The sequence below is a fragment of the Litoribrevibacter euphylliae genome, assembly GCF_042646085.1.
GTDB classification, from domain to species: Bacteria; Pseudomonadota; Gammaproteobacteria; order Pseudomonadales; family Litoribrevibacteraceae; genus Litoribrevibacter; species Litoribrevibacter euphylliae.
Genome location: NZ_JBHRSZ010000004.1, coordinates 1093509 through 1150416 on the forward strand (window position 1 = coordinate 1093509; position 56908 = coordinate 1150416).

Below are 56908 nucleotides of genomic sequence, written 5' to 3' on the forward strand. Positions count from 1 at the left end.
CCTGAAGCCGACACTAAGTTTTCAGGTCTAAATAAGTCATTACGAGGCGCCTCAGTTTCAGCTGGCACATCGTCTGAATCATCTTGTGGCGCAACAACCTGATCAATACGATCATAAATACGAGCTTCGGATGTATCTATATCTTCAGCCAATTCGTCCGTCATTATACCGGCATCAGAAATAATATCTCTTGCCTCACCAAAACCTTGCTCAACACCTTGGCGCGCGGCATTTGCAAGCTCTTGAATACGTTCTTCGGAAGCGCCTGCTGAGCGTTCACGCTCGATAAAGCCTTCGACAAAACCTGCAACCGTATCAACAACCTGATCGATATCGAAAAAACCGGTAGCAGATTCCGTTTCCTGTGGTTTTTCAAAACCAACATTTGCAAGCTTATTGCCTACAATACGGCTTAATAAGTCACCAGGTGAAGATAAAGATACTTTTTTGGGTTTATCTACTGCTTCCCCCGCCTGCTCAGATGCAGTTTGGGGAAGTTTATCTGATTTTGCTTGCCCACCGAATACTGACTGATAAGCATCTAACGCGCCTGTAAAATTAGTGCTGAAGCCAACCATGAGGATATCCACCTAAATTAAAATTAGACCAACCTTACTCTCTTATCGGTCGACGCTTTAGCAACTTTAACTATATTTTGTATTTTTTTTGTACAGCAGATGAATGGCAAATAAACCAGCATGAATGGATGTTTTTGCGTCGCTCGAAATCTTTTGGAATTGTCTTCAGAGTGACATCTCTAATCGCGACATCCTGAAGCTCGTCTTCATTCAACTTAAAGCTACGTAAGTTATTGGAAAAAACAAGAATTCCTTCCGGGCTCAATAACTTCATCGCGTCCTGAATCAATGAAACATGATCTCTCTGGATATCAAGCACGCCTTCCATTTTCTTGGAGTTAGAAAAGCTTGGCGGGTCCATGAAAATAATGTCGAACTCACCAGAAGTGTTCTTCAACCATTCAACACAGTTATCTCGAATAAACTGATAGTGATTACCGTTTAAGTCATTCAACTGGAAGTTATCAGACGCCCAATTAAGATAGGTTGATGACATATCAACACTGGTTACCGACTTAGCACCACCCAGCGCCGCCTGAACTGACGCAACGCCGGTATAGCAAAACAGGTTCAAGACTCGCTTGCCTTCCGACTGCTTAGCAATCCATTTTCGAATAGGTCTGTGATCTAAAAACAAACCGGTATCCAAATAATCCGTTAGATTAACTTTCAGTGTGGCCTGATCTTCTGTGACTTCAAAATAGCCATCTTTAGAATCCATACGTTCGTACTGATTCTTACCCGACTGTTTGGCACGTTGCTTTAACGCGATGCTGCTTCGCTCTACGTCAAAGACGTCTGAGACCGCATCCAGAATTTCAGCCAAACGTTGCTGTGACTTATGAATAGGCACGGTCTTTGGCGGCGCATACTCCTGAACATGAATCTGGCCTTCGTAATAATCAATTGCAGCAGAGTATTCAGGCAGATCCGCATCGTAGACTCGATAACAAGAGACATTAGCTTGTTTTAGCCACGGTTTTAGGCGCTTCAAGTTTTTGCGAATTCTGTTGGCAAGCATTTCAGCGCCTTCAGACAGCTCTCCGTTTTCTTTAATCAGACCTTTGATGGCCTTCTCTCGCTCTAGTTTAAATAACAGCAATCGAGTGTCGATCGTTCCATTCTGCAGCTTATATTGTTTGAACGGAACCCAAGGTAGGCCTTTGGCCAATTCCCAATTACCGGCATAAATAGCCGCCTGATAACCTTCAAAATGAGCCAGGAAAGCGTGTCCTAATTCTCTATATAAAATGGCAACGTCGTGCTTTTCTTCCAAACGCTCACCGTAAGGTGGATTGGTCACAACTAAACCATGTTCACAAGCCACGGGGTCAACGTCCTGGAACGATCTTTCCGCAAACTGAATGTATTCACCTACGCCCGCACGCTGTGCATTTTCTTTGGCCTTCTTAACTACGCGAGCGTCTTGATCCGATCCGAAATACATGCGTTCAAGTGTTTTAACACCGTCTGCACGTTGCTGGCGTGCTTCTTTAAGCATTGCTTGCCACAGCTTAGCATCGTGTTCCTTCCAGTATTCAAACGCAAAGCGTCTTCTGGTTAAGCCTGGAGCAACATTAGCTTTCATCATTGCGGCTTCAATCAGTAAAGTACCGCTACCGCACATAGGATCAACCAATTGATCAAACTCAGCGTCAGGCTTGTGCCACCCAGCTCGCATAAGCACCGCTGCAGCGAGATTCTCTTTCATAGGAGCCAAGCCAGCAGCCGGACGATAGCCTCTTAAATGTAAGCTCTCACCTGAGATATTCAGAAAGACCTGAACACGCCCTTTTTTAAAGAAGGCGTGAACACGAATATCCGGATCTTCTTTATCAACAGAAGGTCTCTGACCACCGATTTGAGTGAATGCATCAACAATCGCATCTTTGACTCTTAAAGCACCGAATTGAGTATTGGTGATCGAGCGATTGGTGCCCATAAAATCGATACGGAAGGTATTAGAAGCAGAAAAGTGATCCTGCCAACGAACACTCGTCGCCACTTTATATACATCATCACCGTTAACAGCATCCCCTTCGGCGATTTGCAACAAAACTCGGCTGGCCAATCGAGACCAAAGGCAAATAGTATATGCCTGCTCTAAACTCGCTTCGAGATGCACCGCTCGCGGAGACTCTTTGGCTGTAACACCAATGAGTGTCTGAAGCTCATCCAACAACAGACTTTCAACCCCAGGAGGGCAACTAACTACGAGCTTATACATGTGCATGCGGAGACCTTAAGATGAATCAGAATAGAAAGAATAGACGCCAGGGCCAGGAAAGCGCGAATGATACCTGAGCCGCTAAGAATTGAACAGTTGGTTCAGAAAGTCCTGAACCAACGTGAAATAGATCTAATGCAAGAAGTGAAAACCATTGAACTAGGAGGAACGCTAAAGAGGCGTTAAGTTAATCAGCAAAGCGGAATTGTCTTTGCTCTGAACTGCCCTTACTTGACGAGTCTCTATTTCGTCTTGGGTCTTTATTCGAAGGACGACCGCTTTTGTTTTCTTCCAATAATTGATCGTATTTTTCTAGCTGCTCTGCTGTAAGTACAGAAGACAACTTATCTCGTGATTCAGCTTGAGCTTTTTCAACAAAGGCGTGAATCTTTTCCATTTGGGCTCGCATCACCCGATGAAATTGATCTCGCTGATCATAAGTTAGGTTTAACTCGCTTTCCAGCTGATCAGGTCTCAGCGGGCCTTTTGGCCCTTCTTGATTTTGGCGACCCCCTTCTCTGCCATAGCCGGGCTGATTGGCTATGACCGACGTTGGTAAAATGAACCCGATTAAAACAAGTGGTAGAAGTTTTCGAAAGTTCATAAAAGAGACTCCATATCGTTAATGCTCAAGAAGTTAAAAAAACGCTTAATTTGCTGGCGGCTCATATTTATAGCCAGCCCCATACACCGACTGAATCAAGTGGTCGCCATCGTAAGCAGAAGACAGTTTCTTTCTTAATTTTTTGACATGACTATCAATAGTTCTATCACTTACTACACGATGGTCGTTATAAATGGTGTCCATCAATTGCTGACGACTGTAGATTCGACCAGGTTCCTGATACATCACATGAAACATTTGAAACTCAAGTGTGGTTAGATCTAGCGTTTGTCCGTCAATAGACACCAGCATCTTACTTTCGTCCACCATAATCATGTCCTTCGCTGTAGGTACTTGCGGAACATTGATCATATCAAGACGTCGGAACAAGGCTTTTGCACGAGCCACAATCTCTTTAGGGCTAAACGGCTTACACACATAATCATCCGCCCCAATTTCAAGCCCAAGTAAACGATCCACCTCTTCTACTTTTGCCGTGACCATAATAATGGGCACATCAGAGAAGGTTCGGGTTTGCCTAGCGATCTCAATGCCATCCATACCCGGCAACATCAAGTCTAATAAGATCAAATCAGGTGTACGCTGTTTAATTGCGTCGAAGGCCAGCGCTCCATCATAAAAGGACTGAGCCTGATAGCCTGCGGCCATTAAATAATCTTCTAAAAGGCGAGCCAACTTCACCTCGTCTTCAACAATGTAAATTAGTTTCTTTTGACCTGACATCTTCTTTCCACTGTTCATACTCAAATAGAGAATAAACTTAATTTTTGAAAGCTATGGAAACTTTCAATCCGCCTAAATTCGAATGACTACAACAAATAGTGGCATCATGAGCTTCTGCAATATTCTTGCAGATCGCCATGCCTAATCCAGACCCGCCAGTACTTCGGCTTCGACTTTTATCAACCCGGTAGAGTCGATCAAATAAAAGCGATAACGACTCAGTTGGTACGCCCGGAGCCCCGTCTTCAATCATAAATGTTTGAACATTACTTTGACTGTTCAACGAAACAACCACATCTGAAGGAGCATCAGTATACTTCAAACTGTTGGAGAGTAAGTTGTTAATTAACTGCTTTATGCGAGCTCGGTCACCATGTATAACTCTGGGCTTCCCTCGTAAATTGTATTTGAGGGATAAGCCTGCTTTCTTAAACAAAGGTTCCATGGCCACGACGGTTTGACGAATTACTGAGTTCAAATCAACCGATTCCATTTGATAATCCAGCGCACCGGCATCCGATAAAGTAAGTAGCCGCAAGTCAGAAATCATCTTCTCAAGCATTTCGACTTCTTCTTTGAGGCTGTCTACCGAGTTCATATTCAGAGGTCTTACACCATCGGTAATGGCTTCAATTTCACCTTTCAACACAGCCACCGGCGTTCTTAGCTCATGCGCGATATCCGAACTCCAGTTAAGACGAGATTCTTCATTTTTTTCAAGGACTTTTGATAGATAGTTAAAGTCCTTTACAAGCTGACCAATTTCATCCTTAAGCTTGGACTCAGACTCACTAAGCTCGACATTAATGCCGTATTTTCCAGCTGAGAGTTTTCGTGCGCCATTAGCAACTAACATGACCGGGTGAGATATTCGGTTGGCCAACCACCAAGCAATGAACAAACAGCTGACCAAGGCAATCGCAGAGATAACTAAATACCCAACCACTTGATGTTGAATAAACTCTTTTTCTTGTTTTGCGAACAAAGACTTTGAAGGTTTATAGGCTACATAGGCCGTGAGTTTATCCTCTTTGTAGATAGGAAAATATGAAACGCCCTCTCCAGACCATATATCACCAAACACCGGGCGTTTATCCAGATCTACCAACGCAATGAGTTTCGATAGACTTGCAGGCGGTGGAGGAACTCGGGAAGGGATATTCCTCCGAGAAGATTCGTAGGCACGCAACCTTTGTTCCTGACGGAGTATCTCATTCCTTTCTTCCTCATCACCAACGGATAACAATGAATCCTTAATGGCTTCGTTCCAATCGCGAGGAGTGATTCGCCGTAGAACAATTTCCTGACGGGAAACTCGGACTGTCATCAATTCGGCGACCTTCTCTACTGCGGTCACTTCTTTTTCTTTAACGTATTGAAGCAGGCCTTGATAAAAAGAGTACACATTGAACGCTAAAAACACGGTGATAAGAATCACTGAGAATCCAGTAAAGACGACTAACAAGCGCGTTCTTAGGGTTTTAAAGTGGTACATCGAATGAAGTCTAGCCATGAGATTTATTTAAAACTTATCACAAAAGCTCACGTTTCCTAGAAAACTAATATGAACTTCCTCAATCCTTTCACGCTGAGCGCACAATGTGTAAGAAATAAGGAAGCCCTGTTTGACGCATAGTTGGATCAGCAACGCTGATTATTTAGTCGCGTATTCCCGATTCAGATACGAAAGAATCTTTTTGGAATGAAACAACTCTGTCTGAGTATTGGGATCGATTAGGAAAGGCACCATCACTTCATTGTATTTACTCAAAAACGCTTCACGTTTTGAACCTTTTACTGGTTTATAGGGGCCAGTATGAAGTCGCATCCCAGCCGGGCCAATATCTGCGCGCTGCTGCTTACCTAAGTTGATCAATTTATAAGGTAATTCCAACTCACAAAGTTTTTCACGAACAGGCCTTGAAAACGGGCTGGATTCAAAACTGTATAAGGTCAAAGGCTGTTCCGGCTCTTTAGATGGCTTAGCTTTCTTGCCTTTATTTAAACGCAAGGTTTCAATTGAAACCTCAACCAAAGGCTCAAAAATACCATTAAACGTCTGAGACGTGTATTTAGCAGGTACGTCCTTTTGACCGTATTCAGAAAATAAATATTCCAGAATGGCTTCCTTACCAATTAACTTTTTGCCTGTGTTCTTATCAAAGATGAAGGGTAATTGGGTTGAACCAGAAAGCTCTTCCAACATGCCTTTAAATCGCGTGCCTTCTTCTGGGCACGGGTAAATCATCACATCAAGGTTTAACTCGGTGACTCCTTGACGAACCGTTCTGCACTCAGAACACAACTCACGGTCAAAAAGTAGTATCTCTTGTTCAGGTAATTCTGTTTTACGAGATCCAGACGTGCCTTTCCAACCTGTTAATGTGGAAACCAAAGTCGATGTATAAATATTCGCAATGTGTTCTAACATAAAGCCCTAAGCCCCTATCCTAAAGTTTAGCGCCACAATCATAACAGTATCGAGCGCCGACCCTATGGTCTCGCAAGCCACATCCTGCGCATTTGACCTCTAATGCCGTCTCACCTCTTAACGTATTGGCCAATTCCGCAGTAAAGATGCCGGTAGGCACGGCTATAATACTGTAACCCATAATCATCACTACCGATGCAATGGCCTGCCCAACCGCGGTATGAGGTGAAATATCGCCATACCCCACTGTGGTTAAGGTTACGATGGCCCAGTAAATGCTTTTAGGAATACTTGAGAAGCCATTTTCAGGCCCCTCGATAACATACATTACAGAGCCAAAAATAGTGGCCAAGGTCACCACAAAGAAGAGGAAAACAGTGATCTTTTGTCGACTGGCATTTAACGCGGATAGTAAAAAGTTGGCCTGATGAATATAGGTTGAAAGCCTAAGCACCCGGAAGATTCTAAGTACTCGAAGAATACGAATCACCAGGAATTCATTAGTGCCAGGAATCATAAGCGCTAAATAGGTCGGAACAATTGAAAGTAAATCAACAAGGCCATAAAAGCTGAAAATGTACTTAAATGGTCTAGGGTTTACCCAGATTCGGGTAACATATTCAACGGTGAATAGAACAGTAAAGAACCACTCTACTCCAGATAACCAATAGCCGTGTCTGAGATTGATGCGTTCTATACTGTCGAGCATCACTGCTCCGACACTGAGGAGAATTGATAAAATCAACAAGACATCAAAGGCTTTACCTGCCTTGCTATCCGTTTTATAAATAATATCAAAGACTTGATCTCGCCAATCATTGAATCGAGTCATTGAAATCAGAATCCTTTTTGTTAGCCTTAGTGGAAATTTTTAGAGGGACTATCATGTCGAAAGGTTTAGAGAAGCACAAGCACCGAAGTGAGAGTCTGTCCTATTTTGGGAAAGACTTGGTTCGCCGTTCAGGATCTCACTGTGAGCTATGTGACGCTAGCGGGACTAGACTGACTGTTTTTGAGGTGCCACCTGTACCCAAAGAAGCCGAACTTTTTCATTGCATATTTATTTGCGATACCTGCCGAGGGCAAATTGAGAAGCCTAAAACACTCAATGCGGATCACTGGCGATGTTTAAATACTTCTGCGTGGAGCCCTGAACCCGCCATTCAGGTCATGTCGGTGTTACTCATTGATCAACTGATTGCAAACGTCAAAGACAACGAATGGCTACAAGACCTGAAAGAGCAACTCTATTTGACTGAAGAAATTCAAGAATGGATCGATAGCGCTCAGTCGCAGAAATAGCAGCTCAAACGAATCATTCATTCGTTCACAAAGAGATCAATAAACGGGTAAAAGGTTAATCCCAAAACAAATACGACAGCAACAATTGCCAGAAGGAACTTAACGGGCTTCCTCCAGAAGTTAGCCCACAGCGAAGATGCAATACTCTGGTTCATCAATTGCTGATGATCCTGAGCAAAGCGCTCTTCACGTTTAGCCTGATAATTGTCGAGTAACTCAGCCGCTTCAGTATATTGACTATTATCAGGCAACCATATTCCCGGCATAGACACGCCCCATCTGCCCGCAGTTGTTTCATAGAAGTCAATATTATGCTGATCCAACAGTGATCTTACGTCATCGGCCTCTTCATCTGAGACACCGTTTAATTTAAAGAGCAGTACAGGCATGAATGTGATCCAACATGGTTTGAGCGTTTTTGTAATCGAGCGGAACGGCATAATACTTTGATTCTGTCTGAAAAACCAAAGATGGAAAGCCGCTACTCGTTAATGACCGTCCAAATTCAATTTCTTCAAGCAACACCCTATGCGTTGAGTGATCTCGAAGAATAGATAAATACTCAGAAATGCAATCAGACGGCAGACCCAATGAAAGAGCTAATTCATCAAAGATCAGCATCAGAACAGAATTATCAGACGGGTTCATTGCTCTTAAATAGTAAGCTTTTTGAATCGCTTCAATCATCAACTCTTCAAGTGATGCGTTATTCAGGAATGATTCAGATAAACCATGTTTTTGATCCAAGGTTCGTGCTGCTAAAACGGCTCGACAGGCGGGATATGTGGAGCGACGAGGTTCATTATTCAGCCAAAAATCAAAATTGAATTTTGTTCCTAGAAGTTCATTAATCCGATACCAATGCCTCTGAATTTGGTGTTGCATATCTATCGGCATAGGCTGATCAGAATCTGGCGCTAAACCACCTAATACATTCACGACTTTAATCCCTTGGTCTTTCACCTGCTCTTTCAAACGCGTCCAAGTAGGCATAAACCCCCAACACCAAGAGCACATTGGATCGTGTATATAAAATAAACGTTCTTTAGTTGGATGCATAAACTTCAATGATCTTCATTCAGTAGAGGCGTTCATTTAACCAAAAAAAGAGCGCCTAACCCAAGGGTTGGCGCTCTTTAGTGCTTACTGTGCTAAAAAGTACGAAAAAACAGGGAGAATGTCTTACCGTATAAAATTAAGCTTCGGCTTTTTTACGAGTACGACGAGCTGCTGGTTTCTTTGCTGCCGGCTTCTTAACTTCCGCTTCTTCTTTCTCTTCAGACGCTACTGCTTCTTTAACTTCGTCAGCAATTTCTTTAACGTCTTCTGCTGCTTCTTCAACCGCTTCTTTTACTTCTTCAACAACGTCATCAACGTCTTTCTGAAGTTTAGCAAGAAGCTTGTTAATGAATTCGCTCGCGCTTTTGTTTAGATCACGGACGTTCTCAAATGCAGTCGCTACTTTTTCGTTGTGCTTAACACGAACATCGTCAGTTGTAATCGATTTGGCTTTTTCTTCGATGCTGCCAACATAGTCGAATGTTTTACCAGAAATGCTTGAGTAATACTCTTCGATCTTGTTGATGCTTTGCTCGATTGAAGTTTCAACTTTAGTTTGGATGTCTTTTAGTTTAGTCATAGCAGTGTCCACCTTTTAACGTTACAGAGAAGAAAATGTTAAATCTCACTAAGGGGTTATGCGCGTTCCTACGCCCCCTGAATCTGATAACAACGTAACAAGTGAAATTAGACTGAACACACTAATTCATAATCATCAAAACAAAGAAATTACAAAAATCTGACAGAGATCAAAAAATAAACTACAGGCTCAGAAAAAAGGCTTAGAACCAGCATTCCGCAAGGGATGCACTGCTGGGAGGATGGAGATCAACAGGTGAAAAGAAGAGCTAAGTTTAAAGAATACTCGAGGGCAACCACAGTACCCCCGAATATTGATGAACGTTTGTTATGGACGTTCAAGAATTGCTGTTACACCTTGACCACCCGCAGCACAAATAGAGATCAAACCACGGCCAGAGCCTTTTTGCTCAAGCATTTTTGCAAGTGTTGCAATGATGCGTCCGCCAGTTGCAGCAAACGGATGCCCCACAGCGATCGAACTACCATTCACATTCAATTTCGACCGATCAATGGTGCCGTATTTCTTGTCACGGCCCATACGGGTTTTACAGAACTCCTCATCATCAAGCGCTGCTAATGTTGTTAAAACCACGCCTGCAAAGGCTTCGTGAATTTCATAGAAATCGAAGTCTTGAAGGGTTAATCCTGCGCGATCCAACATATTAGCAATAGCGTAGGTAGGCGCCATTAGTAGACCTTCTTTGTAGTCATGATCTTTACCAATGAAATCCACTGCCGCTGTTTCATAGAAAGTTAAGTATGCCTGAACAGGTAAATTACGCTCTTTGGCCCACTCTTCAGATGCCAGCAATACCGCAGAGGCACCGTCAGTCAGAGCAGAACTGTTCCCCGCTGTTAACGTACCTTTGCCACTTTTCTTATCGAACGCAGGCTTTAAGCTCGCCAACTTTTCCAAAGAAACCTCAGGGCGCATAATATTGTCTTTGTCCAAGCCTTTAAATGGAACGACTAGGTCATCAAAGAAACCTTGGTCATAGGCTTTGGCTAAATTTCTATGAGAGTTGAATGCAATTTCATCTTGAGCTTCGCGACTTGTGCCCCACTCTTTTACTGTGATCTCACAATGCTCCCCCATCGACATTTTTGTACGGGGCTCACCGTTTGATGGGATCAAAGGCATTAAATGCTTAGGACGAATACGAGAGGCAACCTTCAGTTTATCCATGTTGGTTTTCGCGCGATTCAAATCCAAAAGAATCTTACGTAGACCTTCAGACACTCCAATTGGCGCATCAGACGTGGTATCCGTACCGCCGGCAATGCCTGCTTCAATCTGACCAAGAGCAATCTTATTGGCAACCTGCATTGTTGCTTGAAGGCCAGTACCACAAGCCTGTTGAATGTCAGTACAAGGAGTATCTGCGTTTAACGCTGTGCTCAAAACAGACTCACGAGTTAGATTAAAATCACGGCTGTGTTTGATAACCGAACCAGCAACCACCTCTCCCAGACGCTCACCTTGAAGATTGAACTTGTTTACCACTCCATTAAGAGCCGCTGTCAACATTTCCTGATTGGACGAATGAGAATATGCCGTATTTGATCGAGCAAATGGAATTCGTGATCCACCAATAATGGCAACTTTTTTAACTTGCTGAGTCATAGACAGTACCTTGTAAATTAACGTGTAAAAACAACAATCGGGCTACCTTAAATCATATTACGAGCGAAACATTAACAAATGTTATGACAAGCCATAAGAACCAACGTATTAAGGTAAATTCATACCGAGAGTTAGCTTATCAGCGCTTTTCGCGCCACTCCATGGTCTATTCAGACATACATAGAGGCCATGTAGCCTAACGAAGAGTAGTTTAAGAATTTATGCCAATGACTCATTGGCTCAAACGACGTAATGAAAGGAAAGCTGGGTCAATTCATTTAATCAGAGCTTATGCTCCAATAGCGTCTATAACCTTGATTTAATCGTCTCTTCATACATCAAGGTCTTTCACCTTTACGTTACAGACTTATCAATTGTTAGGAAAACATCATGGGCGACTTCTACCAAAAAATGCTGCAAAACGATGCCGGAAGAAAAATTTTAAAGTCGGTCGGATTACCGACTCCTGTCGACCTTAACCGTCATCAGGGTCAAGCAGTCTTCTTTAAGGGTGATCTGTTGATCGGTAGTGTTGAAGGCAGTCAAATGTTAGAGCCATCGCTTCAGTCTCTCAGCCATGCGGAAGCGAAAGTCATGTTACCTGCCAACGGTAAAACGGCCTCTTCAATAATCAAGCATTGCGAAAACTTTGGAATCAACCCATTACAGATTCAATGTGAGAAAGGCGCTGTCAGTGAAACCTTTGATGCTTTGGTATTTGACGCAACGGGTCTCCAAAACACTAAAGAGTTAAAGCATCTTTATGCCTTCTTTAGCCCAGTGATGCGAAACATCAAGCACAATGGTCGAATCATTATTTTTGGTCGTCCACATATGGCATCCAGTTCAGGGGAACAAGCTGCCGCAATGAGAGCACTGGAAGGCTTCAGCCGCTCACTGTCGAAAGAGATTGGTAAGAAAGGGGCTACCTCGCAAGTGATTTACGTCGACAAAGGCGCTGAACACCTAGCTAAACCTGCCTTTGAATTCTTCCTCTCGGCAAAATCCGCCTATGTAAACGGCCAAGCAATAACGGTTGCCAAACCTGGCCCAGCCAAAAACAAAGTTGAACTGCCTGTTATCGACTGGCGCCTTCCTCTCGAGGGTAAAACCGCACTGGTTACTGGTGGCTCTCGAGGCATTGGTGAAGCCATTGCTGAAACCTTAGCGAGAGATGGTGCAAAAGTATTTGTACTTGATATTGCAGCGACTCAAGAAGATCTTGAACTGGTTGCGAACCAAATCGGCGGTGAGGCTATTGTTGCTGATATTACAGCCAAAGAAACGCCCCAGCTGATTGCAGATGCCGTGGCAGAAACAGGTTTAGACATTATTGTTCATAATGCTGGAGTCACCCGAGACAAAATGTTGGCGAACATGCCTGAACATTTTTGGGATATGACGCTAAGCATTAACCTAACAGCAGAGGAAGAAATCAACGATCACCTTCTGGAAAATAACGTGATCAATGAAGATGGTCGTATTATTTGTGTTTCCTCAATGAACGGTATCGCCGGGCAAGTAGGCCAATCAAATTATGCTGCCTCCAAAGCAGGAGTCATTGGCTATGTTGAATTCATGGCAAAACCATTAGCCAAGAAGAACATTACCATCAACGCGGTTGCCCCAGGTTTTATTGAAACGGCCATGACGGATGCGATTCCATTCATGACACGAGAAGTTGGCCGCCGCATGAATTCATTAAGCCAAGGCGGTAAGCCAGTGGACGTTGCTGAAACCATTGCCTTCTTTGCTTCGCCGGAATCGAAAGGTATTTCAGGAAATGTATTACGTGTCTGCGGTCAGTGTCTGATTGGTGCTTAACGATAAGACAAAAGCAGAACGAGTTTGAAAGCCGGAGTTATGCTCTAACTCCGGTTTTTTGTTTGCGGTACTCAACAGGCGTTAAGCCAGTCCAGCGTTTAAATGCTCGATAAAACGTACTGGGTTCAGAAAAGCCTGTCAGATACACAATCTCATCAATGGATTCGTCCGTACACACCAATAAGCGCTTGGCAAAGCGACAACGATAATCCGCTAATAATTGATTGAAACTGGTATCGGCATGAGACAATGCAGATCGCAACTGACGAGCACTCAACGACATGCGTTCAGCCACCGATTCTAAGGTTACTTGACTGGTTTCTAATGACTCACCAATGATCTTTCGAACTTCATGCACAACATCCTGTTGTTCAAGCTTAGCAACGTGCTGATCTGCTAACTGCTCGTGAAGTTGCAGCAGCTCGGATTCAGCATGAAAAGATGGAAGATCCAGTAATTCTTTTTTGAAATAGATTCGGTTACTCGGTTGCGAGAAGTCTACCGGGCATTCAAAGATCCGCTGGTATTCTGTTAAATCCTCCGGCGCTTCGAAGCTGAACGAAAGCTTCGATGGACGAAAGGCGTCTTCTGTCACATAGCGAAAGAACTTGATTAAACCAACCGCAGAACAATCGTTAAAATGTCGCAGTTGTCGTGTTTCGGCCAGCTGTGTATCGGTCACTAAACACGCCAAGTCGTCACTTAACTCTAAGGTAGCCTGAGCGGCATCGGTCAATAAACGCTGATAGCTCAATGAACGTTTAAGCCCTTCACCAAAGGTTGGGCTACTTAAGAAGAGATATTCCAACACCTGACCTCGGAACACTGGCATGTGTTCGCCAAAATGAAGCCCCACATTCGGATCTTGAGTGACAGACTCGGCCACATTCCAAAAGATCAGATTCGCTTGATGAGGCGTTCGTAAATCTTGTTCTTGAAGCAACTCGGGTTGAATACCGCAGCGTTGATAGATGGTTGCGACATCAACGCCCATATTGATCATGGCCTTATTCATGAGGCGCATCAAAATCCCTGCATCTCTCAATTCAGCCATAATAAAAACATCCTGTTCAGTTTTGCTTGTGTAGGTAATTGGTAACAGAGACAGAGTGAACCTTTCAATAGACCCGTAACTGGTGGTCTACAATGTAATGGTTCACAGAAAACTCTACAAGCCTGTATTGACTCAGATGACATCACTGCATGCTCGTATAGCCAATTTTTCCGTTTTGATCTCTTTATAAGATGGGCAGATCATTGAGCGAGAAAAGTACACGATATGTCACATATATTCACTGCCACAACATGCCAACCTCAGCAACTAAAGCAGATGCCGTCCATTCTTCAGTTGTATCGTAAAGCTATTCTTCCGAAGAAAACTAAAGCGACATCGGCTGACCAAATACCTCATCTTTCTGTTGAGCTTGGTAGCGTCAATTTAAATCGTAACAAGGTAAAAGAATATTCTGACGTTTGTGAGTTCTACTTTGACAATCAAACAGTCCCTGTCACTTACCCTCACGTTTTAGCGTTCAATCTACAACTAGAGCTAATGGCAAATGCCAACTTCCCTATTCCATTATTGGGCTTGGTTCATGTGAGGAATCAGATTCAAAGTTACCGCAGTATTTCGTTGACAGACACGCTCGACTTCCAGGTTTCCATTTCTGAAGCACGAGATACTGACAAAGGTATTGAGTTCGACCTAACAACTCGAATTACGTGCAAGGGAGAACGTGTTTGGGAGTCGGTCAGCACAAACCTTTATCGCTTTAAATCGACACCTAAGAAAGCCGGTTCGTATACACCTCAGCCACTTGAACCTTTCCGTTATTCTGAATTCTGGGACGTAAAAGAAAACACAGGCCGAAAGTACGCCAAAGCATCCGGGGATTCCAATCCGATTCATTTATATAGGTGGTCTGCAAAAGCGTTTGGCTTTAAACAAGCCATCATCCACGGCATGTGGACCAAAGCACGTACGTTAGCTGCGCTGGAACCCTTACTAAAAACGCATGCATTAAAGATCACCACTGAATTCAAACAACCTATCTTCCTCCCGTCTCGAGTGCTTCTTCATTACAACGAATATGACACAGGTATGCTGTTTGAAGTGCGTAATGAAGCTAACAACAAAGTTCATATGAAAGGCAATATCAGCACACTTTAGTTTTGTGTTTTAAGTGGTTAAGGCGGAGAGGTAAATCTGGTAGTCGTTTTCAGAAAAACAACAAAAGATGACTTCATCCATTTGATGCGGTTGATCGTTAAGAAAATCTTTAACGCTTCTGATGGCGACCTCAACGGCCTGATTGGCAGGGTAACCATAAATACCTGTGCTGATACACGGAAAAGCGATTGTCTTTACCTGATAACGAGCAGCTAGTTTTAGTGACTCTTGGTAGCATGAAGCTAGTAGTTCAGCCTCCCCGCAATTTCCACCATGCCATACTGGACCAACGGTATGAATCACATGATTGGCAGGTAATTTGTATCCCTGAGTGATTTTGGCTTGGCCAGTAGTACAACCATTTAAAGCCCGACATTCAGATAATAGACCGGGGCCTGCTGCTCGATGAATTGCCCCGTCTACTCCGCCACCGCCGAGCAAAGATTCATTTGCAGCATTCACAATGGCATTTACATTCAGTTCAGTAATATCACCTAATTGCGCTTTTAGAACTGTCATACAACGACCTGTTCGACTTTCACTGGCTAAAAACAATGGTTTTAGCCCTTATATTGAGAATAACTTAGACGTGTCCATTTGCCACTGATTGAACTGACATCATTTCCTTTTCTTTGGCTAGGTATCGCTTCCACACTTTGATACCAATGAGAATTAAGAAAACACAGACACCCCCCAGTAACAGACCCGCAACATTCGAGCTCAGCTCAACAAAAGGTGCCATCAATAAGAAAACTAACGTCACACAATAGAGCTGGAACAAACGACGTCCCGGCCACGACGCCAACATATCACTCATTGACGGCATCAAGCCCAATGTCTCCATGGATTTCATCGACATTTGTTGTAGATGTAAAAACGCCAAGAACGGGATTATTTTCAATAACATTCCCAGAATAATGCTCACCACAAACCCGAAAATAAGCACCAACATCGCTAACATTTGAATCTGAGCGGTTAAGGCATGATCTATTAAAAGTGAGACATCAAATATCACCACTGCGCAGATCAGCATACCCAGCCCTAATCGCCAGAAATTAACGGTATTATCGGAGACTTTTCGCCTGCGCTGATTCAACAACCACAGTCCCGCTAAGGCGTAGCCTATCAAACTGATATGTAACAAACCCAAGGCACTCCATGTCATAACCTGCCCGACAATAGAGCTTTGTTGAACCAGACCACTGGCCAACATTAATAGCGCTAAGAAATGGAAAACAGGCAATCCCTTTCGAATTAAACGAGGGTATTCGGGGGTCACATGAAACATGGGAATGACCTGAAAGCTAACACCGATAATCATCAATGTTACCCAACCGAGCAAACCAAATGATAAATGAATATTGGTGAGAAGCTTCCCAAGAACTGATGCCTCCAACCAGTGGTAACTACCAAGCTGCCATAGCCCTGACAACACCGTAAATATCAGGCAAGTCACCGCAAATTTTATGGATAGAATGGAATCGTTGGACTTAGACTTCAGCAATACAAAAATAATAGCGGATGCCATTGCGAAGAGAGGTATCGCTATTAAGCAGGTGGTGAGAAGCACAACAAATCTGGAAGGCGAAAGAAAGTTAAGAGGAAACAGCACTATGCCCAAGGTTAGAAGGACATGAAATCCGGTAGCCGATGTATCCACCATGGGAAACCCTTTCCCACTAAGAACAGGAAGTACCTGTGTTAGTGCACCACACATGATCATCAGGATGAAGCCCAATGCATATAAATGAGTTAATGCGATTAAGTCCGGTTGCCATCGACTTAACCAAAGATCAGGCAAAATAAAAGCGCATGCTCCCATAAGGCCAAAAATTGGCGCCGTCATAAAGAACCGCATGGGAGTCCTAAACTGCGGAATATTGTCAAGAAACAAACCTGAAAGATTCATTCGCCCTTCCCTGATTTTTTCGCCCCTAATCCTTGGGGATGAGAAGATTTATGCCAAATACAAATTTCAAAGAGCCCATCTTCTACTCGTTCGGTAGAAAACTGAAACCCCAGATCCGGCAATTGATGGTAAAGAGGAAATGGCTCTCGTCGATGGCTGACTTTCAACACTTCTCCTGCTTTGAGAACGGAAAGTGCAGCCAAAATCTTCTGCATTGGCTCAGGTGGTTCCAGTGTACGGACATCCAATGCGACCCAGTGCGTATTTTCAGAAAACCTTCTGATTTCTTTTAACACGTGAGATTTAAGCACACGCCGACGATTCCATATCTGCAATAACTTGATCCGCTGCTACCAAAGCGCGATCAGCCATTGGATAAAGCATTTGTTCCTCTTTCATGTTGTGCTGCTGAATAAAGATCATTAATGACTCAGACAACCCAAGAAACGACTCTTTGTCCTGACCTTTCAAAGCAACTTCCAATTTCGAGCAAATAGAGCGCATTTGTTGATGCTCCATTCTCATCACCATGGTTGGACCTTGCGTCATCCCCGTTGCTTCTTCGAACTGAGGGAACAAAACGTTTTCTTCCATGTTCAGGTGATCTTCTAAATCTGCTTTAAAAAGGTGCCATTTATGACCTGCATCTGACCAATTTCCGGAAACAACCGAGTTTTCTGCATCTGAAAATAGCTGATCACACTCTCGATGCTTATGGGTCATGAATTCACTGATAGACATTATTTACTCCTTTTTCGAGACTTAACTTACTTTATCAATTTAGTCGGATTTGAAATTTGAAACATTGACCGAGATTAATAAAAGCGCTGTTTAATTTTTCACCAATCAACATACATTACTTTTTAAATTGCTTGGATAAAGTCGCGTCTTCAGTAAGGAATCGTTACACTTCTGCCAGAAACATCAGAACCATAAACAAGAGTTTAAGCTGCGGTGCGTATGAAGATAGGGATAGATTTAGGCGGTACAAAAATTGAGTGCGTGGTGATTTCAGAAGACCACCAAATTGTGTTTAGGGAACGCTTACCGACACCCAAAGGTGACTATGCAGCCACGGTCAACACCATCGAACAGCTAGTAGCTCAAACCCTTCCCTACGCTCCGGCCAATACGCCTGTGGGCATCGGCATTCCTGGAACTCTGTCCTCAGACACTGGCACCATTAAAAATGCCAATTCCACATGTTTGATTGGCAAACCGTTAGATAAAGACTTGGCATTAAGGTTAAATCGCCCAATTAAACTCGCAAACGACGCAAACTGCTTTATATGGTCTGAATTTTGTGATGGTGCCGCTAAAGGAACGACCAACGCCTTTGGCGTCATTATTGGCACAGGGGTTGGCGGTGGTTTGGTGATGAACCATCAACTAGTGAATGGCCTCAATGGCATCGCGGGTGAATGGGGGCACAACCCACTTCCCCATTTCAAACTTGAGCAGCAACCATGTTACTGCTCCAAAGAAGACTGTATCGAAACCTACCTCTCCGGCCCGGCCTTTGAAAAACGCTTCTTAGAGCAGTCATCGACGAAAACGATCTCACCAGTCAATGCAGAAGAGATCGTAAACCTAGCTCGAACCGGGGATTCTCTAGCTCAAAAACATTTGGATACTTACGCAAAAATGCTAGCCGCCAGTCTGACAGGTGTGATCAATATCGTGGACCCGGACATCATCGTCCTCGGCGGCGGCATGTCGAACATTGATGAGCTATATGAGCTTGTTCCTAACTACCTTCAGGAATACGTCTTCTCAGACACCATCCATACACCCATCGTTAAAGCCAAGCACGGGGATTCCAGCGGTGTTCGAGGCGCAGCTTGGTTGTGGAATGACTAATTCGAAGACTTTTTGAATATCAGCAGCCGATTATTCGCAGGCATGGCGTGATCGGCTAAAAATTCAAACCCTTCTTCACGAAACCCTTTTTCTACTTCTTTAATATCTCTCACACCAGATTCAGGATTCCGTTCTTTTAACCAGGCACTAAAGTCGATGTTACTTTGAACCGGTTGATCGTCATACAGAAACGGCCCATAAATCGCACATACACCACCTTCAGGTAAAACCTGCGAGGCTAAAGACATAAATGCCAGACAACCGTCCCAACTCATAATATGAAGACTGTTCGATGTGTATAAGCAGTCGAACGAAGCCAATGCCTTTATCTCGGATACAAAATAGTCATTTAACACATCCAAGGTCTTTACTGGCGGAAACTTAGACACAGACAATTCATTGAGATTGATTTGAAGTGCATCCCGTGCGTCAGACAATTCGGTACACTGCCAACGTAATTGTGGGTTCTGCTGGGTAAAATACAACGCGTGTTGCCCCGAACCCGAGGCGACTTCAAGTACAGATTGATTAGACGGCAGGTACGCTTGCAATACCTGCCAAATGGGTTGCTTATTCCTATCTGCGGCGGGCGCGTAATTCAGATAGGTTGTTTGATCATTGATAACGATACGTTTCTCCTAACGGCTTTGACCGGAATGGCGAGAAAAATAAATGCACTTTCTCCAATGGACTGTATACATCCACGGATTGGGCATCCGAAACCTCAACCAGTTCCCTTTGTTTCTTGGCTTTTACGATCATGCTGTTTCGTTCGCGATTGGATTTTTCCTGAATCTGATCCAGTGAATCAAAGACCTTTGAATCAACTTTTTCTGACGAGATCACAAAGTCCAGTTCCAACGACTTGCCATTCTCAAACTTGGCAATGGCGATGACTTTTCGTTTCAACTGTTGCCCTACCCAATCACTGGTTGTTTGAGTATCTACCGCAACAGACGAGAGTTCGTTGTCTTTACCAACCAAACCAAATAACCAGTCAAAGTTCTGTTGAATGACCTGATCGAACGCTTTTTCAGTGTTCAACCGGTGCATATCGTCGTTGTAACGTCGCTCAGACGTTGGCGTCCAAACGGCCGGTTTTTCAACCACTGGGTAGGTTTTCGTCTTAAGAAAACCATCTTCCTGATGCGCGTATTGAATGGCTTGTTTTAATTTTTCTGGAATATCGTTCGCGATCCTTGCTGATTCGGAATCGAAGTGTACTTGCACTGCCTTTAAATAAGCCTGATTTGCATCATAAACTTGTTGGTCATGATTGAGATTTGTTGCGACAGCTCGTGGGTTTTCATATTGATTAGGAGCAAATGCTGGTCTACCAGTAACCATGGCGTATTGATCCATGGTTTTTGACCAGTTAGCGTCGTTCGCTTCCAGCTTTGTGGTATTGAGATTCTTACGTGTTTGCGCAGGTAACGACGGAACATCTTTGACAATACAAAGATCAATTTTCATCTTGGTCTTATCTGTCTCACCGTTCGTCAGTAGTCCTCGCTTCATTACGTAATCTGGTTGTCCTTCCATGGGGGCCATGGTGTACGAAAAATTTCCGTACTTACTACCAAAGTAGTAAGTCCCCATTTCGATGGATTGAGAGTTGGAATAGATACCGGAAGGTTTTAACGAACGCGGATTCTTAAAATCACCACAAATCACACCATGAATAAAGATGGTTTGTTCACGATCTAGAAAGTGATCGGGATACCCCTCTACCGCTTGGGCAGTGGACACAACACAGGAGGCCGCCACACTACAAAAGGCTAAAACAGAAAGAGAAAAGTGCTTGGGTAATACTGGTACAAAAGATGTTTTGCGGATGGTCACGGGAGCCTCCTTGATCCAACGGGTTTGCTTTTTATGATTATTCCTAAAAAGCTAATACAACACCGGAGAAATACAAGGAGGTTTGCAAGAAGGCAGCTTAGTTTTCCAGCTCAGGCACAATCAAATCTAACTTACCATTTTCGACTTCAGGCACGGATTCATTCGGTTCTGGTAATGACTTGGACACTTTGACGGAAAGATCCTTAAACTTAGCTACTTTCGGATACAAGCCTTGTTGTCCGGCCATTGCGGTTACCGCACCATTGTAGGCATTGGTCGCCGTCTTTAAGCCATTACCTACTTTATTTAAACGATCCGCCATCACACATAACTGGTTGTACACATCCGCCGCCTGATCAGCAATCTGACGCGCTTGTTCGTTGCTTCGCTCCATCACCCAAAGGTTGGCCACGGTACGAACAATCGGCAACAAGGTTGTTGGGGTCACTAATACCACATTTCGTTCGAAGCCATAATTAAACAAGGTTCTGTCATGCTCTACGGCAGCAAGAAACGCAGGTTCAATCGGCATAAACATCAACACAAAGTCCGGTGAGTTCATACCAATCAAGTTGGTGTAATCTTTGGAAGACAAGCTGTCAATGTGCGCTCTGATAGAGGCGACATGGGCGTCTAAATATTGCTTCTTGGTCGCTTCATCTTCGGCTTCTACAGAATTCACATACGCCACCAAGGAGACTTTACTATCGATGATTACGGACTTGCTACCAGGAAGTTTAACGATCAAGTCAGGGCGTTTGTTTTTGCCTTCTTCGTCTTTAAAGTTAGCTTCCCGCTCAAACTCCTGACCTTTACTTAAACCGGAGCTTTCCAGAATCATTTCTGCTTGCAGTTCGCCCCAAGAACCCTGTTGTTTATTATCGCCTTTAAGCGCTTTGGTTAGATTGCTGGCTTCGTCGGTAATTTGTTGATTTAGCTTACGCAGGTGCTCAAGCTCTTGGGATAAGCTGGCTTTTGCTTTCGTATCTTCGGTATGAATTGCTTCTACTCGCAACTTAAACTCGGACATTTGTTCTTTAAACGGTGTCAGCATGGCATCAATGGATTGCTTGCTGGTTTCCGTAAAGCTCTTACCTTTCTCTTCGAAGATCTTATTGGCAAGATTTTCAAAGTCTTTTGCCAATTGCGCACGATTGTCTTCAAGCAGCTGCAGTTGTTCTTTGTGCTTATTATCTCGTTCATCCAAGGATGTTTTTAATTCCGCGTAATCGGCTTTCAGTTGAGATTGAGCAAGATGCAACTGCTGGAGGTCACTCTCTCTGTCTGCCAGTTTGCCTTTGAGCTCATCCAATTGACTCATTAACTGATTAGCTTGTGTCAGATGCTTTGAAGCCTCTGCTTTTACGTTCGAGAGTTCATTGGTTAACTGATGGGATCTCTCTTGCTCTTTCTCAAACTGGGCTTGCTTGGCTTGTTCGCGTTCTTTCGATTGAGTCAATTGAAGCTGCTCGGACTCTAGCTGGGTCGAAAGACGCCCTACGACTTGCTCTATGGAATGTTTGGCTTCGTTAAGCTCTGAATAGGCTGATACGTGTTGTTCGAGCTTTTCCTGATAGTGGCGAGATTGAGACTCTACCTCTGATAGTCGTTGTTGAAAATTTGAAAGTTCAGACTGAAGCCGGGTCTTCTCAAGCAGCTCTAGCTCTAGCTGCTTCTTCATTTTTGAGGTAGCCACTAAATAACTCGTAACAGCAGCTAAAACAATTCCCACAACACCAAATACAGCAATCAACAAAGATTGATCCATAACAGACTGATCCATTCGAAAAAATACCTTTAAAAATCGGAGCAAATAAACGAAGCGCTAAAGTACCACGGCTGTAGGAGCTCATAAAGAGAGAGTTGTTTCACAAAATCAAAAACCTTCCCCCTGCTCTTTAGGCAGATTAAACCTCACCTACCCGTTTGGATAGTTTGAAGATACGCATGACTCAATAATGATTAGGGAACATAAACAATTCGCTGAATATAAAAATAAAATAAGGAAAAGCGATGAGTATCCTAAAAGCTATGGCACTTGGCGGCTGTGTGGTATTGACCACAGGCTGCGTTGATAAAACCTCAATTACTCACGTTGGAGACGCGGAAAACATCTTATTTACTACGGATGGCCGTTTAATCGTTTCTGGCGGTGACAATATCTATCAAATAACCAAGCCAAACGGCTCCTACGAAAAACGATCCCTGTATCTGGACGATAACGGCAATGAAATTGAATGTAATTTCACCGGCATTGCTCAAAAAGACAACTGGGTAATCAGTTCTTGCGTTGAAACCAAGTGGATTATTTTCACTAATAACCATTTAGTCGCAGCGAACCTGAATGACCATGACATTCAATTCCAGCGGATCAGCCCAAGTTCAAACGACCCATATGACTCATTGTTCCTTCCCAATGGACTTGCTTTCTCGCCAACCGGTGATTTATTGGTAGCGGATTACAATCCATTCTCTGCATCTGGTGTCGCGAAAATCGAGTTGGATTTCTCTGGTGATTTACCAAGTATAAGCACTGTCGAAAAAAACTTTGTCGGTGTGAACCATGGTCTCTCTACACCAAACGGTGTTCGTGTAGCAGACAATTACCTATTTGTTTCAGACGGCAATGCGGTTAAACGCTATCAGTTTGATGAAGCCGGTAATGTTCCTACTCACCTTGAAGTAAACGGCCTGGCTGAACCGAATGAAACCCTTGTGTGGCAAGGCGGCTTGGCAACCATCGTTGACGACATCATGCCTTACTGTGGCGGCGTGGCGTTAACGAGCTACCTAGGTGGAAAGATCATCTATGTTGAACGTGAGGTCGATGCTCAAGGCAACGAGTCTTTCCAAGAGCATTCAGACACTGGGGCTTTAGCATTTAACTCACCAAGCTCTCTAGCAATCGGACAAGCACCATTATTTAGTGGTTATCAAGTATTAGTAACTGAAAAAGGATTACTTCAAGAAACAGGTTCAAACTTCGGTAACCGTTTAAGCGCAATGGAAATGCCATTCGACTTAAACAGTACAAATGCCTGTAACATCGTCGATTCATTAAACGATTAATACTTTAAAAAATTCCTTCCTAATCGATCCATTTAGGCAGTTTGCCGCATTACAACCCCACGTAATGCGGCGTTTTTTGTCTTACATTGCTATTTCTTGTCCACTCTTCCTCTCTCCTGCTCCAAAAAATTAATTGACATCTCAAGTAATTCGCTTGAAAGTTTGTGGCCTATAACTCTAAAAAGCCATCAGAATAAGGGAAGCAATTCATGAGTGATCAAACCTATGACTTGATCGTCTTTGGCGCTACCAGTTTTGTGGGTGACATTCTCACGCACTATCTCAATGACACGTTTAACGGGCCTGACCAAGAACAACTGAAGTGGGCCATTGCTGGTCGTTCACAATCAAAATTAGACGCCCTTAAAAGCACACTGGGTGCTAAAGCTAAGGATCTTGATGTCCTAACGGCCGATGCCGCCGATGAAGACCAGCTCCATGCTCTGTGCAAACAGACCCGTACAATTGTTTCTACTGTTGGTCCGTACGCACTATACGGTGAGCCACTGGTTAAAGTGTGCTGCGAAACAGGCATCGACTATTGCGATTTAACAGGCGAAGTTCAGTGGATCAATCGCATGATTCGAAAATACGAAGCCAAAGCCAAAGAAACCGGCGCGCGTATCGTACATTGCTGCGGCTTTGACTCTATTCCATCTGACATGGGTGTGTATTTCCTTCAGCAGCAAGCAGAAGCGACACTGGGCTCACCATGTAATAACATCAAGATGCGCGTTAAAGCGGCCAAAGGTGGCGCATCTGGTGGCACAGTTGCAAGCATGGTGAACATCACCAAAGAAGCCACTGGCAACCCTCAGCTTCGTAAAGAATTGGCTAACCCCTACTCCATCTGCCCGGAAGGTCATCCATTCAAAACACGTCAGCACAATGTAAACTCCGCCGAGTTTGATAACGACTTTAACAAGTGGTCGGCGCCATTCGTGATGGCTGCGATTAATACCCGCGTGGTTCATAGATCAAATGGTTTACTGGACGCAAAATACGGCAATAACTTTAAATACGATGAAGCCATGTTGGTGGGCAATGGACTGAAAGGCCGTCTTATGGCCAATGCCATCGTAGCAGGTCTGGCTGGCTTCCTAGTTGGTGCAGCAATTCCTCCAACACGTTGGTTACTAGAGCGCTTCGTGCTACCAAAGCCAGGTGAAGGCCCAAGCCCGGAGGAACAAGTGAATGGCTATTTTGATCTTAGGTTTGTGGGTAAGAATGACAACGGACAAGAAATCAAAGTAAAAGTCACTGGCCAAGGCGATCCTGGTTATGGTTCTACGTCCAAGATGCTCGGCCAAGCGGCGGCCTGTTTATCTCTGGACATTAGCAAAGACGATGTTGCAGGTGGTTTCTGGACGCCATCAACCATTCTTGGCGATAAACTGCTTACTCGCCTGACTGAGAAATCTGATATGACGTTCGAAGTTGTTTAGTCATTCAAACAGTCTCAATATGCGGTGGCTCAGACCACCGCTTTTGTATTCCTTTCCGGTTTTTCTTTTCCTTCCCCCCTTCTTTACTTACGTCTTTCTATCCTTCTTAGCCGAATCAAAACTTTCTATAGCCTTTGATAATTGATATCTATCGCCATCCACAACCACCAATAGAAACAACCTATCACTCCCATAACAACTATCAATTTTTCATATACCTCTGTTTGGATAACAATAGATTTGTCGATTCAAGAGATGGGCAACACGCTCAAATCACATATACAAACAGAGGATATTATTATGACTGCTAAAGTGAACTCAAAAATTCTTCCATTCAACGCAACTGCTTTTCGTCAAGGTGAATTCGTTGAAGTAAGCGATGCTGATGTACTAGGTAAATGGGCTATTTTCTTTTTCTATCCTGCTGACTTCACTTTCGTATGTCCTACGGAACTAGGTGACTTGGCAGATCATTACGAAGAGCTTCAAAAGCTAGGTGTTGAGGTTTACTCAGTATCAACTGACACACACTTCACTCACAAAGCATGGCACGACAGCTCAGACACCATCGGCAAAATCAACTACTTCATGCTGGGTGACCAAACCGGCACGATCACCAACAACTTCGGTGTAATGCGTGAAGGTCAAGGTCTTGCAGATCGCGCAACCTTCTTGGTTGATCCTGAAGGTGTGATCCAGGCGATGGAAGTAACGGCAGAAGGCATCGGTCGTGACGCAGAAGATCTACTTCGCAAAGTGAAAGCCGCTCAGTACGTAGCAGCACACCCAGGTGAAGTTTGCCCTGCTAAGTGGAAAGAAGGTGAAGAAACATTGGCTCCTTCTCTGGATCTAGTAGGCAAAATCTAATTTTCCTTTGCTGATTAGATAAGAACATGTAGGAGTCTCTTGGCTCCTACATAGCGCTCCTTTCAACCATTAGTACTTTTCCCCATTAGTACTTTCGCCCGTTAGTACATGTGAAAAGTACAAACAAAGACAACAAAGCAGCTCTCACAAGGAGCACACATAATTAATTACGTTTCCACATTACGAGAAACGCCAAGCGAATAGAAAGGTATCACTATGTTAGATCAAGCAATGAAGCAACAGCTTAAAGCCTACTTAGAAAATTTGAAGAATGACATCCAATTGGTACTAAGCCTTGATGACAGTGATACTGCTCGTAAATTGAAAGGTTTAGCAGACGACATTGCCAGTTTGAATTCCAAAGTCAGTGTCGTGGATGATCCATCTGCCAGTGATCGCAAACCGATCATGCAAGTGGTCAATCAAGACAAGAACACCGCTATTGGTTTTGCAGGCTTACCAATGGGTCATGAATTCACTTCATTAGTGTTGGCCTTGTTACACTCTGGCGGCCACCCAATGAAGTTAGATCAAGCGACCATTGAACAAATCGCGGGCCTTTGTCCAGAAGAAAACGATCGCTTGAATGTTGAGATTTATATTTCGTTGTCTTGTCAGAACTGCCCAGACGTCGTTCAAGCATTCAACATGATGTCAGCCATCAACCCTCGTATTCGAGCAACCATGATTGATGGCGCATCATTCCAGGATGAAGTGAAAGAACGCGAAATCATGGCTGTTCCTACCGTATTCGTTAACGGTGAAGTGTTCAGCCAAGGTCGCAGTTCGTTACAAGAAATTTTAAACAAATTAGATTCCGGTGCGGCAAAACGCCAAGCATCTGAAATCAACGAAAAAGCGCCTTACGATATGTTGGTGGTAGGTGGCGGCCCTGCAGGTGCAGCAGCGTCTATCTACTCGGCACGTAAAGGCATTCGTACAGGCATCGTTGCAGAGCGCTTCGGCGGCCAAGTGATGGACACCATGGCTATTGAGAACTTTATCTCAGTCAAAGCCACCGAAGGGCCAAAACTTGCAGCAAGCCTAGAAGAGCACGTTAAAGAATACGAAGTCGACTTAATGACAGAACAACGTGCTACTAAGTTAATCAGTGCTGATAAAACCGAAGACGGTTTAGTCCATATCGAACTTGCCAGCGGTGCGACCGTTAAAAGTAAGAGTGTGGTTTTAAGCACAGGCGCACGTTGGAGAGAAATGAATGTGCCAGGTGAGCAAGAATACCGCAATAAAGGTGTCGCCTACTGCCCGCACTGTGACGGCCCCCTATTCAAAGGCAAGAAAACAGCTGTCATCGGCGGTGGTAACTCAGGTATCGAAGCCGCCATTGATTTGGCCGGTATCGTAGAACACGTTACTGTCCTTGAGTTTGCAGATACCCTTCGGGCGGATCAGGTGTTGATCGATAAGGCAAACAGTTTGCCAAATATCGAGATCATCAAAATGGCTCAAACCACAGAAGTGATTGGTGATGGAACTCGTGTTACCGGGCTTAAATACAAAGACCGTAATACGGATGAAATCAAAGAGGTTGAAGTCGCCGGTATCTTCGTTCAAATCGGTTTGGTCCCTAATACCGAGTGGCTGAAAGATTCAGGCGTGACTTTAAGTAAACATGGTGAAATTGAGGTAGGCTCTCATGGTGAAACAAATGTTAGAGGCGTATTCGCAGCTGGTGATGTAACAACGGTACCATTCAAACAAATCATCATTGCGATGGGCGAAGGTGCAAAAGCCAGTTTGGGTGCATTTGATTACTTGATCAGAAACAGTCAGTAATTAATAACCCTTAACTTAAGTGAATGAGTTCAGTAAAAACGAAAGGGGCAATGACAGCCCCTTTCCCCACCTACTTAGGCACTGCCATCTCAATTTCGTACAAGGCATCTTCAATATTCAAGACATGTTGATCAATAATGGTTTTTGCATCCGCCAACCCTTTATTGAAAAAGTGAGGGCCGATTTCTTCTGTAAAAAAGTCTAATAAGAATTCAGCATCAAACTGGCCGATCTCCTGATCTAACTCTTCCCTAAAGTACATTTTTACCTTTTGAACAATGAGGTCCTTCTCTTCTCGTGTAAATTTGATTTCGGCCATTCGTCAAAACATCCTTAATTATTAACTTTAATTTTTTCTGTTAACCACTTAATTTCATTGAATAATATTTTATTTGAAAATGGATCAACCACCGTAAAATGTCGATCACCCCAAGGGGCAATATCAATGCATGGGCGATTATAGGAGTGATTCTTTTCATCCAGCTCTGCGTACAAGGTTTCGAGATCTGAGACATGAATAAACAACTTGGCGCCCGGAGAACAGTCACCATAATGCTGAGTTAAATGGAACACCATAGGCCCTCGAGAAACCTGCATATAGGTTGGTGACTCATCGTCAAACTTATGCTCCCAGTCCAGAGTCATCCCAAGATAATCAAGGTAGAATGCTTTGGCTTCAACAATGTCGAAAATGCGTAACACAGGTATAGATTTGAAATCCATGTCGTCCTCCTAAGATCTAACGTATTAGTCTTTCAGCCAAGATTGAAACTCAGGATCAGAATCCTTCATGTCCTCATACAACCAAACCATGCGATCCACAAACCAAGCTTTTGGTAACATCACCATGGCATTGCCGAAAAGGATCCAACCTATTTCATTAATATAAAGCGCATAAATCAAGATTGGCATACCCACAAACGTTAGGGCCAGTAGGACATTAGCCATTTGAAGATGATGTTTAGGAAGTTCTAGCTGCGCCTTCCGTAGATAAATACGTTCACCAAATGTCCCTTTAGACGCCCAATTGTTCGTAGACTTAGGTGCGTTGAACGCTCTTGGGTTATACCAAATCCAAAACATCACGAATGACAACGGGATTAACGCACCCCATCCTAGCCATTCACGCGAATAAAGCGCAAAGGACAGTAACGGCAGAATGGTAAAACGAGAATAGACACTCCATGGATTTGCATGCTGTGCCCATGTTGTTTCATCCATCGTCATTAGCTTTTGAGAAAACTCTAACAAAGCCATAAAAGTAATATACCATTATTTATCATATAGTTACGTAAATAAATTAATGTAATATCAAGATTTCTTTCGATACTGAGTAGGTGTGCAACCCACTCGTTTTCGGAATGCGGTATTGAAGGTAGATTTTGAGTTAAAACCTACCTCATAACAAATTTTCCCGACAGGCTCAGATGTATCTCTCAGTGCCTGTTTTGCAGCCTCAACCCTGAAGGAATTAATCCATTCATAAAAATTACATTGCGCACAATAATTGATTGCTTCAGATGCTTGGTGCGTTGTTAGTTCACAGCGCTGAGATAGTACAGTCAACGATATTTCATTCTCACGATAAGCCCCCTCCTCAATAAGAACTTTCAATCGCTCGAAGCATTGCCAACGAACATCGTCTGTTTGAGTTGGTTCATGGGGTTCAGTTAAGGACATTTTCACTAATGCATCATCGATTCCCTCATCTTCAGTTTCACTATCAGGTAAGGACTTAATGATTGTTTTCTTGGCCGCTTGTGGTAACTGACTCTGACTTAAAAACAAATAGACAAGATAAGCCGACACAGGTGCCATAAAAAATACGGCAGAGAAATACCAGCCGAAAACTTCACTTGCAAAAATCCGAATGAATAGCAAAACCGCAACAGCCAGCTGCACCATCTGTAACTGATCAATCCACTGGTTCAACTTACCTTTACGACTCGGGTAACCAAGGCGACGTTGATACCACCAATAGAACAAGCTTAACGCCGCAATAATAGCCAGATAGACGTTGCCATATGGCGCATAAGATCGCCACAAGGTTTCGTTTTCATAAATCACTAACGCTATCATTTCAATCTTTTCTGCAGAAGGTAAGCTCCAATAAGTCACATCCAGAAGCGCAACAACTATTGCAGGAAAACAATGCTTTAACAGGTCGAGTTTGCGGGCAATGATATTCTTTCCTGATAACGCCTGAATGTAACCGTACAAACAGAACGGCATTAGGATCACCAAAGGATCAACCAGTTTTAGAAAAAACGGCCAACGATAATGAAGGTCATTCGCATGATAGAGATACTCTAACGATTGAAGCACCACAAGCGACGCTAGCCCAACCAACCATGCAGTCGTTAATCGGGTGTGTGTATGCTTAACCAACCAATTTAATGCTGCTAACCACAGAATACCGCTTAGGCAAAGAGCCACTAGGGCTGTTGTACCAACTCCGTAAGACATTAAAACCTCTTAAAAACTTCAACCTCGATGGAAAAAGGTTCGAATTGATCAATTCAAACCATTAACTAATTGATAATTATAGTATTTAACAACTTTATCGGTTCCATCGAAACAGACGACTCAACCGTCATTTCCTCATTTAATAGTTCACGCAAACAAACAAAAATAAGAAGGAAATAATACAATGCGCACACGTACAGTTATGTGTTTGCTAGGTTACAGTCTGTTATTAGGTTGCAGTAACGACGATGGGGATGCAACCTCAGATTACAAAGCCACCATCAGATACACAGAGCACAATGTTCCTCACATCACAGCAAAAGACTACCAAGGACTGGGCTACGGAATTGGCTATGCTCAAGCCAGAGAAAACCTCTGTACGCTTTCAGAGCAAATCCTGAAACTGAAAGGTGAAAAGTCCAAATACTTGGGAGTTGGCGACCAACAGTCCAATCTCTTAACAGACTTAGGTTACAAAGGGCTGGATTACCTTTCGCAAGCCGAGACACTCTATTCAGGGCTTGAAGACACCACCAAAGAGGTGATTGAAGGTTATGTCGCAGGATTCAATCGTTCATTAACAGAACGAGCATCGCCAAGCGACTATCCTAGCCCCTGTCGTGATGCAGAATGGGTTCAGCCTATCACAAAAACCGAACTGCTTGCCTACCATTTGGATCTTGCCGGTTTAGCCAGTGCCCGAAACTTTCTGAAAGCCATGCCAGCAGCGCAACCTCCACAAACAGTGGCCGCATCATCCCAAAATCAACCCCACAAAAAGGCACCGTCTCTACAACTTTCAGTACAACTTGACGCACAAGAGACGTTTACTTCAGAAGGCATAGGAAGTAACGGCTGGGCACTCGGACAAGATAAAGTGGAATCAGGCGCAAGTGCCCTTTTAGCCAACCCGCACTTTCCCTGGGATGGCGAGCTTAGATTCTACGAACAACACTTGACGATTCCTGGAGAGCTGGATGTCACTGGAGTGGGAATGGTCGGTTTACCAGCTATTGTTATCGGCTTCAATGAACACTTGGGTTGGACTCATACGGTTTCCCAGTCCAAACGCTTCACCTTATATCAGCTGGAATTAGATCCTACGAACCCTCTTCGTTATCGCTACGGCGCTGAATACCGGGACATGACCACGAAAACCGTCAGTGTCGATGTGAAACAAGCCGATGGTAGCGTTCAAGCCATACCGTATACCCTCTACTTCAGCCATTACGGGCCAATCATCAATCTTTCTTCGTTGTCACCGGCATTAGGTTGGAATACACAAACAGCCATCACCTATCGTGATGCTAACGCAGGCAACACTCGCATGTTGGCGCAGTGGATGGCAATGGGGAAAGCTGAATCACGTGATGAATTCTTCGAAGCCTTCAATACGCATCAAGGCATCCCTTGGGTGAATACATTAATGATTGATGAAAATGGTGGCGCCTCTTATCTCGATGGCACCCAGGTTCCTCAACTGTCGCCACAAGCAGAAGCCTATTGGGCGGCAGCGTCACAATCTCCGCAGTTAGCCCCAATTTGGCAAGACGGTGCTGGCAGTGTACTCCTTCCTGGTAATGAAACCGTTTATGAATGGGTCGATACCAATGATGCAGGCGCACCCGGTTTAGTCCCGTTCAAAAACGCCCCACAAATGACTGCCAACGATTACGCCTTTAATGCCAACAGCAGTCATTGGTTGACCAATTTAACCACGCCGCTTGAAGGCTATAGCATGATGTACGGGCCGGAAGATACCATCCGCAGCACACGTACACGTTATAACGCGCAATTGATTACCAGCAATGAAATATCCGGCAATGATGGAAAATTCAGTACCGAAGAACTAAAAGCGGTATTTACCCATAACGGGTCGTTATTCGGACAGAACTTCCGAAACGATCTGGTTGCTCGCTGCACTCAATACCCAACCGTGAATCTGAACAGTGCAGTTTATGACCTTACAACGGCCTGTAACGCACTTAGAAACTGGGATGGCACCTATAACCTGAACAGCCGTGGCGCCCATCTAATGAGAGAATTTCTGGCGAACTTCCGAGTCTCAACTCACAGAAGCCTTTCGGACAGTTTGTTTGAGGTTCCATTTGATCCAGACAATGCAGCCACAACGCCATCAGGATTAGTCGCCATAGACACAACTCAAGCGGACGATGATCCAATTCTACAAGCTCTTGCGCAAGCAGCGTCATTACTAACGAACTCTGGCATTGCACTAGATGCCCCGCTTCAAGAGGTTCAATACACCATCAAGGCGGAAGGCTTAGATTCAATTCCTGTTGCGGGCGGCTATTCCTATGAAGGACTGTTTAATATGTCGGAGACAAAAGTGCCCTCCCGAAGCACTTCAGATCTGGCTAATGCGGTGACAGGTTCATTTGTGAACAATAATTCACCGTTACTTGCGTTGGATGAGAATGGTGACGGCAACGATGAATACGCCTATCGAATCAATTACGGAGCCAGTATTGTCATGGCATTAAGATTTGATGACGAAGGCCCGCAAGCCGAGATGTTCCTGACTTATGGGCAATCTCATGATCCAGAGTCGGAGTACTTTACCGATCAAACGCAAAATTACAGTGATTTGGTGTGGCGCCCGATGGTGTTTGATGAAGCAACACTGAAGGCACAAACGATAGAAACTATTCGACTTAATGACAAATAACTAACACAACGCCGAGGGAAAACCTCTGGGTTGACCCTCGCCCTTATTTTAACGGGGCCTAAAACGTAACTTAATCAGGAGTTCCCTTGGGCAGTGTTAAAGCACCTCTAAAGACATACTATCAACCAATCAGCTTTTCTCTGAAGGCGGAGATTTAGGAGTTTCCTCAGACTTGGTGGCAGTTTTAGTTTTCTTCACGGTCCGGGGCTTTTTAGGCTGCTTTTCTGATTCTTTAACTTCAGATGCAGTTTTAGTTTCAGGGGTTTTAGCCACCTTAATGACCGCTTTCTGCAAGATCAACGAGTTTGGATAGGTTAATAAATCGTCGTCCCTGCGAATCAACACATGAAACAAGGAAATTTCTTCGACTATTCCACATATATCGTCGTCCTTATCAACGACTTTGATTCGATCCCCTACTCGATAAGGAAACGCAAAGAAAATGATCAGGCTTGCGGTAATGTTGCTCAAAATCGACCACTGAGCAAACAATGCCACCCCCAGCACAGCAAACACCGAGGAAAGAAAAATCGTTACCTGCGAATACTCAATTCCCATTAAGGTAAAACCAAGAACGGAGTAAAAAACAATGAGCCCAAGGGTCAAGGTTTTGTTGATGTACTTCGTGCGATACTGATTCACGGATTTAAGTTGACCAAGGCTATTAACGACCCGATTCAGAAACCGGATACTAACAATTGCAACAACTAAAAGTATTAATAGAACTAACATATTCATTGCTGCTTAAGCTCCTCACGGATGGCGTCCAGTTTGTCATGCAGGCGCATGATCTCTAGTTCAAGTTTGAGATTCATTTCATAGGTGGCATCTTGTTTGATTCGATCTTTTGCCGCCTGACGATTTTGAGACATCATAATGATTGGCGCTTGAAATGCCGCCAACGTTGAAAGTGCTAGGTTTAGCAGAATAAACGGGTATGGATCAAATGGTTCAGACGACACAAGAAAGACGGTATTGATCAATATCCAGACTAGGATAAGTAAGAAAAAGAATCCAATGAATGACCACGAGCCACCAAATTTAGCTACCTTATCCGCGACCCGCTGGCCAAAAGTCAGGCTTTCAGAAAACGTGTCGTTGGTATTTTCCGCAACGGTGGTGTGATCCGCAATGCTGCCAATTACACGTTTCTCAACGTCATCCAGTTCATTAAAAGATGAACCTAATAACGCCTTAGCTAAATTCTCGAAATACTTTTTCATCCACTACTCCTCTCCATGTATTTCTATCTCCAAGGAGCCGAATAATGTACCAGTTAGAAGCAAGATTAAAGAGCTGAATTTCAAGTACTCCCAATACTCCAAACTAGCTGTTCGCCATATCCATTCGCGGCTCTTCTTCCCAACGACTTTTGATTTCCAAGAACTTAGGCAATAAATTCTGAAACAGTTGCACCAGATTAGGATCAAAATGGCTTCCCGATGCTGAAACTATGTAACTGACGGCTTCATCAACAGACCACGCTTTTTTATAGGGCCGCACAGTCGTCAGTGCATCAAACACATCAGCAATAGCAACGATTCGCCCCACCAAAGGGATGTCTTCACCTTTGAGTTTGTTTGGATAACCCGAGCCGTCCCACTTTTCATGATGCGTAAGCGCAATGTCTTTGGCCATATCCAATAAAGGTGAACCATGATCACCCAAGATATCAGCACCAATCTGAGGATGTTTGGCCATCACCGCCCACTCTTCGTCGGTTAGTTTTCCCGGTTTAAGTAAAATTCGATCAGGAATTCCAATCTTTCCGACGTCGTGCATAGGGGCCGCATTCAACAACAAGTCTTGTTCGTATTCAGTCATGCCAGCGGCATTGCCCAATAACTGTGAATAATGGCTCATACGAATCACATGAAGACCGGTTTCATTGTCCTTGTATTCAGAGGCTCGCCCTAGTCGACGAATGATTTGGAGTCGAGTGTCATGCAGTTCGCTGACCTGAACTAAAGATAGATGCGTCTTAACACGAGCTCTGACAATTGGGGGGCTAATAGGCTTAGTGATGTAATCGACAGCACCAAGCTCAAACCCTCTGGATTCATTCTCAACTTCAGACATGGCCGTGACAAAAATCACGGGAATATGTTTGGTTTCAACGCTTTCTTTTAAAATCTTGCACGTTTCAAAGCCATCCAGAACCGGCATCATTACATCCAATAGGATCAAGTCAGGCATACGTTCTTTAGCTAGTTCGATGGCTCGTTGCCCATCTTTAGCAAACAACAACTGATAATCATCAAACAATACTTGCTTCAGTACATGAAGATTATTGGGTTCATCATCCACTAAGAGAATCTTAGGGTTGATACCGTTCTGACTCATGATCCTCTCCTCCTATGTTGATACGAGATAAAATGACCTCTAATTCCTGCCCTGCTGTTTCGAAATCAAAATTATCTATCGCTCGCTGAAACGACTTAATCTCGTCCATTGGTACATCGAAGCATGTCAGATGAGAGAGGCAGGCATCGACCAAGTCTTCATCCAGTTCTCCGCCAAGGAGAGTGTCTTTTAATCGTAGAGCGTCTTCCATAAAGGCTGAGACAGTAACGCCCTCCAAAGAAATGAAACTCTGTTCCTGGTTATGCTCGAGATCCTTAATGGTTTCGAGTGTTACACAAAAGCTTTGGGTCAACTCTTCAATAATGTTATCAAGCTTGGTCAATCCATGATGTTTGATGTGAATAGATGTCTGTTGAAGCTTATCGTAGAGTTGAGATAACGCCAGGTTTCCAGTAATACCTCGTAAGGCATGAAGCGATTCTTTCGCTTCTTTCTCTTGGTTGTTTTTCCAATATCCAACCAACTGTTCTAAAGCTTGCTCATGCCGCTCCGAAAACGATTTAAGGTTATCGATAAAGACTTTCGTATCACCCCACGTATCAATACCCAGTTTGAAATCAATGATGGGTGTGTCCGTTATTCCCAATACGTTGTTTGCTGAAACGGTTCGATCGTCAGGTACTTCAAACTGAGTGGTCATAAGCCTGGACATTTCTTCAAAGAGATCATTAAAGACAATCGGTTTCTTAACAAAGCCATTCATACCTGCATCGGTACAGGCTTTTCGATCTTCATGCATGACACTGGCCGTTAATGCGATGATGGGAATACTTTTACCATTATCTAACATGCGAATGTTCTTAGTGGCTTCCAGGCCGTCCATTTCCGGCATCTGAATATCCATTAAGATCATGTCAAAAACACAGTTAGATTCCATTTGTTTGACAGCTTCTACACCATTGATCGCATGAGTAATCTGATGACCCAAGCCTTCTAAACGAATACGAAGTAAGTCAGCATTTTGCTGCATATCTTCGGCAACCAAAATATGAAGCGGCTGGTTGGTTTCGAGCAAAGATGAGTTGATCGTGTCGATTTTTTCGCTGATTACCTCATCGGTCTCCTCTAAGCGCACAGTGAAGTAGAAAGAGCTACCAACACCCTCTTCGCTTTCCACCCAAATTTTGCCGTTCATCAAGGTAACAAGCTGTTTAGAAATAGTGGTTCCCAGCCCTGTCCCACCGTATTTACGATTGGTTGAAGCATCCGCCTGATTAAAGCTCTCAAAAATGTGATCCACTTTATCTTTAGGAATCCCGATACCGGTATCACGCACCAAGAACTTCAAATCACCATTGTCTAAACGATCCACCGCCACCGTAATCGAGCCTGTTTCAGTAAACTTGATGGCATTTCCAATCAGATTCATCAAGATCTGATTTAATCGGAGGGGATCGCCCAAATAATGTGCAGGGAGATTATCCGGAATTCGCTGAATCATCTGAATGTTCTTCTCCTGGGCTTTGAACTCCAGGGTCTTAACAACATGGTTGATTACATTGGGCACAGAGAAAGGAACGGTTTCCAGCTCCAACTTACCTTCTTCCATCTTGGCGACATCAAGAATTTCATTGAGTAAGTTGTGAAGGTCTTTGGCAGATTGCCGAACCGTACACAGATGCTTTCGCTGATCGTTACTTAACTCATCTTCCAGTACCACATCCACAAACCCGATGATGGCATTCATTGGAGTTCGGATTTCATGACTCATATTGGCCAAGAACATACTTTTAGAGCGATTGGCTTGCTCTGCCTTGTCTCTCAAGCTGATGAGCTCTTGTTCTGTCTCCTTACGGAAGGCAATTTCAGCTTCCAAGTCCCGATTCAGAGAGATGATGGATTCCTGTTTGGAAAGCTCAGCCAACATATTATTGAGATTATCGGCTAATTTCCCTATTTCATCATTGCCATGCTTTTCTGCTCTTGAGTTAAAATTCTTACTCGAATACACATCGGTTGCCCAATCTGAAAGCGCCTGAAGTGGAATGGTAACGTGCTTCTTAATCCAATGAGATGTGATGACTGCCATCAAAAGAATGGTCACTAACAGTCCTAAAATGATTAACAGCAAACGTTCCCTAAAGCCTTCCCAATCATTAAGTTTGGACTTTAAAATCAAAGTCCCAATGACTTTATTGTTTACCTTGATGGGATGCGTTGCGTAATAAAAGGGGTCATCGAACCATACCCGAGCGAGCGTGCCAGCTTCTTTCAACGGTTCGCTGTCTACAGGAAAAACGGCAAAAAGCACTCCATTTTTGTAAAGCGTTGCAGACAAAATATTCGAGTTCTCTTTGATACCGGACAGAATGTTCGTTGCAGAATCCACATCATTAAATGCAACCGATGCCTGGCTGTTACCCGCAATTACACTGGTAAGTACACTCAACTCATCCTGAGTACTCCGATGAAATTGTTTGTTGGCAGACCATGCAAAGGTCAGAGAAGACACGATGATGACCATCAGTGAAAACAGAGACAAACTGTATTGAATTTTATTTCGAATTGATGCCTGGGATTTCTTCGCAGTTTCTTTCCTAGGATTTTGAGAACCGTTTTGAGGACTGGCCGAGTCTGAGCGAGTCATGAGTCTTGTACTCCCAGAGATAAGAGTTGAGCAGCAACCTTAAACTGAGTATTACCAGCTAAATTACTATTAATGCGAAAACGAACCGAGTCATTTTCAATGAACAGTTCAATGAAGCCGCCTAATTCAATGAAACCAGAGAATTCCCCAATGGTGAGGGTTTTCGATGTGTCTATCCTGGAAAGCATCTGTTTAGACAACACACGACTAATACCGACCATGTAGATCGCGTGACATTCTTTGATAGGCGTTGTTTGAGTTAATTTCGAATACCGGATAACTGTAATGATGCCCTGAGAGGTTGATGCCCCCTGAATTTCATCCAGAGCTTTTCCGAACTTGTTCTTACCAATAATGCACACATTGAGTCGATTAGCGGCAGAGTCTTTGGAACCCGCCTCTGATAGGCCAGAGCCAAATTGAACGAACTGTAAGAAATTATATAAGTAGGAAGCCTTAATCTCGTATACCACATCAGCGCGTCCATGCGTTGGTAACAAAAACAGCAGAGCCAGAAAATACCATCGTCGAAAATTAACCACGTTTATAGCTCCCATTTGAGGTGTACACCGTATTCATCCTCTACAGGAGCATCAGCGCTCCACTCTTCATGACTGCCATCACTGATGTTCCGTCCAATGAAATTAGCCGACACATATTCATTAATATTCCATTGAAGTGAAATATCTGCCACGAGGTAGTTATCTATATTGTTTGTATCTAAGGAATCCACGTATCTGAGATAGGTGTTAAGTTGCCAATCCTGATTTATGTCCAGCATTGATACGACTTGGGCAAGGTTTTGAGGGAGATAACCTTCAGTACGTTGTGCACTGTCAGAGGCAATACTGTCCGAATCGGCCTCCAAATCCATTTCCGCATGGCTGAAGTTAAACCGCAACAACCAGGCATCCGTAGGATTGATGCTGGCACTCACTTCAATGCCGCGGGTTTTTCCAGAAATTTTGTTGCGTAAGCCATCCGGTTCCAATGAAATTAAGTCGTCATAGTCCGACTGGTAAAGGGTGACATCAAGCTGCCAGGACTCCAGCCATTGTTTACGCCATCCCAGTTCATAGACGGTCGCATTCTCGGAATCAAACTTATCTCCGTTAAGTCCAGGAAAGGTAAGATCTGTCTCTAGTCTCGTGGGCATACGAACGGCTTGCGACCAGGATGACCAAAACAATGACTCCCAAGCAAAATACGAAAGTCGAACATTTGGTTGCCACTCGCTGCCTGAATAGTCGTTATGCTCGTATTTTGTACCAAAGATAAAGTGTGCGTCGTTGTCCAGAAATGAGACATCATCCTGCAAAAACGCACTAAAGGTTTCATCCCTAACACGCTGAGGTGCGATAAAAGTAGAATCGATATTATCCCTTACGCGCCGATAACCTACTCCGGTTACCAGTTCATGATTACTCAGACCTTGTTGTATTTGATAACCGAGATCCACCGTATTTCTGTCATCTACGATCGAGCCCGTGTTCAAGTAGGTCACATCATAAAAGGCTTGTAATTGATGACGACGGTCGTCGCTCTCTTTGACATTCCAGTTCAATAAAACATTACCGCCTCTATGCTCTTGCCCTGACGGTTGCTTTAAAGACTCTAAAGAACCAATTTCACCACGATACATGTCACCTTGCAGTGTCAATTGATTATCATCGGAATACCAATGGTCAAACCGAAAGCCCATCTGTTTGTGCTGACCATCATCATTTTTAAAGTTACCGCCAGTATCATTCGTTTCACGGAGCTTGGCATAGAAACGTAAGTACGAGTCACTGCCCAACTTCCAACCCTGTCGGGCTTGACCAAATGAATTACCTTGAGATGTGGTGCCACCTTCAGCAAGTGTACCCAGAGTATCTTTCCCGCTTTTAGTGATGATGTTGATCACACCATTTACCGCATTAGCTCCCCAGATCGCCCCGCCAGGTCCGCGAATCACTTCAATTCGATCTACATCCGCCAGTACAACGTCTTTTTCTTCCCAAAGCACCCCGGAGAAGAAAGAGCTATAGATGCTTCTACCATCAATCATCACAAGCAATTTATTGGAAGCGCGAGAGTTAAACCCACGGATACTGATCGCCCAGCGGCTGGCATCGACTCGCGCCACTTCAACGCCTGGTACATAGCGCAACGCCTCTGCAATGTGTGTTACGCCCATACGTTCAATCTCTTTACTCGACAGAACATAAACGGCGGCTGGCGCACGATTTAGCGACTCCTTCTTTTTAGAAAGCGATGTAATTTTGAGCGACATAAGCTCAGTAAGACTGGTGCCTTTGATATCAAAGGTATCTTGTTTTGTCTGACCAAGTACTGCAGATCCGACCAGAAGCATGGTGACGACAGACACAAACCGTTGCATGACGTAAGGTCCCGTTTTACGTATATTCCTAGCAATTCATCTGAGTATAGGACAGCGCCCTATCTGTTCAATTTTTGCGCAAAATATATTTTCAGTTCATCCCTGAACAGAGTGTTTCCAAGGATTTTCTGCTGTAACAAAACCTTCACCAAACTGCTTAAAACTATTTATTGATTACTTTATCTATTAAATGCACCAATAGTGGTCATTAATGAAGACAAAACTGACTAATTTGAAAGCTTTTCCAACCCATTCATGAAAGTATTTTCATATTTTCATTGTAAATGAGACTCATTAAAGAAAGAATCGCACCTCTAACTCTATGATTTTAAGGATGAAACATAATGAGACGGGTTCAACCAAAACTCTATCTACCCTTAGCACTGGTCAGTGCTCAATTCTTAACCGCTTGTGGAGGCGGCGGTGGTGGATCTTCAGATTCCCCAAATTCAACCCCGACCACACCGGACGCATTTCTATCGTCTGTTACCCCTGCAGGCAACGCTACGGGTATAGAACTCGGAGCCACAGTCGAAGCAACGTTTTCTAAGAACTTACTGGCGAGCTCTATTGATCAACAAAGCTTAACCTTGCAGTTTGATGGACAAGCCCTTAATGCAGACATCACTGTCGATGGCACAGGAAAAACACTTCAAGCTGAACCACAAGCTGAGATGGGATTACTTTGTGAATACACAGCGACGCTGAGTGGTGACATCAGTGATCAGGAAGGAAATGAACTAGGTGATGATTTTACTTGGCGTTTCACTAGCCGTGATGGCCAATGGCAGACAATCTCCACCCTTTCTGATCAAACCGATGTTTTTGGCACTTACCTTAATGAACTAAAACTGTTCAATAACGGTAACGCAATTTCCATTTGGTCAAGTGAGGTAGGTCCTCTCGAGAGTGCGGCCTATTTCAAACAATACGTAAACAACCAGTGGCAACCAACCCAGCAAATTAACTCACCGGGAAGTAAACTGAATGGCGGGGAGTTTGCGACAAATGATCGAGGTGATGCATTTATAGTATGGCGAGAACAGGATGGAACCAATTACACCCTTCATGGCCGTCACTATAACTCAACCACCGAGCAATGGAGCGCCATAGAGCAGATTCCGGGCAGCAGCACCAATGTAGATTCACGCTTCGAAGTTACCTTATCGGAAGACGGCATTGGCTATCTTGCTTGGTCTGAAGAAAACACGGCCAACGATTACGATTTATACGTTGCTAAATATCAACCGGGCACCGGTTGGCAAGCCGAGTTTTCTCTCGAAGATAATAACAATGATGACTATGCACCACGCATAGCGATTAACAATGATGACGATATCATCCTCATGTGGAGAAACATTGATGCGGATGATCCAAGCAATGGTGATATCCACGTTCGTCACTTTTTAAGCGATGGTAACGGGGCTGGAACTTGGCAAACAATCATTGAATTCGATGTGGATGCATCAGATAACGTCACTCATTCGCTGACTATGAATGATGAAGGCCATGCGCTAGTGACCTGGAAAGAAGTGGCAGACCCACAATCGAACAACAGTCTCTATGCCCGCTATTTTGATCCAAATAAAAATGTAGATCCTGATGTTGAAGGAAGTTGGGGCCCAATCAATCTTATTGAACAAAACCCGGGATTGACCGGCCAAGTCTTTGCATCACTTGATGAGTCAGGCAACACTCTGGTTACATGGCAGCAAGAAAGTGATCCGCTAGATAACGACAAACCCACGCATCTTTACGCAAACTATTACGACGTTGATGATTCTGCTTGGTTAAACAACCCGGTTCAATTAGGCACCGTCTCCGATACAAGAACCCCTGCAACTGAAAGCAGCTATTTAGCGATGAGTAGTAATGGCAACGCCATCGTTACTTGGTCGTATGAAGATGACGGTGAAATGAACTTATACAGCCGATACTTCACAGCTCAAAACAGGCAGTGGTCGAACGCTCAAACGGTTGAAACCACAGATTTCAAATTCACCAGTAATAAAGCGATTATGGATGATCAAGGCCATGCCCTGGCTGTATGGATTCAACGCACGAACGGTATTGATAACATTTTTGTGAGCCGCTTCAATTCCTACACTCAGGAATGGACTGATTCGACCAAGTTGAGTAACAACCCAGTGTATGTGCGTCATAGCATTATGAGTACAAACACTAAAGGCGAAGCACTTTTACTTTGGGAACAAGGTGAAGGGACAAACTCAACCGTACTATCTAGACACTTTAACTAAGCATTTAAAACAAGCGCATTTAAACCAAATGTACTTAAACCAAGCACTTAGACCATGAGTGCCTCTCAATACCAAAGGGGCCGTAATCAATCTTGATTACGGCCCCTTTTCTAAGATCACACATCCAATTTAATACCGTCGGCCATCAGAAGTATTTCAAGTTCTCGATACCCTTCCAGCTCAATAAGAAGTCTGCCCTTTTCCTCTCTGGCTATTTTTGTCCATGATACATTTTCTAAGGCGCCAACCATGGCATAGAGAAAGTTAAGGCTTGGCTGAACAGAGCACTCGTGCCGTAACTTCATAAACGTAGCCACCGCGCCCAATTCCCTTAATTCAGCTTCAGTAAAAATACCAATTTCATTAAGCCATTGTTCGGACTTTGGCCCTAACCCTTTTAGCTTACTGAGCTCTCCCATACAAATGCCTGCACAACTTATGAATCGGTCTCAAACCAGAACTCGATCTCATCGGTTTCCTGATCAAAATCCGCCGCATGTTCAACGCCAGCAGGAACATGATACCAATCCCCTACGCCATAGCGTTCTTGTTTACCATTCATGGTTAGAATTAACTCGCCACGAACAATGATTCCATGATTATCAGTATCATGAGAATGAGGAGGAATACGGGTTCCCGCAGGATACGACGCAAATAGTACATCCGCCCCCATAGCGGCTAAACGATGAGCATCAAATCGCCCATCATAGAGAGGGAGTGTCCGAATCTTATCTGGATATTTTCCTGCCATGGTTAGGTCGATCCTTATTTCGTTTATGGGAAAGGTCAGATTATATTAGCTCACCAGAGCTCAGGTACATTGAACGCTGCGACACAACGTGCAGTCCCGCAACGAGCATTCCCAGCCAAAGCTGCTAAATCACTGCCATCTAATGACTGACATAACCAACCATGTGGCTGAGACAGCTTGAAAGGCGCTTTGGCAATGTCTTCTGAAATTTGTTGAAAACCGACTTTCGAATAGTAGTTAGGATCACCATAGGTAAACACCAGACGAACCTCATTCTTTTTCAACTGTTCAAGCCCGAAATTAATCAACGCCTGCCCTACACCTTGCCCTTGAAACTTCGTATCTACAGCAACAGGTGATAAAAGAAAGGCTTCCACAGGGTCATCAAATTCTAAGCGTGAAAAGAAAATACAGCCGATAACTTTATCAGCTTTGTAGGCAACGAAACCGAACAGATCTTGAGTCGCGGTATCGGACATAAGACAAGCAACCAAGTCTCGAATAGCGGTGCCCTCGGATTCACCTTCAGAGTCAGAAAATGTCTTTTCGTAAAGGTTTTGAATTTCTACAGAGTGTTGAACGCTGTATGGAGCTAATTCCATCTTTAAACTTTTTCCCTAATCAGAAGCAAACGTGAAAATAAACACTATTCGATGAATAAAAATAAATAGCCCTGCGTCAAAGGCAGGGCTATATAAAATGTAGCAAATTAATAGGGCTCTATCAGAACAGGCTAATCAATCCAGCAAAGATAGTCCCACCGACAATCCCCACGGATACCAGTAAACGAGCTGTCGTCGGGAAGACACCTTGAGCCAGCTGGAAGCGGTTCCAAAGGTCTAGCTTTCTTTGCAAAACATGCTCGTTACCAGGCAACAGTACGGGATAGTTCTCAGGGCAACGACCCGGTTCAGGCGCGTCTTCCCAATCATTTAACTGACTTCGTTCATCACGAAGTTTCGCTTCAATAAGAATCAGATCTTCCTGAAGAATGGCGCTGATCGCAGACATCAAGCCTGACATGCCCGACATAATTTGAGATGCGGTTTGGCACCACTCCGGCCAATTTTTCTTATCGGCCGCTGGTAGTTTAAATAATGGAATCTGCTCACTCCAGTCCGTGATGCCCAGTTTTTCAAGTACATCAGCGGGCAATTGCATATCCAGAATAACCTTTGAAACCGTCTCCATTTCTGCTTGAGCGGCATTACATACTCGAATAATGCGTTTCTTTTCGAAATGACCAATTTGACCGTCAGCCGTGATTACTTGCCAAGTATTTACCAACAGTGAATGTTCGTTCTCAACAATGGCATGCAGATGTTCACTGCAATGCAGCAATTTGATTAAAGCCGTTAGGTATTCATTCCAACCTTTTCCTGCATGTTGAGCTAAGCAAAGATGCACTGCTCGGCAGTTAGCATCCTGTTGCATAAGCGAATCAGAAACCAAACGCTGATCAGCTGAAATTTCCTCAATGGCATCAGGAATTTCTTCTTTACTGATTTCTTCACCACGATGTCGAATCACCCCGCCAGACGGTTTTAAATCGCCAGAAGCCAAGGCTTCCAGCGTATACTTCTCAACCTCAAGGTTCCTAAGTTTTTCAAGGTCATCAGCAATACTGGCAGGATATAAAGCAGCGATGGCTTTTTCCATGTCCGTATCGATATTGGCTTTGGCCAACATCTCATCGAAGCTGGAGAAATCTCGAACAGGGCTTCGATTCAAATAAACACCACGGTATTCGGGCGAATAAGACGGTCTATCGAATCGCTGAACCACAGCCTCCAAAGGCTGCCCTACTTCTAATTCATCAATTTTATCCGTGTTATAAAAGCTGATGCTGATTAAACGTCGTAACTCACGCTCATCCGCAAAGACTTCCCAGGCTTTACGCTCATCAATATCAGCGGCAATGTATTGCGCTTTAGCGTTCTCTTCGCGATCACTGTTCGCCGGATGAGTCGACCACATTTGTGGTGGTCGCGCAGTTTCTTCAGCAAATACACGATGATGTGCATCTTCAACGTCATCAGGTCGTGGGGGTACTGTGCCATAGAACTCGTCGTCTAAAACGCGTTGCATCTGGCCGATCGTTGCTTCCTGGGCTTTAAAGATATCGTCCAATATCTTCCCACTTTCTGCTTCTTGTCCCGCCACATCCAAAGCCGTTTGCCATGCATGGTCGGCCGCTTGCAGCTTATACAGAGCATTCACTAAAGCGTCGCTGCCAGTCACTGACACCGCCACCAAATCAGCGTTAAATTCCATTTCACGGCTAAGCGCACGTTCAGCAATAATTACCAAGCTAAACAAGGTATCCATCATTGAGCGAATCGACCAAATCACAAGCGAAAGAATCCAACCTAACCAAGCAATACGAAGATCAATGCGGGAAATAAACCGAACCACGGAATCCAGCCAATCACGAGTCGCCACCATGTGCGCGATGATCTGCTGCGCCACATAAACCCAACGACCAACCACCATGGAACCTTGCGCAAAGTGCCCAAACTCATGGGCTAACACCGCTTTGAGTTCCCCTAGATTCAGAACATTAACGAGCCCAAGACCAATCACCAGATTCTTTTTAGATGGGAAAATAAGATTCAATAACGATAAATCATAGAAAACAGCGGCATTCACTTCTGGCGTAATAAACACCCGGTGCGGACGCGGAGCGCCGATTTCATCGGACAGATTATGAAGAAAATTAAACAGTTTTGGCTCTTGCTCAGCCGTTACTTCAATGCCACCAGGATTCCCCGCCTTTCGAACAGCAAACAAGGATTTAACCATAAACAGAGTCAGTAAAAACGAGCAACTCGTGGCTACGATGTTAAACAGATTACCTCTGTCGCCGTGTAAAAAACGATCTACTCCTTCATAGGTGATATAGGCAAAGCATGTCATCAAAGCCAGATAGAAAATCATGAAAAAGATAAGACCAGACATCGCCAGAATGGCTTGACGCTTATAACTGCTGTTCGCTTGAGTGAGCGATTCAGGAACGTTTTTGGGACTAATAGGATAATGATCCGAAGTTTGCATAGCTTACCTTCCTTGGGTTTATGCAGGCTGTATTGATTAATCGAATAATAGCGAGCTTTTATGCAACAACTGCCGAACAATAGCAACAGTATCTTTAAGGGTATTTTGACTTTGGTCAGATTAAGACCGTAAATTTAGGAATGGAGTGACATTTCTAACCTGACGCCTTGTAAAAGTTAGAAACAAAAAAGGGCGTAACCCGTACGCCCCTTTGAATGACATGACTTTAAAAATTCTTAAAGCTTAATCCAGGTCGCTTTGATTTCAGAGTACTTATCAAACGCATGAAGGGATTTATCGCGACCATTGCCGGATTGTTTGTAACCGCCGAACGGTGCGGTCATGTCGCCACCATCGTATTGATTCACCCAAATGGAACCCGCCCTGAGCCCTTTAGCAAACCGATGTGCTCGGCTGAGGTTCGATGTCCAAACGGCAGCGGCTAACCCATACACTGAGTCATTCGCAATTTTAAGAGCTTGTTCTTCGTCTTTAAAACGAATCACAGAAAGAACCGGGCCGAAGATTTCCTCTTCTGCAATGGCCATGTTGGATTCCACATTTTCGAATACAGTCGGCTCAACGTACATACCACCAGAAACAGGCGCGACTTTATTGCCACCAACGGTGAGTTTAGCGCCCTGGCTCTGCCCTTTTTCGATGTAACTTAGAACTCGCTCTAGTTGAGTTTCATCAACGATGGCTCCGACATTGGTTTCAGGGTCTAACGGATTCCCCGGCTTCCAGTTTTTAACGGCTGCTCTGACCTTTTCCATAAACTCATCCGCAATGGAATCTTCTACTAATAAACGAGAACCTGCGGTACAGACTTCACCCTGGTTGAAACAGATGGCACCAGCAGCGGCTTCTGCTGCGGCATCGAGATCAGGCGCGTCCGCAAACACCACATTAGGCGATTTACCTCCTGCTTCCGTCCAGACGCGTTTCATATTGGATTGACCCGCAAACACCATCAGCTGTTTCGCGACACCGGTCGAGCCGGTAAATACCAAGGTATCAACATCCATATGAAGAGCTAACGCTTTACCGACGGTGTGACCAAAGCCCGGAAGTACGTTGAATACGCCATCCGGAATTCCTGCTTCTTTAGCAAGTTGAGCCAATTTAATCGCTGTCAGCGGAGACTTTTCGGACGGTTTGAGGATAACCGAGTTCCCCATCGCTAAAGCCGGTGCGTATTTCCAGGTCGCCATGATCATCGGAAAGTTCCAAGGAACGATCGCAGCAACGACACCCACGGCTTCTCGTGTCACCATGCCCAATTCATCGTGTGGCGTCGGCGCAATTTCATCGTAAATTTTATCAGTTGCTTCAGCCGTCCAACGCAAGGCTCTCAGGGTAGCGTTGACATCGACATTAAATGAATCGTTGATTGGCTTACCCATATCCAGAGTTTCTAATAGCGCCAACTCTTCAGCATTTGCCTCAATCAAATTCGCGAACGCCTGAAGTATTTGTTTACGTTCAGCAGGTGCTAATTCAGACCAAACACCCGACTCAAAAGCAGCTCTTGCGGCAGACACGGCTTCGTTGGCATCCGCTTCATCACAACTGGCAACTTTACACAGCAGGCTATTATCGATAGGGCTAATGTTGTCGAACGTCGCTTTATTCTGGGCATCCACTAACTGCCCATTAAGAAAGGCACGTCCCTCAAGGGAGATTTGTTCTTTTAAGGCAGTCCAGTATTCAAGACTTTGAACATTAGTCATATCGCTTACCTACTGTTGATGATTCAAATTTGAAGATAGACCTTACTGCAAAACTCGCAACATTTTCAATATATCGAACACAAAGATTTTTATAGCGCTCAACTTCTCTATTCGCAAACCCCTTTAGAACTGGGGTCGCCAGCGCGTTTTTACAATAATTTGTATCTTTTTGATATTTTCTTCATTGAAAGGCTTGATGTTTTATTTTTTTAACATAAACTCCAAGCAACATGTTCAAAATAACAAACAGAGGTTTCAATCATGTCATCCACTTCTCTTGATGCTTTTTGGATGCCCTTCACTGCCAACAGACAGTTTAAATCTGAGCCACGTTTATTGGTTTCAGCCGAAGGGATGTATTACAAGTCGGATGATGGCCGCTCCATTCTGGATGGCACCGCAGGGCTTTGGTGTACGAACGCAGGCCATGGACGAACGCAAATCTCGGAAGCAGTTTCAAAGCAGATTCATGAATTGGATTTTGCACCTACCTTCCAAATGGGCCACCCACTTCCTTTTGAATTAGCCCAACGTCTAGTTAAGCACAGCCCGGAGGGTATGAATCACGTATTCTTCACCAATTCGGGTTCTGAATCCGTTGATACTGCACTAAAGATTGCCCTTGCCTACCACAAAGCCAAAGGCAACGGCAGCAAGACTCGCTTAATCGGTCGTGAAAAAGGCTATCACGGCACCAACTTCGGTGGCATTTCGGTCGGTGGCCTAGGCAACAACCGCCGTTTCTTTGGCAGCCTGCTTACCGGCGTTGATCATTTACAACACGCCTGGACACCAGAAAATACCTTCAGCAAAGGATTACCTGATCACGGTGTTGAACTGGCTGAAGAACTGAATTCGATGATCCAACTGCATGGCGCTGAAAACATTGCCGCCGTTATCGTGGAACCTGTGGTTGGTTCGGGTGGTGTGTATATGCCGCCGCAAGGTTATCTCCAACGTCTTCGTGAAATCACTGCGCAAAACGACATTCTCTTAATCTTTGATGAAGTGATCACAGGGTATGGCCGTGTCGGTACTGCATTCGCAGCCAATCGTATGGGCGTTACCCCAGACATCATTACCACTGCGAAAGGCCTAACCAATGGTGCCATTCCAATGGGCGCCGTATTTGTTCAGGATTTCATTCACGATGCCTTTATGACAGGCCCAGAAGAAGTGATTGAGCTATTCCACGGCTACACTTATTCAGGACACCCAGTGGCCGCCGCTGCAGCCCTTGCAACTTTGGACATTTACGAGCAAGAGAACCTGTTCGACAAAGCCATTGAGCTGGAAAATCATTGGCAGAAAGCGCTTCATTCACTGCGTGAATACGATGTTGTTAAGGACATTCGCAACTATGGTCTAGTCGGTGCGGTTGAATTCCATCAAGGAGACAAGCTGGGCGAACGCGGCTACAACGCCTTTAACCATTGTTTCTGGAAAGAGAACACCTTGGTTCGATGCACAGGCGACGTGATTGCCATGTCACCACCCTTGATCATCAGCGAAAACCAAATTGATGAGCTGATTGCATCGCTCGGCAATGCCATTAAGACGCTTTAGTTAAATAGATATTAAAGCGCAACGACACAGATTAACGACGTTAAATACATTAGAAGTACGGAATTCACATGAGACAAATCAATCACTTTATTAATGGTCAGATCACCCCACCCAGTGAACGCCAAGCGCCGGTATTCAATCCAGCATTAGGAGAGCAAACAGCGGAAGTATCACTGGCACCTGCAAGCACAGTAGAAGAAGCTATTAGCGTTGCAAAGACCGCGTTTGATAGTTGGTCTCGGGTCACGCCACTCAACCGCTCACGTATTCTGTTCAAATTCAAAATGCTCTTGGATGAGCGTATTGATGAACTGGCACGAGTGATCAGTGCGGAACACGGTAAAGTGTTTGAAGATGCCAAAGGCGAAATCATTCGTGGTGTTGAAGTGGTTGAGTTTGCCTGTGGCATTCCTCATTTATTAAAAGGTGAAATCACCGAGCAAGTAGGCAGCGACGTAGACGCCTACTCGGTCAATCAGCCATTAGGTGTGGTCGCTGGTATCTCACCATTTAACTTCCCGGCGATGGTGCCAATGTGGATGTGGCCGGTTGCCATTGCGTGCGGTAACACCTTCGTAATGAAACCGTCTGAGAAAGACCCTTCAGCCTCCCTTCTGATCGCAGAGTGGTTAAAAGAATGCGGCTTACCTGACGGTGTGTTTAACGTCATTAATGGTGATAAAGAAGCGGTTGATGTACTTCTGACGCACCCAGACATTCAAGCGGTGAGCTTTGTAGGTTCAACGCCGATTGCAGAATACATCTACAGCACCGCCAGCAAACACTGCAAACGCGTACAAGCATTAGGCGGCGCGAAGAACCACATGATCGTGATGCCGGATGCGGATGTAGACTCAGCGGTGAATGCCTTGATGGGTGCGGCTTACGGTTCTGCTGGTGAGCGTTGCATGGCGATTTCTGTGGCGGTCGCGGTAGGTGACATCGCTGATGAGCTGGTTGAAAAATTAGCCGCCAAAACTCGCGAACTAAAAATCGGTAATGGTGAGAATCTTGGCCTGGATATGGGCCCGCTTGTGACCAAGGAACACCTAGCCAAAGTGAAAGGCTATGTGGACACCGGCGTTTCTGAAGGCGCAACGCTGGTTGTTGATGGCCGAGACCTAACGATTGACGGATGCGAGAACGGCTACTTCATGGGCGGCTGCTTATTCGACAACGTTACTACCGGCATGACCATATACCAGGAAGAAATCTTCGGCCCCGTGCTTTGTGTAGTACGAGTACCGGATTACGCCACCGCCGCGAAAATGATCAACGATCACGAATACGGCAACGGCACCAGCATCTTTACCCGCAGCGGTGCTGTGGCTCGTAAATTCACACACGATATTCAAGTGGGCATGGTTGGCGTGAATGTGCCAATTCCTGTCCCTATGGCGTTCCATGCGTTCGGTGGTTGGAAACGTTCATTGTTTGGCAGTAACCATGTTCATGGCCCTGAAGGTGTGCGTTTCTACACCAAACGTAAAGCCGTCACGGTGCGTTGGCCGGAAGGCGACATTGGCGCCGAATTCGTCATGCCAACGATGAAATAAGCCTACATGTAGATGATAAAGATCATAGAGATCGTATAAGTCATGTAGAAAAAGAGCATCCCTTGTTCGCCCTCCCCTGATTTTCAACAAGATCACGAGGGCCCTTTTTTGAATTAGGAACAACACCTGTTCAGGAACAATTAACGATGAGCATTCAAAGCATTAAAGATGTCAGTACCGATAATATCGCTGCCGACAATTATCTACCGGATAATGAGAAGATTCTTTCAGGCCGTCCGGAACAGAACGTTTGGAATGTGTTTTCCTCCAAAGATGAAAAATTCCATACCGGCATTTGGGATGCTCAAGCAGGTCACTGGAAAGTGAATTACAGTGAAGAAGAATATTGCTTCATTTTAGAAGGTGAATCCATCATTCATGATGGGGATGGAAATACCAAACGCGTCCAACAAGGCGATCACTTCGTGATTCCGGCAGGCTTTCAAGGCACATGGGAAGTACCTGAGTATTGCAAAAAAGTCTACGTCATTTACGAAGCCTAAGCTGATGTAAAACACCAGGCACTAAGCATTAGTAAAGGCATTAAGCATAATCAGGCATTAACGAATATAGATATACAGATCCAGGTCATAGAGATCACATAGGTCAGGAGCCGTCATGAACCAACCTTCGATGAACCGAACGCCTCACACCAATTCGTATTACGCAGCTACCGCGAATCAAAAAACGGATCGACCTAGACTCACCGAAGCTCTGGATACGCAAATCTGTATTCTTGGTGCAGGCTATACAGGCATCTCAAGTGCACTTCATTTGGCTGAAGCCGGCTTTAAAGTGGTGGTATTAGAAGCCGCAAGAATTGGCTTTGGTGCCAGTGGCCGAAACGGCGGCCAGCTGGTTAACAGCTACAGCCGAGACATCGACACCATCGAAAACAACTACGGCCCGGATTTAGGCAAAGCCCTAGGTGACATGGCCTTCGAAGGTGGCAACATCATTCGAGAACGCATCCAGAAATACAACATCAACTGCGATTACAAACCCGGTGGCATCTTTGCTGCGTTCAATGAAAAACAATTAAACGATCTCAAAGAACAAAAAGCCCTTTGGGAACGTTACGGTAATGACCAACTGGAACTGCTCGACGCGGATCAAATCCGTAGCCAAATTGCCTCCGATCGTTACATCGGTGGTTTATTGGATCACTCCGGCGGGCACATCCACCCACTAAATCTAGCCTTAGGCGAAGCCGCTGCATTTGAATCGCTCGGCGGACAAATCTTTGAAGACTCCAAAGTCATTCGTATTGATCGTAATGAAAACAGCCCAGGTAAACGCCCTCAAGTCTTTACCGAACAAGGCTCCGTCACCTGTGACTATCTATTATTGGCTGGCAATGCCTACATGGGCGGATTAGTCCCAGAACTATCGGCCAAATCCATGCCGTGCGGAACTCAGATTGTCACCACCGAGGTATTGGATGAAAGCACCGCTCGTTCACTGATTCCCAACGGACACTGTGTAGAAGACTGTAACTACAAACTCGATTACTACCGCATCACTGGCGACAACCGCCTACTTTACGGTGGTGGCGTCACCTACGGCGGCGGCGATCCGGCATCCATCGAACACTTCATACGTGGCCATTTAGAAAAGACTTTCCCGCAACTGAAAGGCGTCAAATTCGATTACGCCTGGGGCGGCGACTTCCTCTTAACCATGAGCCGCCTACCACAACTGGGCCGCCTAACCGATACCATCTATTACGCTCAGGGCTACAGCGGCCATGGCGTCACAACCACGCACTTAGTGGGCAAACTGGTGGCAGAAACCATTAAAGGCCACGCAGAACGCTTTGATGCCTTTGCCTCATTGAAACACTACCCATTCCCAGGCGGACGCATGTTTAGAGTGCCTTATACCGCCATTGGTGCGTTGTATTATGGGTTGAGGGATAAGTTGGGGATTTAGAGGTTGATGGAAAAAAGCTCTCAACTTGAGAGCTTTTTAATCTAGACGGTGCCTGAAACTTAAATACCGCGTGAACAAGCTAAGTAACGATATTCTTGAATTTCTAAGTGATCCATAAGTAGCACTCTTTAGATATGAAATTTAACTTCTATTTACTCTGGTTTCACTGATTCGTTGCTTAGAACTTCTTCGATGGACAGCTTACTGACTTGAAAGAGATATGTACCATCAGAGTTCATACATAGTCCCGACTCAAGCCACCGCCCGTTATGTTCTTTGCATTCTTGTTGAGTAGTAAAAGAGCAATAGTTATATTCAAGTTCGATAGGGATACCACCCTCATTTTTACAATCCTTTGCAAAGCTTGAATCACTAACAAAGAAATACGTTGCTACTATAGAAATAGTTATAGCACCAAGAACAACTTCTAATTTACTCACTTTGACCCTACCTCTGAGCTAGTAAAAAAATCTTCGATAAGAAATTCAATTTCTATTTCAATAGATCATCGTTCTTTACTTTCTCTGTTGTGAGAAGGAATTCTAAATCCATTAGTGTTTGACTTTTTATGGGTAACTCGGAAAGTTAACGCCTTTAGCTGCGGCGAGCGATAGCGAGTCCAGCCCCGGGGCTTTTTTCGGGGCGAGGCAGGCTAAACTGGTTAAATGCATCATTGTAGATGCTCCAAATACTCTATTTGAACCTCACCAGATACATATGGGCCGTCGCCATCTAAATCCTGAACTGGTTCATCGAACTCTACCCAGATACTAGTAACAATTGAGTTAACGCCCTTAACGGTTCTCTGGGTAGAATCAAAAGCATCGGTGCCTTCTACTGCACCGGCTACGTACTCAGGTGGTAATGATACTTTTCCTGTTCCGCCATCTGGCCACCAGATGTGTGGAAGTACTTTTACTTTATCGCCGTCTTTGAATTTCATAATGACATTTAACGCCTGCAGCTGCGGCCGAGCGCAGCGAGGTCCAGCGACCGTAGGGAGCGATGCTGGCTGGCCTTGTTAGGCATTTTGTTTCCGCTCACTAGCCATACCCCAAAGACGTAAAACTATACCAATATAGGCGATAGTCATTATGCCGTGAACTACCGGTTTTTCCCAGAACGTGCCCAACACCAATGAAACAATTGGTATTGCTGCAAACACTAGAGCAATTGCCCTTAGACCATTTGGTGAGATGAGTTTTGGTTTGCTTTTCGGGTCTACGAATATTAAGCGGAGAGATAAAAAGAATACCCACAAACTACCTGCGAGAAAGAGACTACTGAGAGACACCGTGATTGCAGTAGGCGGAACATTTGGAGCAAGCAATAAAGACAATGAGCCAATTACACATATGAGGGTAATCGGTGCCAGAAATATACCTAATGGAATCGTTACCCATCGAGGTAAAGGTTTTGGTTCAAACTCTTGATATTCTTCCATGCTTAAATTGCCTAACGCTTCAAGAAGGGGCGCCGGTTACGGCGTCCCTCTTGCTTGACTTGTTATGTTTTGGGTTACGTCGATACTGACAGGTTTAGGCAGTTTGTAGAGCAACGACCGCTTAATTTCACCCTTAAAGCCAGTGTCTTTGATTATTCGCTTCTTGATGCTCAAGAATTCTTTGTGATCCACTCTAGGATCTATCATTACCTGAGATATGAGGTCATGAGGATTGATATCATATTTAAACAGCTTATCCTCTGGTAGATCCTTACCCCAATCGAAGTAAAGGAGCCGAATCTCGTTCTCATGTTTAAATGCATTTCTCTTTATTAAAAGAGATCTAAATAGATTCCCGAAGGTGATAGCGCCATTGGGCCCGAACGCTTCTTTCGCGGCCTTTATTATTGCTCGTTCACTTTCATATTTTACCTTGCCAATACAGTATTCGCTCATTAGCGTATCTACTGTGGCGACCCCTAGGCTATCAAGCAGGTTATCAATTGTTGTCCTTATCCTTAAGCCGTATTTGTCATGAGAATAGATGCGCCACATAGCGTCTGATGACCGCTCTGTGGTCCAGCATTGTCCATACATACGCTTATGCACATCTAGCTTAATCGTACTTCCATCAGGGTAGTTTAAAGTCGATTTCAGCGCGTAATTCTCAAAATTATCATCCCAGAGATCAGGCTTAACCAAGGTATTTTTTGATGTACTGAAAAGCTCCAGAAATCTCTCATAAGAGATTATTCTGTATATATACCTTTTCAATTCTTTATCTTTTAAGTCTAAATACAATTCCACTCCTCGGAAACATAACGCCCGGCGCAGCGGGCAAATTGAAGCGAGGAACGAGCGGTAATTTGATCCGCCTGCCGCCGCTTGTTATAGCTTTGCGATTTCACTGAATGATGCCGCCAATACTTGTAATTCACCAGTTTCGTGAAGCCACAAATACAGAGTGCTTTGATACTCCCCCGATTCTTTTATAAACACCATTTGGTCACCAAGCCCATTACCAGCTATAGATAAAGCATTCTCAAGGAAGTTACCAAAACCCTTGCATGACTCAGTTTCTTTGATTATGTGATTACATGTGCGTGAAATACGCTTTCTATCAGAGGTATCTTTGATTGGATAGAGCTCCCAATCATGTTCTTCCGTTTGAACCTCGCCGCCATTATCCAATTTCATGGCTTCGCGATATTCATTAGGCAAAGTGCAACCCAACTCGTTTTCAGTTAGCACCAATTGCTCTTCTGAGAGGCTAAACGGCACTGAACTCTCCTTAGCTATAACGCTTTAGCTAATAGGCGTGCTTCTAGCACGTCCAATGGAGGCCGTCTTTTTGGCCGTAATGATTTTCAGCGTATTGTTATACTAAAATATTAGTGATGATTGTTATAGCCGTACATCAGGCCGATGATAATTCCTACTAAGAAACTTCCTGCTAAGATACGAATGATTTTAATCATTGTAAAAGCTTCAATACCACTAATCAAAAGAACTTTAAAAACTGAACAGAATAGAATTGTCAACTGAAATAGAAATCCTATTTTCAGAGTAGTCTCCCAGAAGGCTTTATTCTTTACGAGGTTAAACTTCATTCTAAAGTCCATTTACACCTAAGTATAACGCTGCGCACTTAGGAAAAGTTTAGTTGGCAGCTGTTTTGCCCGAAGGCAAAAGAGGTGACAACTAAACTTTTTCCTATGATGCGCCTGGTTAGGCCGATTTTAGTACCGACGTTCATTGATTATTTTCCCCTCGTAAATGTATGCATAATAACCAGCGCCCGGCTTAGCTTTCTGTGTGGAACTTACCAATTTTTTTCCACTTACAAATTCTGTCTTAACAATATAGTTTTCGCCATATTCCAAAGGAATTTTCATTGCTGTCTTTTCAAAGTCACCCTCATAGGATAGGTGCCGATCACCCACTATAACCGTTGACCTTACAATTTGCTCTTCTGTAAAACTCCAGAAAATTACAGTGTAATATTTTGGATTTAAATATAAATACGACCACGAAAACAGCGCGCCTAAAAATAATCCGGCGAAACCGTTTAATAGAATTCTCAGCTTTAGTTTATGTCCACTCATATCTTGCTTTAATTTGAGCCTAACAGTTTAGTGTTTATACGCACGCGGAGCACAGCGTATAAACCTCTGTTGGACTGCGCCGCTTC

At 44.2% G+C, this 56908-nt stretch carries 53 protein-coding genes; 14 read left to right on the plus strand and 39 right to left on the minus strand.

Features of this window, described 5'->3' with window-relative positions; all coding sequences use genetic code 11:
- The 7 genes from ACFOEK_RS12575 to ACFOEK_RS12605 form a co-directional block, all read right to left on the minus strand.
- The coding region (locus ACFOEK_RS12575) for a DUF5610 domain-containing protein (RefSeq protein WP_386721426.1) at nt 1-578 on the minus strand (578 nt) is incomplete at its 3' end.
- A 70-nt stretch (nt 579-648) separates the two neighbouring features.
- Nucleotides 649-2811 carry a bifunctional 23S rRNA (guanine(2069)-N(7))-methyltransferase RlmK/23S rRNA (guanine(2445)-N(2))-methyltransferase RlmL gene (rlmKL, locus tag ACFOEK_RS12580; RefSeq protein WP_386721428.1) on the minus strand — a complete coding sequence of 721 codons (2163 nt, stop codon included), beginning with the start codon at nt 2809-2811 and terminating at the stop codon, nt 649-651.
- A 181-nt stretch (nt 2812-2992) separates the two neighbouring features.
- On the minus strand, nt 2993-3409 hold the full coding sequence (locus ACFOEK_RS12585) for a hypothetical protein (RefSeq protein ID WP_386721430.1): 417 nt from the start codon (nt 3407-3409) through the stop codon (nt 2993-2995).
- A gap of 45 nt (nt 3410-3454) precedes the next feature.
- Nucleotides 3455-4153, minus strand: a complete 699-nt coding sequence (locus ACFOEK_RS12590) for a response regulator (RefSeq protein WP_386721432.1) — start codon at nt 4151-4153, stop codon at nt 3455-3457.
- Nucleotides 4154-4190: 37 nt separating this feature from the next.
- Nucleotides 4191-5666: an ATP-binding protein gene (locus tag ACFOEK_RS12595; RefSeq protein WP_386721434.1), complete on the minus strand. Its 1476-nt coding sequence runs from the start codon at nt 5664-5666 to the stop codon at nt 4191-4193.
- A 141-nt stretch (nt 5667-5807) separates the two neighbouring features.
- Nucleotides 5808-6584 (minus strand): glutathione S-transferase N-terminal domain-containing protein, encoded by a 777-nt coding sequence (locus tag ACFOEK_RS12600; RefSeq protein WP_386721436.1) that lies wholly within the window; start codon nt 6582-6584, stop codon nt 5808-5810.
- A 19-nt stretch (nt 6585-6603) separates the two neighbouring features.
- Nucleotides 6604-7416: an ion transporter gene (locus tag ACFOEK_RS12605; RefSeq protein ID WP_386721438.1), complete on the minus strand. Its 813-nt coding sequence runs from the start codon at nt 7414-7416 to the stop codon at nt 6604-6606.
- A gap of 53 nt (nt 7417-7469) precedes the next feature.
- Between ACFOEK_RS12605 and ACFOEK_RS12610 the strand changes: the two genes are divergently transcribed.
- The gene (locus ACFOEK_RS12610; RefSeq protein WP_386721440.1) at nt 7470-7886 is read left to right on the plus strand and encodes a phnA protein; all 417 of its coding nucleotides are present in this window, start codon (nt 7470-7472) and stop codon (nt 7884-7886) included.
- A 17-nt stretch (nt 7887-7903) separates the two neighbouring features.
- Here the strand turns inward: ACFOEK_RS12610 and ACFOEK_RS12615 are convergent, their stop codons facing one another.
- The 4 genes from ACFOEK_RS12615 to ACFOEK_RS12630 form a co-directional block, all read right to left on the minus strand.
- Nucleotides 7904-8275: a DUF6164 family protein gene (locus ACFOEK_RS12615; protein WP_386721442.1), complete on the minus strand. Its 372-nt coding sequence runs from the start codon at nt 8273-8275 to the stop codon at nt 7904-7906.
- A complete protein-coding gene (locus tag ACFOEK_RS12620) occupies nt 8256-8879 on the minus strand; it encodes a DsbA family protein (protein ID WP_386721444.1) in 624 nt (207 codons plus the stop codon). Before ACFOEK_RS12620 ends, ACFOEK_RS12615 begins: the two co-directional genes overlap by 20 nt.
- 202 nt (nt 8880-9081) lie before the next feature.
- Complete coding sequence (locus tag ACFOEK_RS12625; RefSeq protein ID WP_386721446.1) at nt 9082-9525, minus strand: hypothetical protein; 444 nt, start codon at nt 9523-9525, stop codon at nt 9082-9084.
- A 327-nt stretch (nt 9526-9852) separates the two neighbouring features.
- Nucleotides 9853-11151, minus strand: coding sequence for an acetyl-CoA C-acetyltransferase (locus ACFOEK_RS12630; RefSeq protein ID WP_386721448.1), 1299 nt, complete (start codon nt 11149-11151; stop codon nt 9853-9855).
- A gap of 390 nt (nt 11152-11541) precedes the next feature.
- Between ACFOEK_RS12630 and ACFOEK_RS12635 the strand changes: the two genes are divergently transcribed.
- The gene (locus tag ACFOEK_RS12635) at nt 11542-12975 is read left to right on the plus strand and encodes a 3-oxoacyl-ACP reductase (protein WP_386721450.1); all 1434 of its coding nucleotides are present in this window, start codon (nt 11542-11544) and stop codon (nt 12973-12975) included.
- Nucleotides 12976-13012: 37 nt separating this feature from the next.
- On the opposite strand, the gene ACFOEK_RS12640 is transcribed toward ACFOEK_RS12635, so the two are convergent.
- Nucleotides 13013-14029 (minus strand): AraC family transcriptional regulator, encoded by a 1017-nt coding sequence (locus ACFOEK_RS12640; protein ID WP_386721452.1) that lies wholly within the window; start codon nt 14027-14029, stop codon nt 13013-13015.
- A 225-nt stretch (nt 14030-14254) separates the two neighbouring features.
- On the opposite strand from ACFOEK_RS12640, the gene ACFOEK_RS12645 reads away from it, so the two are divergent.
- The gene (locus tag ACFOEK_RS12645) at nt 14255-15145 is read left to right on the plus strand and encodes a MaoC family dehydratase (protein ID WP_386721454.1); all 891 of its coding nucleotides are present in this window, start codon (nt 14255-14257) and stop codon (nt 15143-15145) included.
- Between the two features lie 9 nt (nt 15146-15154).
- On the opposite strand, the gene ACFOEK_RS12650 is transcribed toward ACFOEK_RS12645, so the two are convergent.
- The 4 genes from ACFOEK_RS12650 to ACFOEK_RS12665 all read right to left on the minus strand — a co-directional run bounded on the left by ACFOEK_RS12650 (nt 15155) and on the right by ACFOEK_RS12665 (nt 17795).
- Complete coding sequence (locus ACFOEK_RS12650) at nt 15155-15664, minus strand: O-acetyl-ADP-ribose deacetylase (protein WP_386721456.1); 510 nt, start codon at nt 15662-15664, stop codon at nt 15155-15157.
- 64 nt (nt 15665-15728) lie between these two features.
- Complete coding sequence (locus ACFOEK_RS12655; RefSeq protein WP_386721458.1) at nt 15729-16991, minus strand: hypothetical protein; 1263 nt, start codon at nt 16989-16991, stop codon at nt 15729-15731.
- Between the two features lie 59 nt (nt 16992-17050).
- Nucleotides 17051-17365 (minus strand): DUF2249 domain-containing protein, encoded by a 315-nt coding sequence (locus ACFOEK_RS12660; protein WP_386721460.1) that lies wholly within the window; start codon nt 17363-17365, stop codon nt 17051-17053.
- Nucleotides 17358-17795 carry a hemerythrin domain-containing protein gene (locus tag ACFOEK_RS12665; protein WP_386721462.1) on the minus strand — a complete coding sequence of 146 codons (438 nt, stop codon included), beginning with the start codon at nt 17793-17795 and terminating at the stop codon, nt 17358-17360. Before ACFOEK_RS12665 ends, ACFOEK_RS12660 begins: the two co-directional genes overlap by 8 nt.
- A 219-nt stretch (nt 17796-18014) precedes the next feature.
- Between ACFOEK_RS12665 and ACFOEK_RS12670 the strand changes: the two genes are divergently transcribed.
- On the plus strand, nt 18015-18914 hold the full coding sequence (locus ACFOEK_RS12670; RefSeq protein ID WP_386721464.1) for an ROK family protein: 900 nt from the start codon (nt 18015-18017) through the stop codon (nt 18912-18914).
- On the opposite strand, the gene ACFOEK_RS12675 is transcribed toward ACFOEK_RS12670, so the two are convergent.
- From ACFOEK_RS12675 to rmuC, 3 genes are all read right to left on the minus strand, one after another.
- On the minus strand, nt 18911-19543 hold the full coding sequence (locus tag ACFOEK_RS12675; protein ID WP_386721549.1) for a DUF938 domain-containing protein: 633 nt from the start codon (nt 19541-19543) through the stop codon (nt 18911-18913). The two genes, ACFOEK_RS12670 and ACFOEK_RS12675, sit on opposite strands and share 4 nt — an antisense overlap.
- Entirely contained in the window at nt 19530-20756 is a 1227-nt protein-coding gene (locus ACFOEK_RS12680; RefSeq protein WP_386721466.1) for a hypothetical protein, read from the minus strand. Before ACFOEK_RS12680 ends, ACFOEK_RS12675 begins: the two co-directional genes overlap by 14 nt.
- A 97-nt stretch (nt 20757-20853) precedes the next feature.
- Complete coding sequence (gene rmuC / locus ACFOEK_RS12685; RefSeq protein ID WP_386721468.1) at nt 20854-22539, minus strand: DNA recombination protein RmuC; 1686 nt, start codon at nt 22537-22539, stop codon at nt 20854-20856.
- A gap of 230 nt (nt 22540-22769) precedes the next feature.
- On the opposite strand from rmuC, the gene ACFOEK_RS12690 reads away from it, so the two are divergent.
- From ACFOEK_RS12690 to ahpF, 4 genes are all read left to right on the plus strand, one after another.
- Nucleotides 22770-23825 carry a hypothetical protein gene (locus ACFOEK_RS12690; protein WP_386721470.1) on the plus strand — a complete coding sequence of 352 codons (1056 nt, stop codon included), beginning with the start codon at nt 22770-22772 and terminating at the stop codon, nt 23823-23825.
- 209 nt (nt 23826-24034) lie between these two features.
- Nucleotides 24035-25270 (plus strand): saccharopine dehydrogenase family protein, encoded by a 1236-nt coding sequence (locus ACFOEK_RS12695; protein WP_386721472.1) that lies wholly within the window; start codon nt 24035-24037, stop codon nt 25268-25270.
- 300 nt (nt 25271-25570) lie between these two features.
- On the plus strand, nt 25571-26137 hold the full coding sequence (gene ahpC, locus ACFOEK_RS12700; protein WP_386721474.1) for an alkyl hydroperoxide reductase subunit C: 567 nt from the start codon (nt 25571-25573) through the stop codon (nt 26135-26137).
- Between the two features lie 216 nt (nt 26138-26353).
- A complete protein-coding gene (gene ahpF, locus ACFOEK_RS12705; protein ID WP_386721476.1) occupies nt 26354-27934 on the plus strand; it encodes an alkyl hydroperoxide reductase subunit F in 1581 nt (526 codons plus the stop codon).
- Between the two features lie 70 nt (nt 27935-28004).
- On the opposite strand, the gene ACFOEK_RS12710 is transcribed toward ahpF, so the two are convergent.
- The 4 genes from ACFOEK_RS12710 to ACFOEK_RS12725 form a co-directional block, all read right to left on the minus strand.
- On the minus strand, nt 28005-28253 hold the full coding sequence (locus tag ACFOEK_RS12710) for a DUF2164 domain-containing protein (protein ID WP_386721478.1): 249 nt from the start codon (nt 28251-28253) through the stop codon (nt 28005-28007).
- A gap of 14 nt (nt 28254-28267) precedes the next feature.
- Complete coding sequence (locus ACFOEK_RS12715) at nt 28268-28657, minus strand: glyoxalase superfamily protein (protein WP_386721480.1); 390 nt, start codon at nt 28655-28657, stop codon at nt 28268-28270.
- 24 nt (nt 28658-28681) lie between these two features.
- Entirely contained in the window at nt 28682-29155 is a 474-nt protein-coding gene (locus ACFOEK_RS12720; protein WP_386721482.1) for a DUF6653 family protein, read from the minus strand.
- A gap of 90 nt (nt 29156-29245) precedes the next feature.
- A complete protein-coding gene (locus ACFOEK_RS12725) occupies nt 29246-30400 on the minus strand; it encodes a helix-turn-helix domain-containing protein (RefSeq protein WP_386721484.1) in 1155 nt (384 codons plus the stop codon).
- Between the two features lie 184 nt (nt 30401-30584).
- Between ACFOEK_RS12725 and ACFOEK_RS12730 the strand changes: the two genes are divergently transcribed.
- Nucleotides 30585-33089, plus strand: a complete 2505-nt coding sequence (locus tag ACFOEK_RS12730) for a penicillin acylase family protein (protein WP_386721486.1) — start codon at nt 30585-30587, stop codon at nt 33087-33089.
- A 129-nt stretch (nt 33090-33218) separates the two neighbouring features.
- Here ACFOEK_RS12730 and ACFOEK_RS12735 read toward each other — a convergent pair whose 3' ends face one another.
- The 6 genes from ACFOEK_RS12735 to ACFOEK_RS12760 form a co-directional block, all read right to left on the minus strand.
- Nucleotides 33219-33827 carry a mechanosensitive ion channel domain-containing protein gene (locus ACFOEK_RS12735; protein ID WP_386721488.1) on the minus strand — a complete coding sequence of 203 codons (609 nt, stop codon included), beginning with the start codon at nt 33825-33827 and terminating at the stop codon, nt 33219-33221.
- Nucleotides 33824-34312 (minus strand): DUF1003 domain-containing protein, encoded by a 489-nt coding sequence (locus ACFOEK_RS12740; protein ID WP_386721490.1) that lies wholly within the window; start codon nt 34310-34312, stop codon nt 33824-33826. Before ACFOEK_RS12740 ends, ACFOEK_RS12735 begins: the two co-directional genes overlap by 4 nt.
- A 103-nt stretch (nt 34313-34415) precedes the next feature.
- Nucleotides 34416-35432, minus strand: coding sequence for a response regulator (locus ACFOEK_RS12745; RefSeq protein WP_386721492.1), 1017 nt, complete (start codon nt 35430-35432; stop codon nt 34416-34418).
- Nucleotides 35407-38040 carry an ATP-binding protein gene (locus ACFOEK_RS12750; RefSeq protein ID WP_386721494.1) on the minus strand — a complete coding sequence of 878 codons (2634 nt, stop codon included), beginning with the start codon at nt 38038-38040 and terminating at the stop codon, nt 35407-35409. Before ACFOEK_RS12750 ends, ACFOEK_RS12745 begins: the two co-directional genes overlap by 26 nt.
- Nucleotides 38037-38582, minus strand: coding sequence for a YfiR family protein (locus ACFOEK_RS12755; RefSeq protein ID WP_386721496.1), 546 nt, complete (start codon nt 38580-38582; stop codon nt 38037-38039). Before ACFOEK_RS12755 ends, ACFOEK_RS12750 begins: the two co-directional genes overlap by 4 nt.
- A 2-nt stretch (nt 38583-38584) precedes the next feature.
- On the minus strand, nt 38585-40423 hold the full coding sequence (locus tag ACFOEK_RS12760; RefSeq protein WP_386721498.1) for a TonB-dependent receptor plug domain-containing protein: 1839 nt from the start codon (nt 40421-40423) through the stop codon (nt 38585-38587).
- A 344-nt stretch (nt 40424-40767) separates the two neighbouring features.
- Here ACFOEK_RS12760 and ACFOEK_RS12765 point away from each other — a divergent pair, with 344 nt between their 5' ends.
- Nucleotides 40768-42681, plus strand: coding sequence for an Ig-like domain-containing protein (locus ACFOEK_RS12765; protein ID WP_386721500.1), 1914 nt, complete (start codon nt 40768-40770; stop codon nt 42679-42681).
- 116 nt (nt 42682-42797) lie between these two features.
- On the opposite strand, the gene ACFOEK_RS12770 is transcribed toward ACFOEK_RS12765, so the two are convergent.
- The 5 genes from ACFOEK_RS12770 to ACFOEK_RS12790 all read right to left on the minus strand — a co-directional run bounded on the left by ACFOEK_RS12770 (nt 42798) and on the right by ACFOEK_RS12790 (nt 48219).
- Nucleotides 42798-43100, minus strand: a complete 303-nt coding sequence (locus ACFOEK_RS12770) for a TfoX/Sxy family protein (protein WP_386721502.1) — start codon at nt 43098-43100, stop codon at nt 42798-42800.
- A 17-nt stretch (nt 43101-43117) separates the two neighbouring features.
- Nucleotides 43118-43432 (minus strand): cupin domain-containing protein, encoded by a 315-nt coding sequence (locus ACFOEK_RS12775; RefSeq protein WP_386721504.1) that lies wholly within the window; start codon nt 43430-43432, stop codon nt 43118-43120.
- A gap of 50 nt (nt 43433-43482) precedes the next feature.
- A complete protein-coding gene (locus tag ACFOEK_RS12780; protein WP_386721506.1) occupies nt 43483-44034 on the minus strand; it encodes a GNAT family N-acetyltransferase in 552 nt (183 codons plus the stop codon).
- 121 nt (nt 44035-44155) lie between these two features.
- Entirely contained in the window at nt 44156-46486 is a 2331-nt protein-coding gene (locus ACFOEK_RS12785; protein ID WP_386721508.1) for a M48 family metallopeptidase, read from the minus strand.
- Nucleotides 46487-46722: 236 nt separating this feature from the next.
- Nucleotides 46723-48219, minus strand: a complete 1497-nt coding sequence (locus ACFOEK_RS12790; RefSeq protein ID WP_386721510.1) for an aldehyde dehydrogenase — start codon at nt 48217-48219, stop codon at nt 46723-46725.
- A 261-nt stretch (nt 48220-48480) separates the two neighbouring features.
- Between ACFOEK_RS12790 and ACFOEK_RS12795 the strand changes: the two genes are divergently transcribed.
- The 4 genes from ACFOEK_RS12795 to ACFOEK_RS12810 all read left to right on the plus strand — a co-directional run bounded on the left by ACFOEK_RS12795 (nt 48481) and on the right by ACFOEK_RS12810 (nt 53273).
- Nucleotides 48481-49785 carry an aspartate aminotransferase family protein gene (locus ACFOEK_RS12795; RefSeq protein WP_386721512.1) on the plus strand — a complete coding sequence of 435 codons (1305 nt, stop codon included), beginning with the start codon at nt 48481-48483 and terminating at the stop codon, nt 49783-49785.
- A 68-nt stretch (nt 49786-49853) separates the two neighbouring features.
- A complete protein-coding gene (locus ACFOEK_RS12800) occupies nt 49854-51341 on the plus strand; it encodes a CoA-acylating methylmalonate-semialdehyde dehydrogenase (RefSeq protein WP_386721514.1) in 1488 nt (495 codons plus the stop codon).
- Between the two features lie 146 nt (nt 51342-51487).
- Nucleotides 51488-51844: a cupin domain-containing protein gene (locus ACFOEK_RS12805; RefSeq protein WP_386721516.1), complete on the plus strand. Its 357-nt coding sequence runs from the start codon at nt 51488-51490 to the stop codon at nt 51842-51844.
- 130 nt (nt 51845-51974) lie between these two features.
- On the plus strand, nt 51975-53273 hold the full coding sequence (locus ACFOEK_RS12810; protein WP_449280223.1) for an NAD(P)/FAD-dependent oxidoreductase: 1299 nt from the start codon (nt 51975-51977) through the stop codon (nt 53271-53273).
- A 152-nt stretch (nt 53274-53425) separates the two neighbouring features.
- Here the strand turns inward: ACFOEK_RS12810 and ACFOEK_RS12815 are convergent, their stop codons facing one another.
- The 5 genes from ACFOEK_RS12815 to ACFOEK_RS12835 form a co-directional block, all read right to left on the minus strand.
- Nucleotides 53426-53713 carry a hypothetical protein gene (locus tag ACFOEK_RS12815; RefSeq protein ID WP_386721520.1) on the minus strand — a complete coding sequence of 96 codons (288 nt, stop codon included), beginning with the start codon at nt 53711-53713 and terminating at the stop codon, nt 53426-53428.
- Between the two features lie 230 nt (nt 53714-53943).
- Nucleotides 53944-54216, minus strand: a complete 273-nt coding sequence (locus ACFOEK_RS12820; RefSeq protein WP_386721522.1) for a hypothetical protein — start codon at nt 54214-54216, stop codon at nt 53944-53946.
- Nucleotides 54217-54294: 78 nt separating this feature from the next.
- On the minus strand, nt 54295-54717 hold the full coding sequence (locus ACFOEK_RS12825; protein ID WP_386721523.1) for a hypothetical protein: 423 nt from the start codon (nt 54715-54717) through the stop codon (nt 54295-54297).
- A 36-nt stretch (nt 54718-54753) separates the two neighbouring features.
- Complete coding sequence (locus ACFOEK_RS12830; RefSeq protein WP_386721525.1) at nt 54754-55518, minus strand: DUF2971 domain-containing protein; 765 nt, start codon at nt 55516-55518, stop codon at nt 54754-54756.
- 87 nt (nt 55519-55605) lie between these two features.
- Nucleotides 55606-55998 carry an SMI1/KNR4 family protein gene (locus ACFOEK_RS12835; RefSeq protein ID WP_386721527.1) on the minus strand — a complete coding sequence of 131 codons (393 nt, stop codon included), beginning with the start codon at nt 55996-55998 and terminating at the stop codon, nt 55606-55608.
- Nucleotides 55999-56908: the final 910 nt, after the last annotated feature.

Bases quoted from the DNA above. Each gene is read 5' to 3' on its own strand.
- rlmKL (WP_386721428.1), bottom strand. From the start codon at position 2,811: ATGCACATGTATAAGCTCGTAGTTAGTTGCCCTCCTGGGGTTGAAAGT.
- ACFOEK_RS12585 (WP_386721430.1), bottom strand. From the start codon at position 3,409: ATGAACTTTCGAAAACTTCTACCACTTGTTTTAATCGGGTTCATTTTA.
- ACFOEK_RS12590 (WP_386721432.1), bottom strand. From the start codon at position 4,153: ATGTCAGGTCAAAAGAAACTAATTTACATTGTTGAAGACGAGGTGAAG.
- ACFOEK_RS12595 (WP_386721434.1), bottom strand. From the start codon at position 5,666: ATGGCTAGACTTCATTCGATGTACCACTTTAAAACCCTAAGAACGCGC.
- ACFOEK_RS12600 (WP_386721436.1), bottom strand. From the start codon at position 6,584: ATGTTAGAACACATTGCGAATATTTATACATCGACTTTGGTTTCCACA.
- ACFOEK_RS12605 (WP_386721438.1), bottom strand. From the start codon at position 7,416: ATGACTCGATTCAATGATTGGCGAGATCAAGTCTTTGATATTATTTAT.
- ACFOEK_RS12610 (WP_386721440.1), top strand. From the start codon at position 7,470: ATGTCGAAAGGTTTAGAGAAGCACAAGCACCGAAGTGAGAGTCTGTCC.
- ACFOEK_RS12615 (WP_386721442.1), bottom strand. From the start codon at position 8,275: ATGCCTGTACTGCTCTTTAAATTAAACGGTGTCTCAGATGAAGAGGCC.
- ACFOEK_RS12620 (WP_386721444.1), bottom strand. From the start codon at position 8,879: ATGCCTACTTGGACGCGTTTGAAAGAGCAGGTGAAAGACCAAGGGATT.
- ACFOEK_RS12625 (WP_386721446.1), bottom strand. From the start codon at position 9,525: ATGACTAAACTAAAAGACATCCAAACTAAAGTTGAAACTTCAATCGAG.
- ACFOEK_RS12630 (WP_386721448.1), bottom strand. From the start codon at position 11,151: ATGACTCAGCAAGTTAAAAAAGTTGCCATTATTGGTGGATCACGAATT.
- ACFOEK_RS12635 (WP_386721450.1), top strand. From the start codon at position 11,542: ATGGGCGACTTCTACCAAAAAATGCTGCAAAACGATGCCGGAAGAAAA.
- ACFOEK_RS12640 (WP_386721452.1), bottom strand. From the start codon at position 14,029: ATGGCTGAATTGAGAGATGCAGGGATTTTGATGCGCCTCATGAATAAG.
- ACFOEK_RS12645 (WP_386721454.1), top strand. From the start codon at position 14,255: ATGTCACATATATTCACTGCCACAACATGCCAACCTCAGCAACTAAAG.
- ACFOEK_RS12650 (WP_386721456.1), bottom strand. From the start codon at position 15,664: ATGACAGTTCTAAAAGCGCAATTAGGTGATATTACTGAACTGAATGTA.
- ACFOEK_RS12655 (WP_386721458.1), bottom strand. From the start codon at position 16,991: ATGACGGCGCCAATTTTTGGCCTTATGGGAGCATGCGCTTTTATTTTG.
- ACFOEK_RS12665 (WP_386721462.1), bottom strand. From the start codon at position 17,795: ATGTCTATCAGTGAATTCATGACCCATAAGCATCGAGAGTGTGATCAG.
- ACFOEK_RS12670 (WP_386721464.1), top strand. From the start codon at position 18,015: ATGAAGATAGGGATAGATTTAGGCGGTACAAAAATTGAGTGCGTGGTG.
- rmuC (WP_386721468.1), bottom strand. From the start codon at position 22,539: ATGGATCAGTCTGTTATGGATCAATCTTTGTTGATTGCTGTATTTGGT.
- ACFOEK_RS12690 (WP_386721470.1), top strand. From the start codon at position 22,770: ATGAGTATCCTAAAAGCTATGGCACTTGGCGGCTGTGTGGTATTGACC.
- ACFOEK_RS12695 (WP_386721472.1), top strand. From the start codon at position 24,035: ATGAGTGATCAAACCTATGACTTGATCGTCTTTGGCGCTACCAGTTTT.
- ahpC (WP_386721474.1), top strand. From the start codon at position 25,571: ATGACTGCTAAAGTGAACTCAAAAATTCTTCCATTCAACGCAACTGCT.
- ahpF (WP_386721476.1), top strand. From the start codon at position 26,354: ATGTTAGATCAAGCAATGAAGCAACAGCTTAAAGCCTACTTAGAAAAT.
- ACFOEK_RS12710 (WP_386721478.1), bottom strand. From the start codon at position 28,253: ATGGCCGAAATCAAATTTACACGAGAAGAGAAGGACCTCATTGTTCAA.
- ACFOEK_RS12715 (WP_386721480.1), bottom strand. From the start codon at position 28,657: ATGGATTTCAAATCTATACCTGTGTTACGCATTTTCGACATTGTTGAA.
- ACFOEK_RS12720 (WP_386721482.1), bottom strand. From the start codon at position 29,155: ATGGATGAAACAACATGGGCACAGCATGCAAATCCATGGAGTGTCTAT.
- ACFOEK_RS12725 (WP_386721484.1), bottom strand. From the start codon at position 30,400: ATGTCTTACGGAGTTGGTACAACAGCCCTAGTGGCTCTTTGCCTAAGC.
- ACFOEK_RS12730 (WP_386721486.1), top strand. From the start codon at position 30,585: ATGCGCACACGTACAGTTATGTGTTTGCTAGGTTACAGTCTGTTATTA.
- ACFOEK_RS12735 (WP_386721488.1), bottom strand. From the start codon at position 33,827: ATGAATATGTTAGTTCTATTAATACTTTTAGTTGTTGCAATTGTTAGT.
- ACFOEK_RS12740 (WP_386721490.1), bottom strand. From the start codon at position 34,312: ATGAAAAAGTATTTCGAGAATTTAGCTAAGGCGTTATTAGGTTCATCT.
- ACFOEK_RS12745 (WP_386721492.1), bottom strand. From the start codon at position 35,432: ATGAGTCAGAACGGTATCAACCCTAAGATTCTCTTAGTGGATGATGAA.
- ACFOEK_RS12750 (WP_386721494.1), bottom strand. From the start codon at position 38,040: ATGACTCGCTCAGACTCGGCCAGTCCTCAAAACGGTTCTCAAAATCCT.
- ACFOEK_RS12760 (WP_386721498.1), bottom strand. From the start codon at position 40,423: ATGCAACGGTTTGTGTCTGTCGTCACCATGCTTCTGGTCGGATCTGCA.
- ACFOEK_RS12765 (WP_386721500.1), top strand. From the start codon at position 40,768: ATGAGACGGGTTCAACCAAAACTCTATCTACCCTTAGCACTGGTCAGT.
- ACFOEK_RS12770 (WP_386721502.1), bottom strand. From the start codon at position 43,100: ATGGGAGAGCTCAGTAAGCTAAAAGGGTTAGGGCCAAAGTCCGAACAA.
- ACFOEK_RS12775 (WP_386721504.1), bottom strand. From the start codon at position 43,432: ATGGCAGGAAAATATCCAGATAAGATTCGGACACTCCCTCTCTATGAT.
- ACFOEK_RS12780 (WP_386721506.1), bottom strand. From the start codon at position 44,034: ATGGAATTAGCTCCATACAGCGTTCAACACTCTGTAGAAATTCAAAAC.
- ACFOEK_RS12785 (WP_386721508.1), bottom strand. From the start codon at position 46,486: ATGCAAACTTCGGATCATTATCCTATTAGTCCCAAAAACGTTCCTGAA.
- ACFOEK_RS12790 (WP_386721510.1), bottom strand. From the start codon at position 48,219: ATGACTAATGTTCAAAGTCTTGAATACTGGACTGCCTTAAAAGAACAA.
- ACFOEK_RS12795 (WP_386721512.1), top strand. From the start codon at position 48,481: ATGTCATCCACTTCTCTTGATGCTTTTTGGATGCCCTTCACTGCCAAC.
- ACFOEK_RS12800 (WP_386721514.1), top strand. From the start codon at position 49,854: ATGAGACAAATCAATCACTTTATTAATGGTCAGATCACCCCACCCAGT.
- ACFOEK_RS12805 (WP_386721516.1), top strand. From the start codon at position 51,488: ATGAGCATTCAAAGCATTAAAGATGTCAGTACCGATAATATCGCTGCC.
- ACFOEK_RS12810 (WP_449280223.1), top strand. From the start codon at position 51,975: ATGAACCGAACGCCTCACACCAATTCGTATTACGCAGCTACCGCGAAT.
- ACFOEK_RS12820 (WP_386721522.1), bottom strand. From the start codon at position 54,216: ATGAAATTCAAAGACGGCGATAAAGTAAAAGTACTTCCACACATCTGG.
- ACFOEK_RS12825 (WP_386721523.1), bottom strand. From the start codon at position 54,717: ATGGAAGAATATCAAGAGTTTGAACCAAAACCTTTACCTCGATGGGTA.